Source organism: Streptomyces lienomycini, from assembly GCF_027947595.1.
GTDB classification, from domain to species: domain Bacteria; phylum Actinomycetota; class Actinomycetes; order Streptomycetales; family Streptomycetaceae; genus Streptomyces; species Streptomyces lienomycini.
Genome location: NZ_CP116257.1, coordinates 3472231 through 3527989, shown reverse-complemented (window position 1 = coordinate 3527989; position 55759 = coordinate 3472231). Strand labels below are relative to the sequence as shown.

The 55759-nt window shown below is 73.3% G+C and carries 55 protein-coding genes and 3 pseudogenes (2 of these 58 running past the window's edge); 31 read left to right on the top strand and 27 right to left on the bottom strand.

The genetic code is table 11. From position 1 onward, the window contains the following. The 3 genes in view from BJ961_RS16015 to BJ961_RS16005 are tightly spaced (at most 10 nt apart) and all read left to right on the top strand, a layout consistent with a single transcriptional unit that may run on beyond the window. Positions 1-92, top strand: the end of a protein-coding gene (locus BJ961_RS16015; RefSeq protein ID WP_271417060.1) for an urease accessory protein UreF. It extends 625 nt beyond the left edge of the window; the window shows 92 of its 717 coding nt (coding positions 626-717); its start codon lies off the left edge, out of view; its stop codon occupies positions 90-92. Beyond that, on the top strand, positions 82-777 hold the full coding sequence (gene ureG / locus BJ961_RS16010) for an urease accessory protein UreG (protein WP_271413503.1): 696 nt from the start codon (positions 82-84) through the stop codon (positions 775-777). The genes BJ961_RS16015 and ureG overlap by 11 nt, the downstream gene beginning before the upstream one ends. Before the next feature lie 10 nt (positions 778-787). Continuing rightward, a complete protein-coding gene (locus tag BJ961_RS16005) occupies positions 788-1627 on the top strand; it encodes an urease accessory protein UreD (protein ID WP_271413502.1) in 840 nt (279 codons plus the stop codon). Positions 1628-1632: 5 nt separating this feature from the next. On the opposite strand, the gene BJ961_RS16000 is transcribed toward BJ961_RS16005, so the two are convergent. Then, positions 1633-2709, bottom strand: a complete 1077-nt coding sequence (locus BJ961_RS16000) for a polyprenyl synthetase family protein (protein ID WP_271413501.1) — start codon at positions 2707-2709, stop codon at positions 1633-1635. Between the two features lie 158 nt (positions 2710-2867). Between BJ961_RS16000 and BJ961_RS15995 the strand changes: the two are divergent. Next, positions 2868-4834: pseudogene (locus BJ961_RS15995) on the top strand (DEDDh family exonuclease). 79 nt (positions 4835-4913) lie between these two features. On the opposite strand, the gene ykgO reads toward BJ961_RS15995, so the two are convergent. The 5 genes from ykgO to BJ961_RS15970 all read right to left on the bottom strand — a co-directional run bounded on the left by ykgO (position 4914) and on the right by BJ961_RS15970 (position 9040). Next, on the bottom strand, positions 4914-5036 hold the full coding sequence (gene ykgO / locus BJ961_RS15990; protein WP_003978293.1) for a type B 50S ribosomal protein L36: 123 nt from the start codon (positions 5034-5036) through the stop codon (positions 4914-4916). A 26-nt stretch (positions 5037-5062) separates the two neighbouring features. Next, positions 5063-5227: a 50S ribosomal protein L33 gene (gene rpmG / locus BJ961_RS15985; RefSeq protein WP_007389579.1), complete on the bottom strand. Its 165-nt coding sequence runs from the start codon at positions 5225-5227 to the stop codon at positions 5063-5065. A 122-nt stretch (positions 5228-5349) separates the two neighbouring features. Continuing rightward, complete coding sequence (locus tag BJ961_RS15980; protein ID WP_271413500.1) at positions 5350-6690, bottom strand: M20/M25/M40 family metallo-hydrolase; 1341 nt, start codon at positions 6688-6690, stop codon at positions 5350-5352. Continuing rightward, positions 6687-8084: a cytosine permease gene (locus tag BJ961_RS15975; protein ID WP_271413499.1), complete on the bottom strand. Its 1398-nt coding sequence runs from the start codon at positions 8082-8084 to the stop codon at positions 6687-6689. Before BJ961_RS15975 ends, BJ961_RS15980 begins: the two co-directional genes overlap by 4 nt. A 2-nt stretch (positions 8085-8086) precedes the next feature. Next, entirely contained in the window at positions 8087-9040 is a 954-nt protein-coding gene (locus BJ961_RS15970) for a DUF1177 domain-containing protein (protein ID WP_271413498.1), read from the bottom strand. A 149-nt stretch (positions 9041-9189) separates the two neighbouring features. Here BJ961_RS15970 and BJ961_RS15965 point away from each other — a divergent pair, with 149 nt between their 5' ends. Together BJ961_RS15965 and pepE are read left to right on the top strand one after the other, a co-directional pair. Next, complete coding sequence (locus BJ961_RS15965) at positions 9190-10032, top strand: IclR family transcriptional regulator (RefSeq protein WP_271413497.1); 843 nt, start codon at positions 9190-9192, stop codon at positions 10030-10032. Between the two features lie 66 nt (positions 10033-10098). Beyond that, the gene (pepE, locus tag BJ961_RS15960; protein ID WP_271413496.1) at positions 10099-10830 is read left to right on the top strand and encodes a dipeptidase PepE; all 732 of its coding nucleotides are present in this window, start codon (positions 10099-10101) and stop codon (positions 10828-10830) included. 58 nt (positions 10831-10888) lie between these two features. Here the strand turns inward: pepE and BJ961_RS15955 are convergent, their stop codons facing one another. Genes BJ961_RS15955 through BJ961_RS15930 form a run of 6 tightly spaced genes read right to left on the bottom strand, consistent with a single transcriptional unit; the run spans position 10889 to position 17006 of the window. Beyond that, positions 10889-11764 (bottom strand): phosphogluconate dehydrogenase C-terminal domain-containing protein, encoded by an 876-nt coding sequence (locus BJ961_RS15955; protein WP_271413495.1) that lies wholly within the window; start codon positions 11762-11764, stop codon positions 10889-10891. Further along, positions 11764-12573: a sugar phosphate isomerase/epimerase family protein gene (locus BJ961_RS15950; protein ID WP_271413494.1), complete on the bottom strand. Its 810-nt coding sequence runs from the start codon at positions 12571-12573 to the stop codon at positions 11764-11766. The genes BJ961_RS15955 and BJ961_RS15950 overlap by 1 nt, the downstream gene beginning before the upstream one ends. Continuing rightward, entirely contained in the window at positions 12573-13358 is a 786-nt protein-coding gene (locus BJ961_RS15945) for a triose-phosphate isomerase (protein WP_271413493.1), read from the bottom strand. The genes BJ961_RS15950 and BJ961_RS15945 overlap by 1 nt, the downstream gene beginning before the upstream one ends. After that, on the bottom strand, positions 13358-13882 hold the full coding sequence (locus BJ961_RS15940; protein WP_271413492.1) for a ribose-5-phosphate isomerase: 525 nt from the start codon (positions 13880-13882) through the stop codon (positions 13358-13360). Before BJ961_RS15940 ends, BJ961_RS15945 begins: the two co-directional genes overlap by 1 nt. Positions 13883-13893: 11 nt before the next feature. Next, complete coding sequence (locus tag BJ961_RS15935; RefSeq protein ID WP_271413491.1) at positions 13894-15645, bottom strand: dihydroxyacetone kinase family protein; 1752 nt, start codon at positions 15643-15645, stop codon at positions 13894-13896. Next, positions 15642-17006 (bottom strand): MFS transporter, encoded by a 1365-nt coding sequence (locus tag BJ961_RS15930; RefSeq protein ID WP_271413490.1) that lies wholly within the window; start codon positions 17004-17006, stop codon positions 15642-15644. The genes BJ961_RS15935 and BJ961_RS15930 overlap by 4 nt, the downstream gene beginning before the upstream one ends. A gap of 237 nt (positions 17007-17243) precedes the next feature. On the opposite strand from BJ961_RS15930, the gene BJ961_RS15925 reads away from it, so the two are divergent. After that, positions 17244-18005, top strand: a complete 762-nt coding sequence (locus BJ961_RS15925; protein WP_271413489.1) for a FadR/GntR family transcriptional regulator — start codon at positions 17244-17246, stop codon at positions 18003-18005. 89 nt (positions 18006-18094) lie between these two features. Next, positions 18095-19318 (top strand): cytochrome P450, encoded by a 1224-nt coding sequence (locus tag BJ961_RS15920; protein WP_271413488.1) that lies wholly within the window; start codon positions 18095-18097, stop codon positions 19316-19318. A 13-nt stretch (positions 19319-19331) separates the two neighbouring features. Here the strand turns inward: BJ961_RS15920 and BJ961_RS15915 are convergent, their stop codons facing one another. The 5 genes from BJ961_RS15915 to BJ961_RS15895 form a co-directional block, all read right to left on the bottom strand. Further along, entirely contained in the window at positions 19332-20594 is a 1263-nt protein-coding gene (locus BJ961_RS15915) for a cytochrome P450 (protein WP_271413487.1), read from the bottom strand. Beyond that, positions 20591-21256: a GTP-binding protein gene (locus BJ961_RS15910; RefSeq protein WP_271413486.1), complete on the bottom strand. Its 666-nt coding sequence runs from the start codon at positions 21254-21256 to the stop codon at positions 20591-20593. The genes BJ961_RS15915 and BJ961_RS15910 overlap by 4 nt, the downstream gene beginning before the upstream one ends. After that, positions 21237-21593 carry a DUF742 domain-containing protein gene (locus BJ961_RS15905; RefSeq protein ID WP_271413485.1) on the bottom strand — a complete coding sequence of 119 codons (357 nt, stop codon included), beginning with the start codon at positions 21591-21593 and terminating at the stop codon, positions 21237-21239. The genes BJ961_RS15910 and BJ961_RS15905 overlap by 20 nt, the downstream gene beginning before the upstream one ends. Further along, positions 21590-22009, bottom strand: coding sequence for a roadblock/LC7 domain-containing protein (locus BJ961_RS15900; protein ID WP_271413484.1), 420 nt, complete (start codon positions 22007-22009; stop codon positions 21590-21592). Before BJ961_RS15900 ends, BJ961_RS15905 begins: the two co-directional genes overlap by 4 nt. A 129-nt stretch (positions 22010-22138) precedes the next feature. Beyond that, the gene (locus tag BJ961_RS15895; protein ID WP_271413483.1) at positions 22139-23857 is read right to left on the bottom strand and encodes a sensor histidine kinase; all 1719 of its coding nucleotides are present in this window, start codon (positions 23855-23857) and stop codon (positions 22139-22141) included. A gap of 375 nt (positions 23858-24232) precedes the next feature. Here BJ961_RS15895 and BJ961_RS15890 point away from each other — a divergent pair, with 375 nt between their 5' ends. Then, positions 24233-25078 (top strand): lysozyme, encoded by an 846-nt coding sequence (locus BJ961_RS15890; RefSeq protein ID WP_271413482.1) that lies wholly within the window; start codon positions 24233-24235, stop codon positions 25076-25078. Between the two features lie 30 nt (positions 25079-25108). Here BJ961_RS15890 and BJ961_RS15885 read toward each other — a convergent pair whose 3' ends face one another. The 4 genes from BJ961_RS15885 to BJ961_RS15870 all read right to left on the bottom strand — a co-directional run bounded on the left by BJ961_RS15885 (position 25109) and on the right by BJ961_RS15870 (position 28486). After that, the gene (locus BJ961_RS15885) at positions 25109-25831 is read right to left on the bottom strand and encodes an FAD binding domain-containing protein (RefSeq protein WP_271413481.1); all 723 of its coding nucleotides are present in this window, start codon (positions 25829-25831) and stop codon (positions 25109-25111) included. Positions 25832-25979: 148 nt separating this feature from the next. Next, a complete protein-coding gene (locus tag BJ961_RS15880) occupies positions 25980-26783 on the bottom strand; it encodes an alpha/beta fold hydrolase (RefSeq protein WP_271413480.1) in 804 nt (267 codons plus the stop codon). Between the two features lie 54 nt (positions 26784-26837). Next, positions 26838-27638, bottom strand: a complete 801-nt coding sequence (locus BJ961_RS15875; RefSeq protein WP_271413479.1) for a hypothetical protein — start codon at positions 27636-27638, stop codon at positions 26838-26840. Positions 27639-27745: 107 nt separating this feature from the next. After that, complete coding sequence (locus BJ961_RS15870) at positions 27746-28486, bottom strand: class I SAM-dependent methyltransferase (protein WP_271413478.1); 741 nt, start codon at positions 28484-28486, stop codon at positions 27746-27748. A gap of 44 nt (positions 28487-28530) precedes the next feature. Here BJ961_RS15870 and BJ961_RS15865 point away from each other — a divergent pair, with 44 nt between their 5' ends. Next, a complete protein-coding gene (locus BJ961_RS15865; protein ID WP_271413477.1) occupies positions 28531-29136 on the top strand; it encodes a flavodoxin family protein in 606 nt (201 codons plus the stop codon). Between the two features lie 95 nt (positions 29137-29231). After that, entirely contained in the window at positions 29232-29795 is a 564-nt protein-coding gene (locus BJ961_RS15860; RefSeq protein WP_271413476.1) for a Dps family protein, read from the top strand. A 52-nt stretch (positions 29796-29847) separates the two neighbouring features. Here the strand turns inward: BJ961_RS15860 and BJ961_RS15855 are convergent, their stop codons facing one another. Beyond that, on the bottom strand, positions 29848-30204 hold the full coding sequence (locus BJ961_RS15855) for a PRC-barrel domain-containing protein (RefSeq protein WP_271413475.1): 357 nt from the start codon (positions 30202-30204) through the stop codon (positions 29848-29850). A 174-nt stretch (positions 30205-30378) separates the two neighbouring features. On the opposite strand from BJ961_RS15855, the gene BJ961_RS15850 reads away from it, so the two are divergent. The 3 genes from BJ961_RS15850 to BJ961_RS15840 all read left to right on the top strand — a co-directional run bounded on the left by BJ961_RS15850 (position 30379) and on the right by BJ961_RS15840 (position 32631). After that, positions 30379-30732 (top strand): STAS domain-containing protein, encoded by a 354-nt coding sequence (locus BJ961_RS15850; RefSeq protein WP_271413474.1) that lies wholly within the window; start codon positions 30379-30381, stop codon positions 30730-30732. Beyond that, entirely contained in the window at positions 30729-31658 is a 930-nt protein-coding gene (locus BJ961_RS15845) for an anti-sigma factor RsbA family regulatory protein (RefSeq protein ID WP_271413473.1), read from the top strand. Before BJ961_RS15850 ends, BJ961_RS15845 begins: the two co-directional genes overlap by 4 nt. Before the next feature lie 127 nt (positions 31659-31785). Continuing rightward, entirely contained in the window at positions 31786-32631 is an 846-nt protein-coding gene (locus tag BJ961_RS15840) for an RNA polymerase sigma factor SigF (protein ID WP_271413472.1), read from the top strand. A gap of 70 nt (positions 32632-32701) precedes the next feature. On the opposite strand, the gene ku is transcribed toward BJ961_RS15840, so the two are convergent. Further along, positions 32702-33736 carry a non-homologous end joining protein Ku gene (gene ku, locus BJ961_RS15835; protein ID WP_271413471.1) on the bottom strand — a complete coding sequence of 345 codons (1035 nt, stop codon included), beginning with the start codon at positions 33734-33736 and terminating at the stop codon, positions 32702-32704. A 233-nt stretch (positions 33737-33969) separates the two neighbouring features. Between ku and BJ961_RS15830 the strand changes: the two genes are divergently transcribed. Next, on the top strand, positions 33970-35091 hold the full coding sequence (locus tag BJ961_RS15830; protein WP_271413470.1) for a lipid II:glycine glycyltransferase FemX: 1122 nt from the start codon (positions 33970-33972) through the stop codon (positions 35089-35091). Between the two features lie 23 nt (positions 35092-35114). Further along, positions 35115-35858, top strand: coding sequence for a type 1 glutamine amidotransferase (locus BJ961_RS15825; RefSeq protein ID WP_271413469.1), 744 nt, complete (start codon positions 35115-35117; stop codon positions 35856-35858). On the opposite strand, the gene BJ961_RS15820 is transcribed toward BJ961_RS15825, so the two are convergent. Further along, positions 35848-37014: a GDSL-type esterase/lipase family protein gene (locus tag BJ961_RS15820; protein ID WP_271413468.1), complete on the bottom strand. Its 1167-nt coding sequence runs from the start codon at positions 37012-37014 to the stop codon at positions 35848-35850. The genes BJ961_RS15825 and BJ961_RS15820 overlap by 11 nt on opposite strands. Positions 37015-37267: 253 nt before the next feature. Here BJ961_RS15820 and BJ961_RS15815 point away from each other — a divergent pair, with 253 nt between their 5' ends. The 10 genes and pseudogenes from BJ961_RS15815 (at position 37268) to BJ961_RS15770 (ending at position 46075) form a co-directional block, all read left to right on the top strand. Beyond that, the gene (locus tag BJ961_RS15815) at positions 37268-38206 is read left to right on the top strand and encodes a GlxA family transcriptional regulator (protein ID WP_271413467.1); all 939 of its coding nucleotides are present in this window, start codon (positions 37268-37270) and stop codon (positions 38204-38206) included. Positions 38207-38305: 99 nt separating this feature from the next. Continuing rightward, positions 38306-38908: a DUF488 domain-containing protein gene (locus tag BJ961_RS15810; protein WP_271413466.1), complete on the top strand. Its 603-nt coding sequence runs from the start codon at positions 38306-38308 to the stop codon at positions 38906-38908. 30 nt (positions 38909-38938) lie between these two features. After that, positions 38939-39867 (top strand): annotated as a pseudogene (locus tag BJ961_RS15805) (hypothetical protein). 91 nt (positions 39868-39958) lie between these two features. Continuing rightward, entirely contained in the window at positions 39959-40297 is a 339-nt protein-coding gene (locus BJ961_RS15800) for an SCO0607 family lipoprotein (RefSeq protein ID WP_271413465.1), read from the top strand. 154 nt (positions 40298-40451) lie between these two features. Next, positions 40452-41327, top strand: coding sequence for a hypothetical protein (locus tag BJ961_RS15795; protein ID WP_271413464.1), 876 nt, complete (start codon positions 40452-40454; stop codon positions 41325-41327). A 62-nt stretch (positions 41328-41389) separates the two neighbouring features. Continuing rightward, entirely contained in the window at positions 41390-42253 is an 864-nt protein-coding gene (locus BJ961_RS15790; protein ID WP_271413463.1) for a DMT family transporter, read from the top strand. A 125-nt stretch (positions 42254-42378) separates the two neighbouring features. Then, positions 42379-43128, top strand: a complete 750-nt coding sequence (locus BJ961_RS15785; protein ID WP_271413462.1) for a GntR family transcriptional regulator — start codon at positions 42379-42381, stop codon at positions 43126-43128. 39 nt (positions 43129-43167) lie between these two features. Beyond that, entirely contained in the window at positions 43168-43932 is a 765-nt protein-coding gene (locus BJ961_RS15780; RefSeq protein ID WP_271413461.1) for a sulfite exporter TauE/SafE family protein, read from the top strand. Positions 43933-44132: 200 nt separating this feature from the next. After that, entirely contained in the window at positions 44133-45395 is a 1263-nt protein-coding gene (locus BJ961_RS15775) for an arginine deiminase (RefSeq protein WP_271413460.1), read from the top strand. 221 nt (positions 45396-45616) lie between these two features. Continuing rightward, positions 45617-46075 (top strand): hypothetical protein, encoded by a 459-nt coding sequence (locus tag BJ961_RS15770; RefSeq protein ID WP_271413459.1) that lies wholly within the window; start codon positions 45617-45619, stop codon positions 46073-46075. Here BJ961_RS15770 and BJ961_RS15765 read toward each other — a convergent pair. Together BJ961_RS15765 and BJ961_RS15760 are read right to left on the bottom strand one after the other, a co-directional pair. Continuing rightward, a complete protein-coding gene (locus tag BJ961_RS15765; RefSeq protein WP_271413458.1) occupies positions 46057-48474 on the bottom strand; it encodes a glycoside hydrolase family 65 protein in 2418 nt (805 codons plus the stop codon). The genes BJ961_RS15770 and BJ961_RS15765 overlap by 19 nt on opposite strands. Beyond that, positions 48471-50861, bottom strand: a complete 2391-nt coding sequence (locus tag BJ961_RS15760; RefSeq protein ID WP_271413457.1) for a phosphoketolase family protein — start codon at positions 50859-50861, stop codon at positions 48471-48473. Before BJ961_RS15760 ends, BJ961_RS15765 begins: the two co-directional genes overlap by 4 nt. Before the next feature lie 410 nt (positions 50862-51271). On the opposite strand from BJ961_RS15760, the gene BJ961_RS15755 reads away from it, so the two are divergent. Together BJ961_RS15755 and BJ961_RS15750 are read left to right on the top strand one after the other, a co-directional pair. Continuing rightward, positions 51272-52654, top strand: coding sequence for an MBL fold metallo-hydrolase (locus BJ961_RS15755; protein ID WP_271413456.1), 1383 nt, complete (start codon positions 51272-51274; stop codon positions 52652-52654). Continuing rightward, positions 52651-53393 (top strand): annotated as a pseudogene (locus tag BJ961_RS15750) (sulfite exporter TauE/SafE family protein). Before BJ961_RS15755 ends, BJ961_RS15750 begins: the two are co-directional and overlap by 4 nt. A gap of 22 nt (positions 53394-53415) precedes the next feature. Here BJ961_RS15750 and BJ961_RS15745 read toward each other — a convergent pair. Beyond that, the gene (locus tag BJ961_RS15745; protein WP_003978241.1) at positions 53416-53694 is read right to left on the bottom strand and encodes a metal-sensitive transcriptional regulator; all 279 of its coding nucleotides are present in this window, start codon (positions 53692-53694) and stop codon (positions 53416-53418) included. 120 nt (positions 53695-53814) lie between these two features. Between BJ961_RS15745 and BJ961_RS15740 the strand changes: the two genes are divergently transcribed. The 3 genes from BJ961_RS15740 to BJ961_RS15730 form a co-directional block, all read left to right on the top strand. After that, positions 53815-54405, top strand: coding sequence for a rhodanese-like domain-containing protein (locus BJ961_RS15740; protein ID WP_271417059.1), 591 nt, complete (start codon positions 53815-53817; stop codon positions 54403-54405). Between the two features lie 83 nt (positions 54406-54488). Further along, the gene (locus tag BJ961_RS15735; RefSeq protein WP_271413455.1) at positions 54489-55169 is read left to right on the top strand and encodes a TetR/AcrR family transcriptional regulator; all 681 of its coding nucleotides are present in this window, start codon (positions 54489-54491) and stop codon (positions 55167-55169) included. Between the two features lie 49 nt (positions 55170-55218). Continuing rightward, positions 55219-55759, top strand: the 5' portion of a protein-coding gene (locus tag BJ961_RS15730; RefSeq protein WP_271413454.1) for an MDR family MFS transporter. Its footprint extends 1076 nt past the window's final position; the window shows 541 of its 1617 coding nt (coding positions 1-541); the start codon lies at positions 55219-55221; the stop codon falls past the right edge of the window.

Below are 55759 nucleotides of genomic sequence, written 5' to 3'. Positions count from 1 at the left end.
CCGCCGCCGAACTGCCCGCGTACGGCGCCCCGTCGCTGGACATCTCAGCCGAACTGCACGCCACCTGGGAGGTGCGTCTCTTTGCGTCCTGACCGACACGATCCCGAGGAAGAGCACACACACGAGCACCCGCACCCGGCCCCCGCCCCGGGCCGCCTCGCCCGGACTCCGGGGCGGCCGCTGCGGATCGGCCTCGGCGGTCCGGTGGGGTCCGGCAAGACCGCGTTGGTCGCGGCGCTGTGCCGGTCGCTGGCCGACGAGCTGCAACTGGCCGTCGTCACCAACGACATCTACACCACCGAGGACGCCGACTTCCTGCTGCGCAACGGGGTGCTGCCCGCCGAGCGCGTCCGGGCGGTCGAGACCGGATGCTGCCCGCACACCGCGATCCGGGACGACATCTCCGCCAACCTCGAAGCCGTCGAGGACCTGGAGCGGAGCCTGCCGCCACTGGACCTGATCCTGATCGAGAGCGGCGGGGACAACCTCACCGCCACCTTCAGCCACGGTCTGATCCACCACCAGATCTTCGTGATCGACGTCTCCGGCGGCGACAAGGTGCCCCGCAAGGGCGGGCCCGGGGTGACCGCGTCGGACCTGCTGGTCGTCAACAAGACGGACCTCGCCGGTCAGGTGGACGCCGATCTGTCGGTGATGGCCCGTGACGCCAAGGCCAAACGCGACGACCTGCCCGTGTGCTTCCTGTCCCTCGTCGAGGACCCCTCGGCGGGCGGGGTCACCGCCTGGGTGCGCGAACGACTGGCCGACGGCGGCTGAGGAGCGTGCGATGACCGAGGCATCCGCCCGGCTGGCCACCGAACTCGCCGGAGGCGGGCCGGGACGGCCCCGCACCAGGATCTCGGTGCTGCGCTCGGGGTGGCCGCTGATGCTGCGGGCGACGGCACCGCTCGCCGACACCCCGGCCACGGCCTGGGTCGGCCGCACGACCGATCCCGCCCGCGTCCACCTCGCGGCCGGCGCGGCGGGGCCGCTCGGCGGCGACCGGCTGCGCCTGGAGGTCCGGGTGGGACCCGGCAGCGCTCTCGTACTGGGCGAGATCGCCACCACCCTCCTGCTGCCGGGAACCTACGGCGGCCGGTCGCGCCTGGACGTCCGCATCCACGTGGGTGCGGGCGCCGCCCTGGCCTGGCTCCCGGAGCTGGTGATCGCCGCCCGGGGCTGCCGGCACGTCACGGACACCCGGGTGGTGCTGGAGCCGGGTGCCCGGCTCGTCCTGCGTGAGGAAGTGCTGTTCGGCCGGCACGGCGAGCCCTGCGGCGGGTTCCGCCAGCGGGTTCGCGTCGAGACCGGGGGCGGCCCGCTCTACGACCAGGAACTCGGCGCGGGTCCGGCAGCGCCCGGATGGGACGGCCCGGCCGTCACCGCGGGACGGGCCGCGGCCGGGACTCTGCTGGTCGTGGACCCCGGCCGCCCGGTGCCCGACGAGACCGCCGCCGCCGCGTTCCCCGCAGCCGACACGGCCCTCATGGAGCTGCCCGGCGGGGGGACGCTGTTCAGTGCCCTCGCCCCCGACACGGCGGTCCTGCGGCGGCTGCTCGACGGTGCGGCGGCGCGTCTGCTGAGCCGTGCGCACGAGCCCGGGGGCCTCGTGCCGGCCGCCGTGTGACCGGATCAGCGGGACCGCTCGACGCTCCAGCGCGGCAGCAGCTCGAAGAAGGCGACGGCGTCCTCGCGCCACCGGGGCCGCCAACGGGCCGCCACCTGGCGGGCCTGCTCGGCGTACTGCCGCATCTCGGCGCGCATCCGGTCGGGGACACCGGCACGTTCACCGATCGCGCGGATCTCGGCGATGGTCTCCTGCGTGCAGGCGCGATGGCCCAGGGCCTCCTTCACGAAGGCCCGCTCGGCCCCGTTCACGGCGGACAGCAGGCGGACGACGGTGTACGTGTGCCTGCCCTCGCGGATGTCGGTGCCGGTCGGCTTCCCCATCGCCTCCGCGTCGCCGAACAGGTCCAGGTAGTCGTCGCGCATCTGTCCGCAGATGCCGATCAGGCGTGCGTAGTCGCTCAACTCGGCCTCGTGTGCTCCCGGTTGCTCACCGGCGGCCAGTAGTCCCAGGCGCATGGGCGCGAGGACGGAGTAGCGGGCGGTCTTGTGGTCGGCGACGGCGTGCAGGACGGCGTCGCCCGGCGGGGTGTCGGTGAAGTCCCGTTCCAGGTCGACGATCTGCCCCACGAAGGTGTCGGCCGCGGCCCGCGTCTGGACCTCGACCATGGCCTGCCGCACCGCGGCCGGCAGCCCGGCGTCCAGCAGCACCCGCAGGCTCAGGGCGAGCGCGAGGTCGCCCGCGAGCACGGTGAGTCCGAGTGCCGCCCGCGGATGCTCGGGGAACCGTTCCCGGTAGGCGTAGTAGGTGGTGGGGCCGCCCCGGCGGGTGGCGCTGTCGTCGATGAGGTCGTCGTGCACCAGGCCGTGGGTCTGGAGCAGTTCGACGCTCAGCGCGGCGGCGTCCAGCCCTTCGACGGGTGCCTCGGTCACCAGACGGGCGGCCTCGTACAGCAGCACCACCCGCATCCGTTTGCCGCCCCGCATCGACAACGCGCGCAGCAGTTCCAGACACTCCGGTGTGAACCTGCTGAACGCCGGCACGTCCAGCGTCGCCTCGAGCGAGTCGAAGTACTCGGCGAAGCGCTTCTCGAACCCTCGCTGATGTCCGGCCAGCCGGTCCGGCAGTCGCTCGACGCTCACGAAGTCCTCCTGGGGTGGGGCGGATGGCACGCTCGCAGTGTGCCAGGGTGTCCGGGCGCCGAGCGGCGCGGGGCGGGGTCGTCATAAACCGGGAGCAATCGCCACCGAAGTCGTCGTTCGAGTTGAAGGAGTTGTGGACATACCTCCATCCTTTCTCCATGCCTCTCGCGTCTGCCGCCTCCGATCTGTCCGACCTGCGCGACTACGCCCTCGATTGGGCGTTGGTCGACGTGGAGACCTCCGGTCTCGTACCGCGCCGTGACCGGGTGCTGTCCGTGGCCGTGGTGACCCTCGACCCGGACGGCCGGCAGACCGGGGAGTTCTCGACCCTGCTCGACCCCGGCTGCGATCCGGGGCCGGTACACGTGCACGGACTGACGGCCGAGCGGCTGCACGGGGCGCCGGTCTTCGAGCAGGTGGCGGAGCGCGTCGGCGCGCTGCTGGAGGGCCGGGTGCTGGTCGCCCACAACGCCCAGTTCGACTACGACTTCCTCGCCCACGAGTTCGCGAGGGCGGGACTGCGGCTGCCCGTGGCCAGGCGGCTGTGCACCCTGGCGCTGAACCGCCGCGTCGACCCGCCGACCGACGACCTGAGGCTCGGCACGCTCGCCGCGCACTACGGCGTACGCCAGGTCAAGGCGCACGACGCGCTGGACGACACCCGGGTGCTGGCGGGGGTGTTGCGCGCTTCGCTGCGGGAGGCGGCGCAACTCGACCTGCCGCTGCCGCTGGTGGCGTGCCCGCCGCGGCAGGACCCGCGGTTCGCGCCGCTGCCGCCGAAGACACCGTGCGCCTTCCGCAACCCGGGACGGCTCGCCCCGGGCGGGCCGCTGGTGCAGGGCATGAAGGTCGCCGTCACCGGCGAGACGCGAACCGCCCGGGCGGACCTCGTGCTGCGGGGCGTCGCGGCGGGGCTCAACATGATGACCTCGGTCAGCAGGCACACCAGCGCCCTGGTCACCAACGAGCCGGCCGCGGGCTCGGGCAAGGCACGCCGGGCGCGCGCGGAGGGCGTGCCGGTGATCGACGAGTCGGCCTTCCTGCGCCTGCTCGGCGATGTGCGTCCCGGCATCTCGCACGAGGGGGCGGCGGCCCCGGACCGCGTGCCGACGCCGCGCCCCGTGTCGGCTCCGGATCCCGTGCCGGCCGCGGAGCCGGTCACGGCCTCGGAGCCCGCGACGGCCGCGGAGGCGGTCATGGCCCCGGAGCCCGCGACGGCGCCCTCCCCGGGCTGCCGGCCGTGCCGACGCCACGCGAACCGGAGCCCGGCGAGGCCGCCGCCGGTCCGGCGTCCGGCAGGAAGCGCTCCGCGAAGCCGCGCGGGCCGCTCTCCGGGCGGCGGGTCCTCGTGCTCGGCGGCACCCACCCCGACGCGGTGGCCGCCCGCACCCGCGTCGTCGAACTCGGCGGGGCCGCGGCCGTCAACCTCTCCGCCGGCGTCACCGACGTGGTCGTCCTCGACGGCGGCCACGCGGATCGCCGACTGCCCCGGATCACCTCGCTGCTCCTGCCCACGCACGACGCCGCGTGGCTGGTCGCCCCGGTGGTCACCGAGGCGCCCGGGGCAAAGGGCAGGCGCGCGGCCGCCCATGTGCTGCCGCGCGGTGGCGTCGTCGACCTGCCCCTGCCGACGAGGCGCGAACGGGCGCACCGCTGGACGGTCACCGCGTCCTGGGCGCAGCAGACGGCGTGCGAGATCGATGTGGTGGCGTTCGTGCTGGACGAGGACGAACAGGTCTCCTTCGACGAGGACTTCGTCTTCTACGGTGCCCCGGAGAACCCGGGCGGCACCGTGCGGCTGCTGAGCGACGGCCCGACCGAGCAGACCGTCAGCGTGGACCTGGCCACGCTGCCGTCCTCGGCCCGCAAGGTCGTCGTCGCCGCCGCGATCGACGGCTCCCCGGCCTTCGGCGACGTGGGTGCCCTGCACATCGCCTCCGGCCCCGGCACCAGCGCGGCCGCCCTCGCCCAGGCCACGCTGGACGCGGCCACCACCGAGCGGACGATGCTGCTGGCGGAGATCTACCGGCGCGGGCAGAGCTGGCGGCTGCGGGCGGTCGGCCAGGGCTACGACCACGGCCTCGGCGCCCTCGCCCGGAGCTACGGCGTCGACGTGTCCGACTGATCCCGGACGTGTGCGGGCGCGTACACGCCGCGGCCCGGCCCCGCCGATCGCGGGGCCGGGCCGGGAAGCGCGCGTCCGCTCAGCCCTGGCGGGCCTTGAAGCGCGGGTCCTTCTTGTTGATGACGTAGGTCACGCCCCGGCGGCGCACCACCTGGGCGCCGGGCCTGGCCTTGAGGGCGCGCAGGGAGTTGCGGACCTTCACGGCTGCCTCCTCGCTCGTCGGATCGTTCAGCGTTCCTCGCGGAACGGCACGTGCTCCCCCGCCACCGGGTCGTACTTGCGCAGGACGAGCCGGTCGGGGTCGTTGAGGCGGTTCTTGCGGGTGACGTAGGTGACGCCGGTCCCGGCGGACGACTTCAGCCTGACGACCGGGCGTGCGGTGCTGCGTGCCATGGTGCTCCTTCCGACCGCGGCGCGGGCTGCGGTTCTGTCCCGCGCATGTCAGTCACGCGGCACAACGCCGACGGCGGCGGGGACATTCCCCGCGGCCGTGTCCGTGTCCGTGTCCGTGTCCGTCAGCACTCCTGCCACAGCCGGGTCATCACCCGTACCCCGAAGCGCAGGCCCTCCAGCGGCACGCGTTCGTCGACGCCGTGGAAGAGACGGCCGTAGTCGAGGTCGTGGGGCAGCTTGAGCCCCTTGAAGCCGAAGCAGCGGATGTCGAGCTTGGTGAAGGCCTTGGCGTCGGTGCCGCCGGGATTGCAGTACGGCACCGGGTGTCCGTCCGGGTCCTCGGCCCGCACGGCGGCGCACATGGCGTCGACGAGGGGGCCGTCGAAGGAGGTCTCCATGGCGATGTCGTGGTTGACCCACTGCCGGGAGACCGAGGGCAGGAGCAGGGCGTCGATCGTGTCGATCAGCTCCTGCTCGTGGCCCGGCAGGAAGCGGCCGTCGACGCGGGCGGTGGCCCGGCCCGGGATGACGTTGGTCTGGTAGCCGGCCGTGAACATGGTGGGGTTGGCCGAGTTGCGCAGCACGACCTGCATGAAGTCGGCCACGTGTCCGAGCTTGGCCAGTTCGGCGTCGAGGTCCTCGGCGTCGAGGTCGAGGTCGATCCCCTGGAGACGGGCCGCCTCGGCGAGCAGGGCGCGCACCGGCTCGATCAGCCGGACGGGGAAGGTGTGCCGGCCGATGCGGGTGAGGGACTCGGCGAGGTCGGTGACGGCGTTCTCGTCGTTCGGTGAGGACCCGTGCCCGGCGCGGCCCGACGCCGTCAGCTCCATCCACGCCATGCCGCGCTGGGCGTTCTCGATCGGGTAGAGGCGCCGCGTCTCGTCGAGGGCGTAGCTGAAGCCGCCGCCCTCGCCGATCGCCTCGGTGACCCCGGCGAACAGCTCCGGCCGGTGCTCGACCAGCCAGTGGGCACCGAACCTGCCACCGGCTTCCTCGTCGGCGAGGAAGGCGAGGACGATCTCGCGGGCGGGCCGGGTACCGGTGCGGGCGAAGTGGCGGGCGGTGGCCAGCATGACGGCCACCGTGTCCTTCATGTCGATCGCGCCGCGTCCCCACAGGTAGCCGTCGCGGATCTCCCCGGAGAACGGCGGCACGCGCCACTCGGCGGCGTCCGCCGGTACGACGTCCAGGTGGCCGTGGACCAGCAGCGCGCCGCGGGCCGGGTCGGTGCCGGGGATGCGGGCGACGACGTTGGCGCGGCCCGGGGCGCTCTCCACCAGCTCGGAGGCGATGCCGGCCTCGGCGAGGCGGGCCACGACCCAGTCGGCGCAGGCCCGCTCGTCGCTGGTGGGGTTGGAGGTGTCGAAGCGGATCAGCTCCGCGCACAGGTCGACGACTTCCCGCTGCGCCTCCTCGGAGGCCGGAACGGTGGGAACGGGGCCGGGTGCTGGGGTGGTGCTCACGGTGCTCCTACGGTGGCCGTGCCGGAGGCGGCCGGGGTGGGTTCGGTGGTGTCGTCCAGGGCCGTGGTGCCGTACGTCCTGATCCAGCCGGCGAGGCCGAGGACGCAGTACAGGACGAAGGCGGTCAGCAGGGAGTTCAGGGCGGGGATGCCGCCGTCGTAGAACTTGCCGACGCAGAAGGCGACGGCCCAGATGACCAGGGACATCGGCACCCAGGTCGGCGAGGTGGCGGGCAGGGTCTGCGCGTCGCGGGTGGCGTCCAGGGGTGCCCGCATGCGGCGCACCACCCAGTACTCGGCGACGATGATGCCGCCGACCGGAGGGATGGCGACGCCCAGCACGGACAGGAAGTCGGTGAAGTGGGTCATGATGCCGACGGCGGAGAGCAGGGTGCCCGCGATGCCGAGGACGATGGTGACCGCGCCGCGGTGCACGCGCTTGCCGAAGACGACCTGGAAGAAGTTGACGACGCCGAGCGAGGAGCCGTACAGGTTCCAGTCGTTGATCTTCGCGGTGGACATCAGGACGACGAGCACGCCGAAGACGCCGGAGGTGGAGAGCACGATCTGGGAGACCTGGCCGCTGCCGACCATGTGGCCGAGCAGGACGCCGGTCAGGCCGACGATGTACTCGGAGAGGATCATCGACGAGGCGCTCTGCAGGAAGACGTGGCTGCCCCTGCGGTTGTAGCGGGTCATCTCCGGGGAGACGATCGCGCCGGTCATGAAGCCGCCCGCGATGGCGGTCGCGGCGACGGCGAGCGGGATGGTCTCGCCGGGTGGCGGGGAGTGGATCAGCTCGGAGAAGGAGTGGTCGCTGAGCACGTCGGTGACCGACCAGGCGACCATGGCGAAGAACAGCGGCGTGACGATCTTCGCGAAGACGGCCATGTACTTGAAGCCGAAGATGACCAGCACGGTGATGGCGACACCGGCGGCCGTGCACCACAGCCAGGAGGGGCCGCCGACGAGCGCGGAGACGCTGTCGCCGAAGATCGTGTTCTGTACGCCGAACCAGCCGACGAGGCTGACCGAGATGACCAGGCTGACCAGGGCGGAGCCGTTGCGGCCGAAGCCCGCCCAGCGGGTGAGCAGGGGCGTCGCGAGCCCCTCGCGCATGCCGGCCAGGCCGATCGCGAAGATGACGACTTCGAGGATCACCGCGCCGAGGGTGAACGCGAGGAAGGCGTCGCCGAAGGTCATGCCGACGCCGATGGTGGCGCCGAGGGTGAACTGCGAGATGGAGCCCGACTGCGCGAGCCACTGCAGCAGCATGGTCCAGAAGCCGAGCCGCTTGTCGCGCGGGACGCGGGAGAGGGCGTAGTCGTCGCTGCCCACGGCTCCCGTGCCCGCTTCCGCGGCCGCTTCCGCGGCGGTGTTCTTGTCCATGGTCATGATCACGACCCCCCGGGTTCGCGGCCGAGGGTCTGCAGCCGGGTGAGAGAGCCGTAGCGGGACACGAGCGCGTCGAACTCCTGGTCGTCGTGGAAGTCGAGCAGTCCGCCGCCGTAGGCCTTCGCGGTCTCGACGGCGAACCGGGCGGCGGCCGCGATGTCGGTCTCGTGGCTCGCGCCCGTCTGGCAGCCGGGCACCGCGGCCGCGGAGGTGATCGCGAGGCCGACCACCGGTGCGGCCGTCGCCGTGGCGGGCTGCAGAATCGAATTGATGTGGTGTACACCGTTACCGTACGGGGTGATGTCCTGGGTGGTCACGGGGTACGTGACCAAGGGCTCACCGGTCACCACGGCCAGCAGTTCGCCGAGCCGCTCGCTGACCTTGAGCACCCAGCCCTCCTTGACGGTGGGCGACAGGGCGAGGCCCTTGTGGTTGATGATCCGGTTGCCCTTGGTGGTGTCGACGGAGAGCACGGCCTCCATCTCGCCGGTGACCTCGTGCCGGTTCATGGTCGCGATGTCGACGGGCGAGTCCATGAAGGGCACCGGGTCGTGCGGCGCGGTCGGGGCGGTCGGGCAGATGTGGGTGGCGACGATCACGTCGCCGTCGAGCACGTCGCCCCGGCGGCGCATGTCGAGCAGCTTGGCGGCGGTGGCGAGCGCCGCGACGGCGCCGTCCGCGTCGGAGACCAGGCCGACCGCCTCCGGGCGGGCCCCGACGCCGCCGAGCCGCCCCACCACACCGAGCGTCCGCGCCGAACCGCCCCGGGTACGGCCGGCCCGGCCAGGTATCCGCACGAGCACGAAGTCCGTCGAGCCGCGCTCGCCGGTGACGGTGGTGACCTCGGCGCCGGAGCCCTCCGGGCCCGCCACGGAGTCGAGGTGGGCGGCGACGCGCTTGCCGTCGACGTCGGGATCGTCGAGCAGATCCACGAGGTCCAGGACGTACTTCAACATGGGCAGTTCTCCTGATCCGCACCGGGGGCGGTGCTGACAGCAGGTTCGGGATCGACTAGCGTTGTCCGCAACTGTTTCCCGTTATCTGCAATACGGGTCTGCATGGTGAGATGCGTCTGCATGGTGAGATGTGAGGGAGAGGAGCCGCCGTGACCGGTCGCCCGGTTCAGCCCGCGGACCGCAAGACACCCGCCGGGGCGCTGCAGACCGTCGACCGCGCCCTGCTGGTGCTGCTGGCGTTCGAGCGCACCCGTCCGGACTGGGGCGTCACCGAGATCGCCGCCGAGTTCGGCTGGGACACCTCGGTCGCCCAGCGCCTGCTGTCCACGCTCGCGGGCCGCGGCTTCCTGGTCTCCGACCCCGCGACCCGCCGCTACCGGATCGGCCCGGCCGCCCTGCGCCTGGGCCGCCTCTGGGAGCGCTCGGGCTCGCTGGAACTGCTCGCGGAACCGGTCCTCCAGGAGTTGCGGGCGGCGACCGGCGACACGGTGCTCTTCTGCCTGCCCGACAGCTTCCACATGCGCTGCGTCGCGGCCGTCGAGGGCGAGGAGGGGCCGCTGCGCTACTACCCGCTGGTCGGCGAGCTGTATCCGGCGCACGCGGGCGCCACCAGCAAGTCGTTCTACGCCTTCCTGCCCGACGAGCAGCGCCACCGGCTCTTCCGGGGACGCCCGATGGCCCGCTTCACCGAGCGCACGGTCACCGACCCGGACCAGCTGGAACGCGAGTTCCGCACCGTCCGCGCGCAGGGCCACGCCTGGACGGTCGGCGAGTACGACGCCGGCATCGGCACGGTCGCCATGCCGGTCTTCCTCGGCTCGGAGCCCTACGGCAGCCTCAGCCTCGGCGCCGCCAAGGAGCGCTTCCCCGACGGCCCCGAGGACCGGCTGGAGGTGCTGCGCCGCGCCGCCCGGCTGCTGGAGCAGCGCCTGACCCACCCGCCCCAGCACCAGCGGCGCCCGCGCGCGCCCCGTACCGCCCCCTCCGCCTGACCCGCGGCTCCGCCGATGCACTGATCCACTGATCCGCCGATCCACCTGTCTGCGAGGACCGACCCCGTGAACCTCCTGCTCCTGTCCAACTCCACCCAGCACGGCCGCGGCTACCTGGAACACGCCCTCGACACCGTCACCGGCTTCCTGCCCGCCGGGGCACGGCTGGCCTTCGTCCCGTACGCGCTCGCCGACCACGACGCCTACACCGCCCGGGTGCGGGACGCGCTCGCCGGCGCCGGGATCGACGTGCGGGGCGTGCACGAGGGCGGCGACCCGCTCGCGCGGCTCGGGGAGGCGGACGCCGTGTTCGTCGGCGGCGGCAACTCCTTCCGGCTGCTCTCCGCGCTGTACCGCACGGGGCTGCGGGAAGCGCTGATCGAGGCCGTGCGCGGCGGGCTGCCTTACATGGGGGCCAGCGCCGGGACCAACATGGCGGCGCCCTCGCTGCGGACCACCAACGACATGCCGATCGTCGAGCCGCCGTCCTTCGAGGCGCTCGGCCTGGTGCCGTTCCAGATCAATCCGCACTACCTCGACCCGGACCCCGGCTCGACGCACAAGGGCGAGACCCGTGAGGAGCGGCTGAGGGAGTTCCTGGAGGAGAACGACGTGCCCGTGCTGGGCCTGCGCGAGGGTTCCTGGCTGCGGGTCGAGGGCGAGCGGGCCGTGCTCGGCGGCGAGCGCGACGCCCGGCTGTTCCGGCGGGGTACGGCCCCGCGCGAGCCGGCGGTGGGTTCGGATCTGTCCGAACTGCTCGGCGTGCGGGGCGAGTTCGACACCGGCACCCGCTCCTGAGCGCACGCGGCGACGCCGGAGGCCCTTGCGGGTCTCCGGCGTCTTCCGTACCGGTCGCTCAGCGCCTGATCTCCTTGATCTTCAGCATGCGCGTGATGACCTTGTCCAGCTCCTCGTCGTCGAAGACCTTCTTCCAGTCCTCGCGCACGATGGACTCGCGGCCGTAGTCCATGGCGATCAGGCAGGCGTCCGAGAACGGGTTGGAGCCCTTCAGCGTGTTGGCGAGGGCGACCTGGGTGTGGCCGAGCAGCATCGCGCGGGCCGCCTTCTCGGGGACGCCGACGGTGTGCACGGTCTCGTGCAGGGCCTCGGTCAGCAGGGCGCCGACCATGCAGGCGATGGTCTCGACGAGGGTCGGCTCCAGGACGGCGAGCTGCTTGACGGTGACCCAGTGGACGTCGACGACCGGGGCGTACATGACGCGGATGACGGAGTCGGCGAGTTCCTGCTTGGCGGCGTCCCCGCCCTCGTAGGCGGCGACGACCTCCTGCGGGGCGGCGATGCCGCCGAAGGTGTCCTGCCACTCCTCCTTGGTGGTGCGCTCCAGGAACACCGAGGGGTGGCAGGGGTGGGCGCAGGCGTAGTGGATGTCGTCGCGGGCGAAGAGCAGACCGGCGTAGGCGGCGGCCGGGTCGAGGGTCAGGACGACGGTGCCCGGCCTCATCAGCGGCACCAGTTCCTCGGAGACCTTGCCGAGCACCACGTCGGGCACGGCGAGGATGACGACGTCGGCCTCGGCGGCGGCGGTGGCGGACTCGGTCAGCTCGCGGCCCAGGTCGCGGATCAGCTCCTGCCCCTTGGGGGACGCCTCGCTGAAGAGCACCCGGAAGTCGCTCTCGACCAGGTTGTTGGAGACACGCTGGCCCATCTTGCCGGCGGCCCCGATGACGGCGACGGTCGTGACGTCGGCCCGGGTCTGGATCTCGGTGGCCATTACTCGCTCCTCAGGAGGGTGTTGATGCTGTGCTGCGTCCACTGGTGTTCGAGCCGGGCGGTGGCGTCGTAGCCCTCGTCCTGCCACGGGAGCCAGTGCTCCACGATCTGGTTGATGCCGCGGTCCCCCGGCCGGGCGGCGCCCACCGCGGCGATCATGGCGTCGTAGTCCAGGAGGCCCTCGCCGAGCGGGCAGCCGGCGTAGGTGAAGCCGACCCAGCCGTCGCGGCGGGTGAAGGCGAAGTCCTTGACGTGGATGTTGACCGTGTACGGCGCGGTGGCGGCCACGACGTCGGCGGGGCGTTCCAGCCGGGCGACGCTGTTGCCCGGGTCCAGGACGATGCCGAGGTGCGGGTCGTCGACGGCGCGTACGACGCTCACGAGGTCGTCGGTGGCGACCTGCTCGTAGGTCTCCAGACCGAGCGTGACGCCCGCGGCGGCGTAGCGGGGCACGGCCTCCTTCAGGAGGGTCACCGCCTCGGCGGTGCCCGGTCGATGGTCGGCCGTGTTGAGCATGGAGCGGACCAGGGTGACGCCCAGTTCGCCCGCCGTGTCGAGGTAGGTGAGCAGGTGGTCGGGGCGGATGCCGCGGGTGCCGAGTTCCAGGGTCAGGCCCAGGTCGTCGGCGGTGGCGCGGAGGTCGGCGAGGCGTGCGCGGTCGTAGGACTCGATCGGCGCGTAGTCGCAGATCTGGAAGACCTCGCCGCCCAGCTCCGCCGTGTCGCGGAGCATGTCCGGCAGGCTCATCGGCTCGGGGGCCCGGGACGAGACACGCCAGAAGTAGGCGTAGGTGCTGATGCCGTACGCCATCACGCCACCGCCGCCGGGGTCGTGGCCGGGGAGCGGATCTCGTCGAGGATCGCGCCGACGTTGGCCGGGTCGTGGGCGAAGCGCCCGAGGAAGAGGCCCTCGACGGCGCCGGCCAGGCGGGTCAGCAGACCGGGGCCCGCGCTGCCGCCGTAGATGACCGTGGAACCGGCGTGCCGGGGGCGGGAGTCGAGCCAGCCGCGCAGGGCGGTGCAGACGGTGGCGATGTGGTCGGCGGAGGCGGGCTCGGGGGCGCCGATGGCCCACTGCGGCTCGTAGGCGAGGACGACCGCGCCCTCCAGGCCGCCGAGCAGCCGTTCCGCCTCGGCGACCGTGCGGGCGGCGGCGTCGGCCGGGTCGGCCTCGTCGCGTTCGCCGACGCACAGGACGGGCGTGAGGCCGTTGCGCAGGGCGGCGGCGGTCTTGGCGGCGACGACGGTGTCGCCCTCGCCGTAGAGGCGGCGGCGCTCGGCGTGGCCGACCTCGGCGTAGCGGCAGCCGATCTCCCGGAGGAGGGGGCCGCCGACCTCGCCGGTGTAGGGGCCGCTGTCCTCGGTGGCGATGTCCTGGGCGCCGAGGGCGACGCCGTAGGGGGCGAGGATGCCGGTGGCGGGGACCAGGGCCGGGAAGGCGGGGAGGACGAAGAGGCGGGCGGCGCCGGAGGTCACGGCGGGGTGGTGTTCGGCGAGGGCCGCGATCCTGCGGGACCAGTTCAGCGTCTGGTGGTGGCCGAAGTACATCTTGAGGCTCACCCCCAGCAGCACGGGTGACGGTGCGGGGCCGGGCATCAGGCGGCCGCCCCGTCGCCGGCGGTCCGGTCGTGGCCGCCCTCGCCGTCGGCGGTCTCACCGTCGGCGGTCTCGTAGTCGCTCATCAGCTGGACCTTGGCGGCCGACGCCGAGCTCTCGTCGAAGCGGTAGGTGAGCCACTCGGCGGCCAGGCGGCGGGCGAGTTCCAGCCCGACGACGCGCTGGCCGAAGGTGAGGACCTGCGCGTTGTTGGAGAGGACCGCCCGCTCGACGGAGAAGGAGTCGTGGGCGGTGACGGCCCGGACGCCCCTGACCTTGTTGGCGGCGATGGCGACACCGAGGCCGGTGCCGCACACCAGCAGGGCGCGGTCGGCGTCGCCGCGGGCGACCATCTCGGCGGCTGCGATGGCCACCGTGGGGTAGGCGGTGTGCCCGTCGGCGTCGACACCGACGTCGGTGACCTCGGCGACCAGGGCGCTGCCGAGCAGGTCCTGCTTGAGGGCTTCCTTGTACTGGTGGCCGGCGTCGTCGGAGCCGACGACGATGCGGAGCTTGTCGGTCATGGCGGCTTTCCTCAGTGGTGTTCGAGCAGTGCGCCGTGGACGGCGCGGGTGATCAGGGCGAGGGAGTGGGCGCCCGCGTCGGGGGTGCCGAGGGACTTCTCGGCGTGCGGGCGGGCCCGGCCCCGGCGGGGCAGCAGGTCTGCGGTGGCGGCGGCGGCCGCGGTGGCGGTGGCGGCGGCGCGGTCCCAGGCCGCGGTGAGGGGCAGGCCCTCGGCGGTGGCGGCGGCCAGCGCGTCGGCGAAGGGCACCAGGACGTCGACCATGGTCTTGTCGCCGACCTCGGCCCCGCCCAGCCTGCGTACGGCGGCGGAGGCCTCCGTGACCCCGTCGGCGACCCGTCGGGCGTCGGGGGCGTCCCGGTCGCCGAGGGCCGTGCCGAGCGAGCGCAGGATCGTGCCCCACAGGGCGCCGGAGGTGCCGCCCGCCTTGTCGGCCCAGGCGTCGGCGGCCCGGGCCAGGACGGTGCCCGCGCCCGCGCCGAGCCCGTGGGCCTCGGTGGCGGCCCGCCGGGCGGCGGTGGAGCCGCGCCGCATGCCGATGCCGTGGTCGCCGTCACCGGCGACGGCATCGATGCGGCCGAGCTCGTCGGCGTGGGTGCCGACGACGCGGGCCACCGCGTCCAGTGCGGCCAGGACGGTGGCGGCGGCCTCGCGGGAGGCGTCGGAGGCGGGGGGCGGGGCGGCTTCCTGAACGTCCGCGGAGTGCGGTGCCGGTACGGTCCCGGGTGCCCGGTCGTCGGCCGGATCCGGGGCGTCGAGGGCTCCCTTGCGGTAGGCGGGCGTGTCGGCGGGGGCCTGCCACAGCTCCTCCAGCCGGTCGTCCAGCCAGGTCAGGGTCAGCGAGACACCGGCCATGTCGAAGCTGGTGACCAGTTCGCCGACCTCGGGGTCGACGATCTCCACGCCCGCTTCGCCGAGGAGCGCCGCGACCTCGCGGTAGACGACGAACAGCTCCTCGTACTTGACCGAGCCGAGGCCGTTGAGGATCGCGGCGGCACGCTGCCCGGCCGGGGCGGCGACGTCCTCGGGGAGTTCCTTGAGCAGGGTCCCGACCAGCAGCCGGGCCGCCTCGTCGGCGGTGGGCAGCGCCTCCTCGCCGATGCCGGGCTCGCCGTGGATGCCGAGGCCGACGGCCATGCGGGCCTCGGGGACGGTGAACAGGGGATGGTCGGCGCCGGGCAGGGTGCAGCCGGAGAAGGCGATGCCGAAGGAGCGGGTGCGGGCGCCGGCCCGTTCGGCGACGCGCAGCACCTCGTCCAGGGGCAGGCCCTGCTCGGCCGCGACGGCCGCCGCCTTGAAGACGGGCAGGTCACCGGCTATGCCGCGCCGCTTGGCGGACTCGTCGGCGCCCGCGCTGGAGATGTCGTCGGCGACGGCGAACGTCCGGGTGTCGATGCCGTCGGCGGCCAGTCGCTCGGCGGCCTGTCCGAAGTGCAGGACGTCACCGGCGTAGTTGCCGTACATCAGCAGGACTCCGGCGCCGCCGTGCGCGGCCCGGGCCACCGAGTGGATCTGCCGGGCGGAGGGCGAGGCGAAGACGTTGCCGACCGCCGCGCCGTGGGCGAGGCCGCGGCCGACCAGGCCGGAGAAGGCGGGGTAGTGGCCGGAGCCGCCGCCGATGACCACGGCGACCTGGCCGGCCGGGGTGGCCGCGGCCCGGACGACTCCGCCGGTGACCGGCCGCACCCAGCGCCGGTGCGCGGCGGCGAAGCCCTCCAGCGCCTCGTCGGCGAAGGCTGCGGGGTCGTTGAACAGGCGGGTCATCCTATGGCCTCCTTGGCCTGGTGCTCGGCGGCGGCCGGTTCGTCGGTGCGGTGGCGGGCGGCGAGCAGGATCATCAGTGCGGCGGAGAGCAGCATGAAGAAGCCGACGAGGTAGAGCGGTGCGTAGTAGGCGCCGGTCCAGTCCTTGAGCCAGCCGGTGATGTAGCTGGACGCGAACCCGGCGATGTTGCCCGCGGTGTTGATCAGGGCGATGCCGGCCGCGGCGGCGGCTCCGGTCAGGAAGCGGGAGGGCACCGACCAGAAGACCGGCAGGGCCGCGAAGATGGCGCAGGCGGTCACGGTGATGACGGCGACCGTGGCGGCCGGGGAGCCCATGTAGAGGGCGAGCGGGATGGACACGCCGCCGACGACGGCCGGTCCGGCCACGTGCCAGGTGCGGGTGCCGTGGCGGGTGGCGTGCCGGGTCCAGAAGAAGAGGACGACGGCGGCGGGCAGGTACGGGATGGCGGTGATCCAGGCCTTGTCCATGACGCTGAACGTGGTGTCGTACTGGTCCTGGAAGCCGTTGATGATCGTCGGCAGGAAGAAGGCGAGGGCGTACAGGCCGTACACGAAGCCGAAGTAGACGGCGGCGAGGGTCCACACGCGTCCGCTGCCGAAGGCCTTCTTGAGGTCGCCCTTGGCGTGCTTGCTCTCGTGGCCGGTCTTCTGGGCGTTCTCGGCGGCCAGTTCGGTGGTCAGCCAGTCGCGCTCGGCGGGGGTGAGCCACTTGGCGTCGGCGGGCTTGTCGATCAGGTAGAACCAGGCGACGACGCCGAGAATGATCGCGGGCACCGACACGAACAGGAACATCACGCGCCAGCCCTCGAGGCCGAACAGCCCGTGCCGGCCGATCAGCCAGCCCGCGAGCGGGGCGCCGAACACCGTGGTCAGCGGCTGGGCCAGGTAGAACAGGCCCAGGATCTTGGTGCGGTGGCGGGAGGGCACCCACTGGCTGAGGAAGAGGATGGCGCCGGGGAAGAACCCGGCCTCGGCGACGCCGAGCAGGAAGCGGAGCGTGTAGAGCTGCTCGCTGCTGCTCACCCAGGTGAACAGCAGGGAGACGATGCCCCAGGTCACCATGATCCGGGCCAGCCAGCGGCGGGCTCCGAAGCGGTGCAGGGCCATGTTGCTGGGGACCTCGAGCACGATGTAGCCGAGGAAGAAGATCCCGGACGCGAAGCCGAACTGGGCGGCGGTCAGGGCGAGGTCCTGCCCCATGCCGTTCGGTTCGGCGAACGAGACGGCCGTGCGGTCCAGGTAGTTCACGAAGAACATCAGCGCCACGAACGGCACGAGGCGGACTGAGACCTTCTTGATGGCAGTTCTCTCGACTGCCGCGGATGGCGCTTGGGCACCCATGGGCGACTCCTCGGCTCGCCCGGACAGCTCCGTCCGGGTTGGGTCACTCCGGGTGGTCCGCCACGAGGGCGGCCGACCGGTTCGGATTCACGCTAAGCCTCCGGAACCAAATTGGTCACCAATTTACCAGTGTGGCGAGGGTCATAGATCTTCCCATGACCCAACTCTTGACAAACCACACCTGAAAACACCATGAACTGCCTGGTCAGCCGCGCGTGGGCGGCATCTGGTTGACTGGTGACCGTGACCAGTCAGCCTGATCAGCACAGCTCCGCCGCCGCGCCCGACCTCGCGCAGCTGCTGCGTCCCGTGGTGCGCGAGTCGTCCGTCAGCGAGGTCGCCAAGCGGCTCCTCGACCACCTGTCGGCCGGCGACATCCGGCCCGGCACCCGGCTGCCCGCCGAGCGGCAGCTGGCCGAGGCCCTCGGCGTCGCCCGGTCCAGCGTCCGCGGCGCCCTCTCCGCCCTGGACGTCCTCGGGATCATCGAGATCCGCCCCGGCTCCGGGTCCTACGTGCGCGAGGGCACCTCGGAGTTCCTGCCCCGGGCGATCAACTGGGGCCTGATGCTGGGCCAGCGCCGCACCCAGGACCTGGTCGAGGTCCGCACCTACATGGAGGGCGTCTCGGCCCGGCTGGCGGCCGAACGCGCGAGCGACGAGGACGTGGCCCTGCTGGAGCGGCACCTCCAGCACATGCGGGACGCGGGCGGTGACGTCACGGCGTTCATCGACGCCGACATCGCCTTCCACCTGGAGACGGCCCGCATCGCCCGCAACACCGTGCTCAGCGACATCCTGCACAGCATCCGGGCGCTGCTCCAGGTCTGGATGGAGCGCGTCAGCGACATCGAGGGGACGGTCAGCGGCACGCTGTGCGAGCACGACGCGGTGCTCCAGGCCATCCGTGACCGCGACCCGGAGGCGGCGGACCGGGCGATGGCCGAGCACATGCGCATGGCCAGCGCGCGCCTGCGCGCCTCGGTGGACGGCGAGGCCTGAGCGGGCTGCCGCCCGGCCGCGGGGTCTGTCGGAGGCGTCGCGTCGTCAATAGCCTGGTGCGACAAGGCCGTTGTCGACCGAGGAGCCTCATGTCCACCGCGCAGCAGGTCCCCGACATCCTCTCCCCCGAGTTCGCGGCGAATCCGTATCCGGCCTACCGGACGATGCGCGACAGCGCCCCCCTCATCCGGCACGAGGCCACGCGAAGCTGGATCGTCTCGCGCTACGAGGACGTGGAACGCGTCTTCAAGGACCGGGGCGGGCAGTTCACGACCGAGAACTACGACTGGCAGCTCGAGCCCGTGCACGGCCGGACGATCCTCCAGCTGAGCGGCCGGGAGCACGCGGTCCGGCGGGCGCTGGTCGCCCCGGCCTTCCGCGGGGCCGATCTCCAGGAGCGGTTCCTGCCGGTGATCGAGCGCAACTCCCGGGAACTGATCGACGCGTTCCGGCACACCGGCCGCGCGGACCTGGTCGCCGACTACGCGACCCGGTTCCCCGTGAACGTCATCGCGGACATGCTGGGCCTGGACAGGGCCGACCACGCCCGGTTCCACGGCTGGTACACGTCGGTCATCGCCTTCCTGGGCAACCTCTCCGGGGACCAGCGGGTCGCCGCCGCCGGTGCGCGCACCCGGACCGAGTTCGCCGAGTACATGCTCCCGGTCATCCGGGAGCGCCGCGAGAAGCCGGGCGACGACCTGCTGTCCACCTTGTGCGCCGCCGAGGTGGACGGGGTGCGGATGAGCGACGAGGACATCAAGGCGTTCTGCAGCCTGCTGCTCGCGGCGGGCGGCGAGACCACCGACAAGGCCATCGCCGGCATCTTCGCCAACCTGCTGGCCCACCCGGAGCAGTTGGCGGCGGTGCGCGAGGACCGGAGCCTGATCCCGCGGGCCTTCGCCGAGACGCTCCGCTACACCCCGCCGGTGCACATGATCATGCGTCAGACGGCGACGGACGTCACGCTCAGCGGCGGCACCATACCCGCGGGCGCCACCGTCACCTGCCTCATCGGCGCGGCCAACCGGGACGAGAGCCGCTACCGCGATCCGGACCGCTTCGACATCATGCGCGACGACCTGACCACGACGACCGCCTTCTCGGCCGCGGCCGACCATCTCGCCTTCGCGCTCGGCCGGCACTTCTGCGTCGGGGCGCTGCTGGCGAAGGCGGAGGTCGAGACCGGGGTCGGACAGCTCCTGGACGCCCTGCCCGAGCTGCGGATCGCCGACGGGGCCGACGTGGTCGAGCGGGGCGTGTTCACCCGGGGCCCGCAGTCGCTGCCGGTGCGCTTCACTCCCGTGGCCTGATCGGCGCCGCGCGTCAGGCCACGACGGGCGTGAAGAGGGCGGGCAGGGCCGTCAGGCCGCGCATCCAGATCGACGGACGCCACGTCAACTCCCCCGGCTCGACCGCGAGGACGAGGTCGGGGAGGCGTTCGAGCAGGGTCTCGACCGCGGTGCGGGCGATGACGTCGGCGAGCAGGGGCGCCGGGTAGGGGCACCGGTGTTCGCCGTTGCTGAAGGACAGGTGCGCGGAGTTCTCGGCGCCGACGTGTGCCTCGGGCCACAGCTGCGGGTCGGTGTTGGCCGCGGCGAGGCCGAGGACGAGGCAGTCGCCGGCCCGGATCTGCCGGCCGCCCAGCTGGGTGTCGCCCACGGCCCAGCGGCCGATGAAGTTCTGCGTGGGGGTGTCCAGCCACAGCACCTCGTTGAGCGCCTCCCCCACGCTGAGGCGGCCGCCGGAGACGTTGAGGGCGAAGCGCTCGTCGGTGAGCAGCAGCCGCAGCGTGTTGCCGATCCAGTTGGCGGTGGGCTGCTGGGCCGCGGCGATGACGGAGATCAGGTCCTGGACGATCTCCTCGTCGGTCAGTCCCGCCGGATGGGTGAGCATCCGGGAGGTGACGTCGGGCCCGGGGCGTTCGCGCTTGTGACGGACCAGTCGGTGGATGCGCTCGCCCACGCGCGTGTAGGCGGCGACCGGGTCGTCCCCCTCGGCGGCGTCCAGGGAGATGCGCAGGTCCTCGACGAGTTCCCTGGTCTCCGCGCCGCTGTGCGGCATCCCGCACATGCGTACGGCGGCGATCATCGGCAAGGGGTGCGCGTAGCCGCTCATCAGTTCGGCCCGGCCGCTGCCCGCGAAGGCGGCGATGAGCCGGTCGGCGAGGTGCCGGCAGTCCCGGGCCAGTTCGAACTGGTCGATGCCGCCCAGCGCCTGGGTGATGACGCCGGCCCGCCGCCGGTGCTCCTCGCCCTCGGTGAACAGGACCGACGGCTGGTGTCCGACGTACGGCAGGAGGGGCCAGTCCGCCGGGATGGCGCCCCACTGGTTCCAGCGGCGGGAGTCGCGGGCGAACAGCTCGTCGTGGCTGGTCACATAGCTGACCTCGGGGTAGCCGAGGACCAGCCAGGCGGGGATGCCGCCGTCGAGGAGCACGGGCGCGACGGCGCCGTGTTCCGCGCGCAGACCCCGGTACAGCTCCGACGGTGTCTGCTGGTACTCCAGTCCGGCCAGCCGTACGGCGTCCGGGTGCGCGGGGCAGCCGGGCGCGGCGGCGGGGCGGGGCGAGGGGTCGAGGTCGGTCACGAGGGGCTCTCCTGGGCCAGGGCCAGTTGGTAGAGGTGGTCCACGAGGGTGACCAGCACGTGCTTGCCCGACGTCCGCACCCGCGCGTCGCAGTCGATCAGCGGCACGTGGTCGGGCAGGGCGAGGGCCAGTCGGATCTCGTCCAGGGAGTGCCGGGCGGTGTCGTCGTCGAAGCGGTTCACGGCCACCACGAACGGGGTCCGGTGGTGTTCCAGCCGGTCTATCGCGTACCAGGAGTCGTCCATCCGGCGGGTGTCGACGAGGACGACCGCGCCGAGGGTGCCGGAGAACAGCCGGTCCCACAGGAACCAGAAGCGCTCCTGACCCGGTGCGCCGAACAGGTACAGGACCATGCGGTCGTTGAGGCTGATCCGGCCGAAGTCGAAGGCCACGGTCGTGGTGGTCTTCGTGGTGACCGAGCCGGTGTCGTCGACGCCGACCCCCGCCTGGGTCATGACCTCCTCGGTGTTGAGCGGCCGGATCTCGCTGACGGAGCGGACCAGGGTGGTCTTGCCGACGCCGAAGCCGCCCACGACGACGATCTTCAGCCCGGTCTCCGCGGCGTGGGTGAGGGGTGTGCGACCGGAGGCCTCGGTGGTGGCGCGGGCCTCGGTGGTCGCGGGGGTCGGGGAGGTCGTCGGGTCAGAGGTTGCGGAGCCCATGGAGCACCTCCTGGAGTAGGGCGGTATCGGGGTGCGACGCGGCGGTCCGGCCCAGGCGCGGGTGGCGGGCGGTGATGGTTCCGGTGGCGAGCAGGTCGCCGAGCAGGATGCGGACCACCGTGATCGGCAGCGCCAGTTCGGCGGCGAGTTCCACCACGGCCGTGGGGTGCCGGCACAGGTCGAGGATGCGGACGTGTTCCGACTGCATGCCGGCCGACGGCGCGCACTCGGCGACCACCAGGGTGACGAGGTCGAACGAGTCGTCGGCGCGGCTGCGTCCGCCCGTGACCGTGTAGAGCCGGTCGGGTGCGCCGGTGTCCACGGGCCTGCGTGTCACGACGGACCGCTCCCGGGGACGGCGTGGCGCGGTTCGGCCCGCAGGTGCTCACCGATCTGCTCGACCATCTCGGTCATCTGGTGGCCGACCACGCCGGGATCGGCGTCCTCCACGGCCACGACGGCCAGGTGCGCTCCCTCACCCGCCTCCACGATGAACAGCAGCCCGCCGTGGAACTCGGTCATGGAGTGCCTGACGCCGCCGGTCCCGTTGCCGAACTCGACGGAGGCGCCCTGGGCGAGGGCCTGGATGCCCGAGCAGATCGCGGCGAGCTGGTCGGCCCGGTCCAGGGTGAGGTGTTCGGTCCAGCAGAGCTTGAGGCCGTCGCGGGACAGCACGAGGGCGTGGCGGGTGCCGGGGGTGCGGTCCAGGAGGTTCTGCAGGAGCCAGGTGAGGCTGTTGTCGGTGGTCTGCATGATGGGTGCGGGGACGGTGTTTCCGCTTCCGCGGTCACCGGCCCGTTCCTCCAATCTCACGAGCGACACGAGCAGTGGGGGACGCCGACACCCGCCGTGTGCTGGGGCGCGGCAGGGCGCGGGCGCGGTCTAGCCGGGGGCGGGCGGTCCGGGCTCCGGCCGGCCGGCCGACCCGGTCCGGCGCCCGCGGTGGAAGGCGCCGAAGCTGGCGCCGGCATCGCGGGAGGCCGTCGCCGTCCGGTCGGCGGGCTGCCCACGGTGGCCGCGTCGTTCCCGCTCGGCCTCGGCCATCGTGCGGCCCGGGGAGCGCACGGGCAGCCCTCCGGGGGTGGCGGACGCAGGGCCGGGTGGTGGGGCCTGCCCGGTGAGGCCGGTGTGCTCCACCGGCCGGACGTCGGGTACGCGCGGTGCGCCCGCAGGGGCTTCCGCGGCGGGGGCGGGGCCGGGGACGGTGGGGGTGCCGCCGCCGAAGGTGCGGCCGGTCGGGGCGGGTCCCGGGTCCCGCTGCTGGGCGAGGAGCTGCGGGGGCACCAGGACGACGACGCCCGTGCCGCCGCGGGACGAGGGCCGGTAGCTGACTCCTACGCCGTACTTGGCGGCCAGCCGGCCGACCACGGCGAGGCCGAGGCGCGTGCCCTGCAGCGAGGCCAGGTCCGTCGTCCGCCCCGACACCGCCTGTTCGGCGTGGCGCATGGCGGCATCGGCCATCTTCAGTCCGCTGTCCTCGATGGTGATGACGATTCCGGCGGTACGTTCCTCCACGTAGACGTGGACCTCGTCGATGGGGGGCGAGAAGTTGGCGGCGTTGTCCATGAGTTCGGCGAGCAGGTGCATGACGCCCTCGGCCGCGTAGCCGGAGATCGCGGCGCCGGTGGAGCAGTGCATCCTGACCCGCTGGTAGGCGGCGATCCGGCCGACGGCACCGCGCAGGATGCTCTCCATCACGATGGGCCTGTTCCAGGCGCGGCTGGAGCGTCCGCCCATCAGCAGGGCCAGGCGGTCGGTGATGAGGCCGAGCTGCGAGGTGCTGTGGTCCAGGCGCAGCAGATCGCCGAGTACCTCCTCGCCGTGACGGTCCTGCATGTCCCTGAGGTCGGCGAGCATGCTGACGGCCTTGGCCTGGACGCGGCTGAGGGACTTGGCCGAGGCGGCCTGGGCCGCGGCGGTGCGCCGTTCGCTGCGGGCCAGCTCCCTGACGAACAGCTCGGCGCAGGCGCGCTGTCCAGCTCCCTGCGGCCATTCCAACTCGGCGAGGACGATCTCCGCCGAGGTGCCGTCCCGCAGTTTCTCCACGGCGGCGGGCAGGGTGCTGCTCGTCAGGTGTTCCAGCTCGGCCGTGCCCCGGCGGGCTTCCCGCAGGGCGTGCCTGCGTCGGGACTCGGCGTCGGTGGCGTGCCGGGCGGCGTCCTCCACCAGGACGGCGAAGCTCTGGGCGACCTGACGCAGGTGCGGTCCGGACGCGGGGGCGGTGTTGGCGACGGCCTCGTCCGCGCCGGTGCCGTCGCGGACCTGCTGCGCGATGCCCGGCAGGGCGACGTTGACCAGGTGCGCGAGGGCGGCGTTGTCCTGCGCGAGCCGGGCCTTGAGGGTGCTGATCTCCGTCCGTCGGTCGGCCGCGGTCCGGCGTGCCCGTCCGATCAGGTGGGAGCCGAGGACGACGGACACGGCGACGCACAGCCAGGAGGTGACGGCGAGGGTCGCGGTCCAGCTCCGGGCGGTCTCCGGAGCCGCCGCCCAGGCGGCGCCCGCGGCCGCGGCGGCCGCCGGCAGCACGAGCAGGGGGACGGCCGGGGCGGAGCGGCGTGGCTTCTGCGTCCGGGTCGGGGTGGGGGGTGCAGACACTGACATTCCGCGGTCCCTCGGGTCCTTGAGAGCGGGGAAAGGGCCGGTCGACATGGGTCGGCCGCGGGCCGGAGCCGTCCCCACGGCTGAGTGGTGATCGCTCCGGCGGGCTTGCGACTGATGCTAGTCATCGTGTTCGGCGCACGGGCCGGACCGACCACAGACCCCACCGAGGAGGGAACTTTCCCGACATCTCACCCATCGAACTGACCCATGTGGTACAGGCGTTCCACATGAGCCGGGTGTTCCTGAGCGAGCGCCCGGGGCACGCGTCCTAGCCGGTCTGCTGTCCGGCGCCGGTCCGCCCGGTCGGGTGCCCGGCGACACCGTCTGGGCGACTGTGGGATGCGGTGGGGCGTGACACCGGATCGGATGGGTGCCATGCGCAGACCCATAGCCGTGGCATCACGCCACTCACGCCTGCTCACCTCAGGCGTCATCCTCGCCGCCCAGTCACTCCTGCTGACCCTGTCCGCGGTCCCGGCCTCGGCCTCCGCCCCGGCCGACGACACCCGGACGCCCGCCCGCGGCTCGGCCCACATGGGCACGGGCGTACTCGCCCACGAGGGGGTCCAGGGCCGGCCCGTCGGCACCCGGGCCGCCCAGACCGAGGGCGTGGACGTCTCCAGCCACCAGGGCAACGTCGCCTGGTCCACCCTCTGGAAGAGCGGGGTGAAGTGGGCCTATGTGAAGGCCACCGAGGGGACCTCCTACCGGAACCCGTACTTCGCCCAGCAGTACGGCGGCTCGTACGACGCGGGCATGATCCGCGGCGCGTACCACTTCGCGACCCCGGACACCGCCGGCGGAGCCGCCCAGGCCGACTACTTCGTCGACCACGGCGGTGCCTGGTCCAAGGACGGACGGACGCTGCCGGGCGTCCTCGACATCGAGTACAACCCGTACGGCGCGACCTGTTACGGGCGGACGCACAGTCAGATGGTGAGCTGGATCCGGGCCTTCCTGGACCGGTACAAGCAGCGCACCGGCCGTCACGCCGCCGTCTACACCTCCACCAACTGGTGGACGCAGTGCACCGGGAACTACAGCGGGTTCGGCGCGAACAACCCGCTGTGGATCGCCCGGTACGCGTCGACCCCGGGGGCTCTCCCGGCGGGCTGGGACTTCCACACGATGTGGCAGTACACCTCGTCCGGGCCGACCGTCGGGGACCACGACAAGTTCAACGGGGCGCTGGACCGCGTCAAGGCCCTGGCCAACGGCTGACGCGCACCGGGTGGGGCGCCGGCCGCGGAGTCAGCGGCCGGCGAGGGGCCCCAGCAGGTCCGCGACCTGATCGCGCACCACCCCCCGGGCTCCGGGCGGCAGCGCGGCGAGGTCCGTCCGTTCCAGGGCGGCGAGGGCCTCCTCGGTACCCGCGTCGCACCCGGTGGTCTCGCTGAGCACCTCGTAGCCGTCGCGGACGGCGATCCGCAGCCTGCGACCGCCTTCCCCGTCGGCGTGCACGGCGGTGGCGACGACCAGGGGCGGGGGTCCGCCGGCCTCGGCGGGCTGCTTGCGGTAACCGCTGGCCAGGGGGGTGCGCCAGCGCAGACCGAGCAGCAGGTGACGCTTCGCCACCACCTCCGCGAGATCGGTCTCGTAGGTCCGGTCCTGGGCCAGCACGGTGGCGCGGGCGTCCAGTACGAGGGCCGCGGGCAGCAGGCAGCGCAGGCTGCTGCCGACGAGGTTGCCGCCGACCGTGGCCGTCCGGCGTACGGCTCCGGTGCCCACCGAGCCGGCCGCCCGGCGCAGCACCCGCGGTACCCGGTCGTCTATCGCGTGCAGCACCACGGCCGCGCCCAGCGCCTCGGGTTCGACGGCGGTGGCCTCCGGCAGGTCGCGCAGCGACATGGCCAGTTCGGGGAAGCCGTCGCGTTGCCAGGTGGCCCACACCAGGGTGGCCCCGCCGATGGGCACCGCCCCCTCCGCCACGCACGCCTGTGCTTCGGACACGGAGGTGGGCAGACGCAGCAGCATGACGATCGACCTGCTTCCCGGAAGGCGGCGGTCGGACGGCGCCGCGCCTCCCGCCGCGTGATCACGGCCACTGGGATTGTCCGTACCGCGCAGGGGGCGCGTACAGGGCTCACTCGTTTCCCATGTGCGCCCTGTACGCGCCGCCGCGTCACACCAGTGGGGCGAGGAACTCCAGCAGAGCGGCGTTGAACCGGTCGGGCCGCTCGGCGCCGGGGAGGTGGCCGGCCCCCTCGACGACGGTCAGGGTGGCGTGCGGGACCATGCGGTGGAGGGACTCCGCCTCCGCGACGGGGGTGTAGACGTCGTCCGCTCCGACGACGATCAGGACGGGTGCCGTCACGGAGGCCAGGACCTCCCGGTAGTCGGGGCGTTCGGCCCGTCCGCGCAGCGCCGCCGCGGCGCCGCGGGGGTCGGTGGCGCACATCATCTCCAGGACGCGGTTGGCCACGTCCGGCATTCCGGTGACGTTGTAGGCGGCCAGCATCTTGTCGATGACCTCGTGCGCGTAGCCGTCCATGCCCTCGGCCAGGAGCCTGTCGGCGAGCCGGTTGCGGAACTCCTTGCCCTCGGGGGTCTCGGCGGGCGCGGAGGTGTCGGACAGGACGAGTGCCCGTACCCGGTCCGGGTGGCGGAGCTGGAGCTCCATGGCGATCTGCCCGCCCATGGAGACGCCGCCGACCACCGCGTCCTCGATCCCGAGGTGGTCGAGGAGCCCGGCGAGGTCGTCGGCGAAGTCGGCGAGCAGCACCTTGCCCGTGGTGACGCTGCTGCGGCCGTAACCGCGCAGGTCGGGGGCGACGACCCGGTGGCCGGCCGCCGTCAGTGCCGCGGTCTGGGGTGCCCACAGGGTGCGGTTGAAGGGGTGACCGTGGATCAGGAGGACCGGTAGCCCGGTGTCGGGGCCGACGTCGTCGTAGTCGAGCGTGGCGCCGCGCACGGTGGTGGGGTTCATCCACGGAACCCTAGCCGGGAGGGGCGCCCGCCCAGGGGGTGGCGGACGCCCGTCTCACTGGCTGAGCAGCGCGTCGGTCAGTTCGGCGCACCAGCGTTCCGCGTCTGTGCCGGCCAGTGCGGGGACCTGGGCGTTCCAGGACGCCGCGGCGCGGTCCAGGGCCTCGGCGAAGGCCCGCCGGGCGCGGCGCCCCAGGACGGCCGTCGCGACGGGCACGAGGGGGCGGGCGAAGGAGCGGCCGCTGACCCGGGCCCGCACCGTCACCCGCCAGCCTCCGTCCGGGGCGGGGTGCGGTACGACGGTCACGGTGACGCGGGCGAGGGCGTGGGTCAGGGTTCCGTTCAGCGGTGCGCGGGAGGGGCGGCGTGCGTGGCCCGCCGCCTGCGGCCACCACCGGCCGAGGTCGAGGCGCAGGCGTCCAAAGCCTTCGAGGTACTTCGCCCGCTTGCCGCCGCCGGACCGCAGCGTCGCCCTCAGCCATGCCTCGCGCGGACGTGCGGCGCTCGTGAGCCCGAGGGCGCAGACCAGCCGGAGGGGGCGGTCCGGTGCGTCGTCGAGGGTCGCGACCTCCAGTGCCGTCTCCCCGCGGCGGTCCCAGGTGAGCACGGTGAGGCACTGGTCGGGGTCCGGTTCCTCGTGCCCCCTCCTTCCGTTCACGGGCCGGTACCGCGCGCCCGGCCGCAGGTGCCGCCCCTCGGCCAGCACCAGGCCGGGCAGCGGACGTCCGTCGGGCAGCCGCAGCCGCGCCTCCTCGACGTCGGTGCCGTCCGCCAGGTCGTACAGCGCGGCGACGCACGACTCGAACCAGCGGCGGGGGACGGGGGCGAGGGTCACGGTGTGCCGGAAACGGGCCATACGGCGAGGATGGCCGCTCGCGGGGCGTCGCGTCCCGGGGGCGTCCGGGCAGTGTGGGGGCGGTGTTGGTTGCCGGTTTCCGCGGTTCTCCTCCGGTGCGGGGGCCGTCAGGGTCCGTCGGTCTCCGGGCGCCGCGCCACGAAGACGAACTCGCGGCCCTCGCGGTCCGGGGCCCCGCGCACCTCCCGTACCGCGTAGCCCTGCTCGACCAGGTCCGCCGCCACCTCCTCCCGCTCGCGAAAGCGCAGCGTCGAGTCGGAGGTCAGGGTCTCGCCGTCCGCGCCGAAGACGTAGGTCCACCGGAAGGTGACCAGCGGACCGCTCACGTCGAGCAGCCGGCACCAGCTCTCGACGGTGCCCGTGCCGGGGACCTCCGTCACCCGGTAGGTGTGCTCGCGGGTCCACTCCTCCCACGCCCGGCGGGCCGGGTCCCGTGTCTCGAACACCAGGTGTCCGCCGGGCCGCAGGGCCTGGTGGGCGCCGCGCAGTGTCCCCTGCCACGCGGCCCGGTCGGTGACGGCCTGGGCGACGTTCGCCGTCATGGTCGCCAGGTCGACCCGCAGCGGGGGCAGCGAGGTGGCGTCGCCCTCGATCCAGCGCACCCGGTCGGCGCCCGTCCTGCCCCGGGCCACGTCGAGACTGGCCCCGGCCGGGTCGACGCCGACGACCTCCACCCCGCGGCCGGCCAGCAGCAGGGCGAACACCCCGGTTCCGCAGCCGATGTCCAGCACGCTGCGGGCGCCGAACCCGTCGGCCATGCGCAGATACGGGCCGAGGTCGCCGCGGTCGCTGTCGAGCACGTCGTGGAGCGCGGCGAGCCGCGGATGCCGGAAGCACTCGTCAGCCATACGGCCGACGATAGCGCCGGGCCGGCCGGGGAACAGGGGTAGGCATGCGCGCACTCGTGATCAACTGCACCCTCAAGCCCTCCCCCCAGCCGTCGAACACCGAGGCGCTGGCCGCCACGGTCATCGCCGCGCTCAAGGGTCACGGGGCGGAGGTGGACGTCGTACGGGCCGTCGACCTGAACCTGAAACCGGGGGTCGAGACCGACATGGGCGACGGGGACGACTGGCCGGACGTGCACGAGAAGCTGCTGGCCTCGCAGATCCTGGTCGTCGCGTCGCCGACGTGGCTCGGCCGCCCCTCCTCCGTCGCCCAGCGGGTCCTCGAACGCATGGACGCCATGCTCGGCGAGACCGACGACGAGAACCGCCCGATCGCCTACAACCGCGTCGCCGGTGTCCTGGTCACCGGCAACGAGGACGGCGCCCACCACGTCATCAGCGAGATCAGCGGCGGCCTCGCGGACATCGGCTACACCATTCCCGGCCAGGCATGGACGTACTGGCACCTCGGCCCGGGTCCCGGTCCCGACTTCCTCGACGACGAGCGGGGCCACGACTGGTCGGTCTCCACCGGCCGGGCCATGGCCTCCAACCTCGTGCACGCGGCGCGCGCGCTCGACGCGATGCCGCTGCCCGCCCCGCCGTCCTGATCCCGGCGCCGCCCGGGCATGTCTGCCACGGCCGATACGGGGCATTCGTGCACGAGCAACGACGTACGAAACGCATTGAGGAGCTGAGGTCCGCCATGACGCACGACCTGACCCCGAAGTACACGGTCCCCGGCATCGAGCGCGAGGCCGCCGGACGGCTGATCGGTGTGCTGCGGCTGCGCCTGCACGCCCTCAACGACCTTCACCTGACCCTCAAGCACGTGCACTGGAACGTCGTCGGCCCGCACTTCATCGCGGTCCACGAGATGATCGACCCCCAGGTCGACCAGGTGCGTGACATGGCCGACGACGTCGCGGAGCGCATCGCCGCGCTCGGCGGGGTGGCCCAGGGAACGCCGGGCGCGCTGGTGTCCGAGCGGAAGTGGGACGACTACTCCATCGGCCGGGCCGACGCCATCGCGCACCTCGGTGCGCTCGACGTGGTGTACACCGGCGTGGTCGAGGGCATGCGCGCGGCGGTCGAGGAGGCCGGCAAGATCGACACGGCGACGGAGGACCTGCTGATCGGCCAGCTCAGGGACCTGGAGCAGTTCCAGTGGTTCGTGCGGGCCCATCTGGAGAGCGCCGGAGGCACCCTGGCGACGGGCAGCGCGACGTCCGAGTCGGAGGCGGCGGCACGCGGCGCCGAACTCGCGTAGCGGGCCGCCCCGGGGGCGCCGCGGCCGTGGGGCCGGGGCGCCCCCGGACGTGTCAGCGCCGGCCGAGTCGGCGTTCGCCGCGGCTGCCCGGCTGGTAGGGCAGGTGGTAGTGGGCGAAGACCGCGCCCTCGTCCTCGGCGGCCAGCTCGCCGTCCGGGTCGATCCCGGGGGCGTCCTTGACCAGGGACTTGTCGTAGGTCACCTTCAGGTACGACGGCCCCACGGTGGCCTTGTCCACCGGGACGAAGACGAGCCGCCGGCGGGTCGGCAGACCGATCGTGACCGTGGCGAACGCGGGCCGGTCGGTGGCGGTGTCGAAGTAGAGGGACTCCAGGGTCCCGATCTTGCGGCCGTCGTAGTCCACGACGTCGAGGCCGCGCCAGTCACGAATGTTTTCGGCTTCAAACATGGCCAGTCTTCCCTTCCGAGGACGCGCTCCCTGTCTAGTTCCCCACTTCGTCCGGCTGTCGCCTGTTTGTCCCCTCGGCGGCCTCCCGCGTGCCCGTCGGGATAGGCTGCCTGGCCGGAAGAGGCGCCCGGACGGTGGTCGGGTGCCCGGTGGGAGTTCCGAAGGGGATCGAGTGTGGATCACGCAGGAGCCGCGGGGGGCCCGGCCCGTACGGGGAGCGGTGGTGTGCTGGACGTGGTCCCGTTGTCCGGCCGCCCCGGCATCCGCGCCAGCGGGGAGATCGGCGTGAGCACCCGGCTGTCGTGGGAGAACGCGCTGACCGAACTGTCCAGGCGGCACACGGACGTGTCGTACGTAGAGCTGTCCGGCGTGCGGTTCGTCGACGTGGCCGGGGTGGCGGCGCTGGCCGTCACCGCCATGAACCTGCCCGGCGGCCGGGTCGTCGTGGAGCGGCCGCCGCCGCAACTGCCGCGGGTGCTGGACCTGTTCTGGCCGTCCCTGCGGCGGATCGAGGTGGCGCCACGATGAGCACGGCGACCACCGAAGGGACCTTCGCCCACCCCGCGCTGTTCTACCGCTCGCGACGCGAGTACACCGACCGGACGACCGCCTTCGTACGGGAGGGGCTTGCCGCTGGCGAGCCGGTGGCGGTGGCGGTGCCCGGCCCCAACCTGGAGCTGGTCAGGGCGGGGCTCGGCACGGACGGACGGGACGTGACCTTCCTCGACATGACCGAGGCCGGGCGCAATCCGGGGCGGATCATCCCGGGCGTGCTGCGGGCCTTCGCGGACGCGCACGCGCACGTACGGGTGCGGATCGTCGGCGAACCGGTCTGGGCCGGGCGCAGCGCCACGGAGTATCCGGCGTGCGCGCAGCACGAGGCGTTGATCAACGCGGCGTTCGCGGGGCGTTCCGCGACGATCCTGTGCCCGTACGACGAGTCCCGGCTGGCCGCGGACGTCCTGGCCGACGCCCTGGTCACCCATCCGACGGTCGTCGCCGACGGGCGGGAGCGGGCCAGCGAGGCGTACGACTGGCGTGCGGTCGTCGACCGCTACAACGAGCCGCTCGGGCCCGTCAGCGACGCCGGGGTCCTCGCCTTCGGGGCCGCCGAGCTGCCCGCGGCACGCCGCTTCGCGGTCGACCGGGCGGCCTCGCTCGGGCTGGCCGGGCGGCGCCTGCAGGACGCGGAGCTGGCGGTGGCCGAGCTGACCACCAACAGCGTGGTCCACGGCGGCGGCCACGGAACGCTGGCGCTGTGGGCGGAGGCGGGACAACTGGTGTGCGAGGTACGCGACGGGGGGCGGCTGGCCGATCCGCTCGCCGGCCGGCGGCCCCCGGAGCGCGGGCAGATCGGCGGCCGCGGACTCCTTCTCGTCCACTACGTCGCCGATCTGGTGCGGATTCACACGGCGATCGACGGCACCACTGTCCGCTTTTATCTGGACATGTGAGGCGGCGTCGGAGGCATGCGTCGAACCCGTCACGCTCCGGTAGGTGTGCGGGGACTGACCCCGGGTAGGCGACCGGTCGTCGGCCGACAAGGTGACAACGACGACCGATTTACTGGAGGGGCACATCATGACGACGACGACCGCACGGACCACTGAGCACACCACCACGGACATGCCGGAGATCGCGGACCCGTCCAAGGTTGCGCCCAAGGACGCGCGGGAGTTGTCGAAGCTGTTCTTCGAGCAGCTGACGGTGCTGGAGGAGGGCACGCCCGAGCACCAGTACGCGCGCAACACGCTGATCGAGATGAACATGTCCCTGGTGCGCTTCGCGGCCGGCCGGTTCCGCAGCCGCGGGCCGGAGGAGATGGAGGACATCGTCCAGGTCGGTATGATCGGCCTGATCAAGGCCATCGACCGGTTCGAGCTGACCCGCGAGGTCGAGTTCACCTCCTTCGCGGTGCCGTACATCGTCGGTGAGATCAAGCGGTTCTTCCGCGACACCTCGTGGGCCGTGCACGTGCCCCGGCGTCTCCAGGAGGCCCGCGTGCAGCTGGCCCGCGCCACCGAGGAGCTGCGCAGCCGGCTGGGCCGCAACCCCACCACCCAGGAGCTGTCGGAGCTGATGAGCCTCCCGGAGGACGAGGTGGTCGAGGCGCGTCTGGCGGCCAACGGCTACAACTCCGCCTCCCTGGACGCGGCCATCAACGGCAGCGAGGACGGCGAGTCGGCCCTCGCGGACTTCATCGGCGCCGACGACGCCGCCCTGGCACTGGTGGACGACTTCCACGCCCTGGCCCCGATGATCGCCGAGCTGGACGAACGCGACCGGCAGATCATCCACTGGCGGTTCGTCGAGGAACTCACCCAGAAGGACATCGGTGAGCGTCTCGGTGTCTCCCAGATGCACGTGTCCCGGCTGATCTCGCGGCTGCTCGCCCGCCTGCGTCAGGGCATGCTCAGCACCGCCTGAGCCGCGGTCCCGGCCCTCAGGACCTGAGCCGCGGTCCCGGCCCTCAGGACCTGAGCCGCGGTCCCGGCCCTCAGGCCGCGGTCGTCCGCTTCTTGCGGCGGCCCGGGGAAGCGCTGAGGGCGTCGACGAGCTGTTCGCGGCTCATCCTCGACCGGCCGGCGACGTCCTGTTCGGTGGCCCGCTGGTAGAGCTCGGCCTTGCTCAGCTCCCGCAGCTCGCCCCGTCCCGGCGGTTTCCGCCGGGACGGGGCGGTGGCCTTCTTCCGCTGCCCGTCCTTCTTCCCCGGCGCGTCCCTCTTCCGGGACGCGTCCTGCATGCCGCCGGTGCCCTTCGCCTGGTCCAGGCTGCCGCGCAGGACCTCCATCAGGTCGACGACGTCGGTGGCGCGGGGCGCCTCCTCGGCGACGGCGACCTCCTCGCCCTCGGCCTTGGCCCGGACCAGCTCACGGACCTTCTCCTGGTAGGTGTCGTGGTAGCGGTCGGGCTCCCATGCGCCGCTGAGGGCGTCGACGAGACGCAGCGCCATGTCCAGCTCCTTGCCCCGCCCCACCCGCTCCGAGGGCAGCTCCGGAAGCTCCTCGACCGGGTCGCGGACCTCGTCGGCCCAGTGCAGCGTCTGGAGCAGCAGGACCCTGTCCTCGGCGCGCAGGGCGGTCAGGTACTGCCGGTTGCGCATCACGAAGGTGGCGACCCCGGCCTTGCCGCTCTCGGCGAGGGCGGTGCGCAGCAGTTCGTAGACCTTGAGGTACTCCTCGCCGCGCGGGGCGACGTAGTAGGTGCGGCCGAAGTAGACCGGCTCGATCCGGTCCAGGTCCACGAAGTCGGTGATGTCGAGGGTGCGGGAGCGTCCGGGCGCGATCTCGTCGAGTTCCTCGGGTTCCACCACGACGTACTCGCCGTCGCCCACCTCGTAGCCCTTGACGATGTCGCCGGCGTCGACCTCCTCGCCGGTGCGCTGGTTGACCCTGCGGTTGCGGATCCGGTCCGAGGTGCCGCGCTGCAACTGGTGGAAGTGGACCGTGTGGTCCTCGGTGGCCGTGAACAGACCGACGGGCACCGAGACCAGCCCGAAGGTGATCACACCCGTCCAGATCGCCCGTGCCATGGCCCTCCGCTCCCTCCGTGCCGCCCGCACCGCCCCATCCCGCCACGCTGCCACCCGGCCCGGGGTCGCGCGCGCCGGGCGGAGCACACGGGTGGGCGACGGGGCGACAGCGCGCGGATCGGGCGCCGCCGTTGTTCTCTGAGGTGCGGGAGACCGCTCGGGCCGACCGCGTCCCGGTCGTCTCCCCCACCGAACCGTCGATCTTCGAACGAAGCCGAACAGAGGGACGCCCCATGAGCTGTCGCCTGAAGCCGATCACCCGCGAGGAACATCTGCGCTTCGTCACGGCCCGGCCTTCCGTGAGCCATCTGCAGGTCCCCTCGTGGGGCGACGTGAAGCCGGACTGGCGGGCGGAGAGCCTGGGCTGGTTCGACGAGGGCGGGGAACTGGTCGGCGCCGGGCTGGTGCTGCTGCGGCCGATTCCGAGACTGCGGCGGTATCTGGCCTACCTGCCCGAGGGCCCGGTCGTCGACTGGACGGCGGCCGGTCTGGAGGGGTGGCTGGAGCCGATGCTGGCCCACCTGAAGGGGCGCGGCGCGTTCACCGCGAGGATGGGGCCGCCGGTGGTGGCACGGCGCTGGAGCGCCGACGCGGTCAAGGCGGCCATCGCCGATCCGGGGGCCCGGCGGCTGGGGGACGTGGAGGCCACGGTGTGCGAGCCCGGGGCGGACGACGTCGTCGAGCGGCTGCGCCGGATGGGCTGGCGGCGCACCGAGCCGGGCGGCGAGGACGGCTTCGCCGCGGGCCAGCCGCGCCACGTGTGCCAGGTCCCGCTCGCGGGGCGGTCGCCGGAGGATCTCCAGCGGGGCTTCAACCAGCAGTGGCGGCGGAACATCAAGAAGGCCGAGAAGGCCGGCGTCAAGGTCGTCCGCGGCGATCTGGCGGACCTGCCGGTCTTCTACGACCTGTACGTCGAGACCGCGGAACGGGACCGGTTCGTGCCGCGCCCCCTCGCCTACTTCCGGCGCATGTGGCAGGCGCTGACGGCCGAGGACCCGGACCGCATGCGCCTCTACCTCGCCCATCACGACGGGGAGGTGCTCGCCGCGGCCACGATGCTGACGGTCGGCGAGCACGTCTGGTACTCCTACGGCGCGTCCACCAGCCGTCGGCGCGAGGTGCAGCCCAACAACGCCCTGCAGTGGCGGATGATGTGCGACGCCCGTGAACTGGGCGCGTCCGTCTACGACTTCCGCGGCATCACCGACACCCTGGACGAGGACAACCACCTGCTGGGCCTGCTCCGGTTCAAGGTCGGCGCGGGGGGCGAGGCCGTCGAGTACCTCGGCGAGTGGGACTATCCACTGAACAAGGTGCTGCACAGGGCTCTGTCCCTGTACATGTCGCGCCGCTGAGAGGCGCGGGCGAGGAGTGCGAAGTGTCGCGGCTGTTGGTCGTGCAGAACCACCGGGGCGGTGGGCCGGGCCGCTTCGGTGACTGGCTGGTCGCGGACGGGGTGTCGCTCGACGTGGTGCGCGCGTACGCCGGTGAGCCGCTGCCCCGGCGTACGGAGCACGACGGCGTCCTGGTGCTCGGCGGCGGCTACCTGCCCGACGACGACGCGCGCGTTCCCTGGCTGGCGCCCACCCGGGCGCTGGTCGCCGGGGCGGTGGAGCGGGGCGACCCGGTCTTCGGGATCTGTCTGGGCGGGCAGCTCCTGGCCCGGGTCGCGGGCGGCACGGTGCGCGGTGAACACGGCGAACCGGAGTTCGGCAGCACCCCGTTGACCCTGAGGGGCGAGGCGGGGGCCGATCCGCTCTTCGCGGGGCTGCCGGAGCGGGTGACGGCGGTCGAGCACCACGTGGACGCCGTCACCGCGCTGCCGCCCGGCGCCACCTGGCTGGCGTCGAGCGAGCGGTGCCCCTACCAGGCGTTCCGGGTCGGCGAGCGGGCGTGGGGCGTGCAGTTCCACCCCGAGGCGGGGGCGGACCGGGTCAGGGGCTGGGACGCCGACCGGTTGCGCGCCCGAGGATTCGATCCGGCGGAACTCCTGCGCCGTGCGGAACTCGACGAGCCCGCGGCCGAGGCGGTCTGGCGCAAGGTGGCCCGGCGTTTCGCCGCGGTCGTGAGGGCGGGAGCCGCCGGACACGAGAGCCGGGGGGCGAGGGCGGTCAGCCCCTGAAGGCGCCGCGGTCGGTGAAGACCGCCCCGGCGAAGCGTTCGCCGATGAGGCGGTGGGTGGCGGCGTCCGGGTGGACGCCGTCGGGCAGGGGCAGATCGGCGGCGTCGGCCTCGCCGTACAGCTCGCGGCCGTCGAGGTAGTACAGGTTCTCGTCGTCGGCGGCCCGTCGGGTCACGATCCGGGACAGCTCGTCCCGGATGACGTTCAGGGTCAGTTTCCCGCTCGCGCGTTCCGCCGGGTCGCCCGTGGCGACGAACCGCACGCGTCCGCCGGTGAAGTCGGGGGCGAGAGGGCCGGGGGTGTCCTCGTGGACGGGGCACAGGAGCGGCGAGACGACCAGCAGCGGGGCGGTGGGGTGGCCCTCGCGGACGGTGTCCAGGAAGCCGTGCACGGCGGGGCCGAAGGCACGCAGGCGCATGAGGTCGGCGTTGACCACGTTGATGCCGATCTTGACGCTGATCAGGTCGGCGGGGGTGTCGCGCATGGCCCGGGCGGTGAACGGGTCGAGCAGGGCGCCGCCGCCCAGGCCCAGGTTGACCAGTTCCGCACCGCCGAGGGAGGCGGCGAGCGCGGGCCAGGTGGTGGTGGGGCTCGCGGCGTCGGAGCCGTGGCTGATCGAGCTGCCGTGGTGCAGCCAGACCCTCCGGCCCGGGTCGGGGGCGGGCTCGACGGGGGCGTTGGCGCGCAGGGCGACGAGTTCCGTGGTCTCGTTGTGCGGCAGCCAGATCTCGATGTCCTTGCCGCCCTCGGGCAGGCCGTCGAAGCGGAGGGTGCCGACCGGACCGGGCTCGACGCCCGTCGCGCCGGTGGTCATGTCGATGGTCAGGGTGTTGCCGCCCGCGACGCTTCCCCGGCCTGCCGGGCGGCCGTCGACGAGCAGGTCGTACACGCCGTCCGGGCGCGGCGGGGCGCCGACGTAGAACCGCTTGGTGGGCAGGGTGTCCAGTTCGAGGGCGGTGGCACGGGTGCGCAGGGCCAGGCGTACGCCGGAGGGCTGGGACTCGGCCATGGCCAGCTGTCCGTCGGTGTTCTGCGCGCGGGCCCGGGCCGGCAGCCGGTGGGGCAGCAGGCCGTGCTCGGTGCGTTCCACGTCCAGGGCGCCCCGCAGGAGGTCCGGGGTGAGGGGCGTGGTGATCCAGTCGTCCGAGGTGTGCATGTCGTCTCCGGGGGGTGGTGCGTCCGACCGCGTCGCGTTGCTTCGTCGATTATGCATTTCCCTAATTCGATTAGGCAAACGTCCGGCGCGGTATGCGGTGCGGGCACGCGACCGGTCCGGCGCACCGTGGCGGTAGTGACAGCTTCCGCCGGAAAAACGCCACCCGGTCGAACCTCGTCCGACCTGCGGTTGAATGGGGGCGGCGGTGGTCCGGACCGGAGCCGCCGGTCTCGCGAGGAGGTTCCTTCCGGCCATGCACACCGTCGCCGTACTCGCGCTGGATCGGGTCGTACCGTTCGACCTGTCCACCCCGATCGAGGTCTTCACCCGCACCCGGCTCCCGGACGGCCGCCCCGGCTACCGGATCCGCGTGTGCGCCGAACACCCCGAGATCGACGCGGGCGCGTTCACGCTGCGCGCACCCTGGGGGCTGGACGGACTGCGCGACGCGGACACGATCATCGTGCCCGGTACGGCCACCCCCGCCGACCCGCTCTCCCCGGCCGTCCACGACGCGCTGCGCACGGCCGCGGGGCGGGGCACACGGATCGCGTCCATCTGCTCGGGCACCTTCCCGCTGGCCGCCACCGGACTGCTCGACGGTCTGCGGGTCACCACTCACTGGATCGCCGCGGACGCCCTGGCCCGCGCCCATCCGGACGTCGAGGTCGACCCGGACGTGCTGTACGTCGACAACGGACAGTTCCTCACCTCGGCCGGCGCCGCCGCGGGCCTCGACCTGTGCCTGCACATGATCCGGTGCGACTACGGCTCGGCGGTCGCCGCACACGCCGCGCGGCTGTCGGTCATGCCGCTCGAACGCGAGGGCGGCCAGGCCCAGTTCATCGTCCACGACCACACCCCCGTGCCCCGCGGCTCCGCCCTGGAGCCCCTGCTCACCTGGCTGCGCGAGAACCTGGCCCGCGACCTCGCCCTCGCCGACATCGCCGCCCACGCGGGGATGAGCACGCGGACACTCATCCGCCGCTTCCGGGAGCAGACCGGCAGCACCCCGCTGCAGTGGCTCCACCGGGCCCGGGTCCGGCAGGCGCAGCACCTGCTGGAGACCACGCAGCACTCCGTGGAACGCATCGCCGCCCAGGTCGGCTTCGGCTCGCCGACGGCCTTCCGCGACCGCTTCAAGCGCACCACCGGTGTCAGCCCGCACGCCTACCGGCGCACCTTCGGCTGACCGCACGGGTACGGGTACGGGTACGGGCGTGGCACCGTGCCCTGCGCCGCGCGGCCCGTTCGGGTCGCGGGGCGACCGGCGCGACCGTAGACAGGAGGCATGAGCCCAGGCAGCGAGGGGGACTCGGATCGCATGTCCCCACCTCATCTGGTCACGTTCGGGCACGGCACCGCGGGCCGCGCCGAGCTGGCCGGACTGCTGCGCGACGCCGGTGTCACCTCCGTGGTCGACGTCAGGACCGCCCCCGGCAGCCGGCGCGACCCCGACCTGCTGCGCGACCGGTTGGCCCGGTGGATGCCCGAGGAGGGCCTCGCCTACCGGTGGGAGCGACGCCTGGGCGGGTTCCGCAAGCCCTCGCCGGACTCGCCGGACGTCGTCTGGCGCAACGCCTCCTTCCGGGCGTACGCCGGCCACACGCGCTCACCGGAGTTCGTCGCCGCCATGGACGAGTTGCTGGAACAGACGGGACGCGAGCGCACCGCGGTCATGTGCGGCGAGGCGGTGTGGTGGCGGTGCCACCGGCGCCTCATCGCGGACTTCGCCGTGCTGGCCCGCGACACCCCCGCGGACCACCTCATGCACGACGGCCGGCTGACGCCCCACTCCCCCACCCCGGGCGCACGGCTGCGGCCCGACGGCCTGCTCGTCTACGACGACGAGGAGGCGGCGGGGGCGGCCGCACCGGCGTCGGGGCGGACCTGAGCGGTCGCGGTCGAGAGGGAGGCAAGGACCATGCGGCGCAAGGGCGGACGTCGCCGGGAGGCGGACGGCCAGGACGGTGGTGCGGTCGAGGAGGTCCTGGACGAGCTCTACGCCATGCCTCCGTCCGGCTTCGTCTCCCACCGCGAGGAACGGGCCGCGGCCGCGAGAACGGCCGGGCGCAAGGAGGACGCCCGCCGGATCCACGCCGCCCGCAGGCCCACACTCGCGGCCTGGGCGGCGAACCTGCTGGCACGCTCCCGGCCGGAGGAGACCCGGCGGTTCCTGGAGTTGGGGCAGGCGCTGCGCGAGGCGCACCGCACCCTGGACGCCGCCGGGCTCAGGGAACTGTCGGCGCAGCGCAGGCACATCGTCTCCGTCCTGTCCGGGCAGGCCGCGCGACTCGCCGGCGAGGCCGGGCAGCGGCTGTCCCAGGCGGCGCGGCGGGAGGTCGAGTCGACGCTGCGCGCGGTCCTCGCCGACCCGGACGCGGCCGACCGGTGGGCCGGGGCGCGGCTGGTGGTGTCCCTCACCCCGCCGTCGGACTTCACGGCGGACGTCGCCCCGGCCGAAGCCGCCCCGAGGGCACCTTCCCGGGCCACGCCCGACACCCCGGGAAGGACGAACTCGCCGAGCGGCGCCGCGGGCGGCGCGACGAACTCGCGCGGGCCGAGCGGGAGGCCGGGCGTGCCGAGGAGCGGCTGCGGGACGCGCGGGCGGAACGGACGGACGCGCAGGAGGCACTCCGGCGCACCGACGACGCACTCGACCGGGCCCGCCGGACGGTGACCGCCGCCGAGGAGCGGCTGCGGGAGGCACGCGAGGAACTCGACCGGGCCGAAGGGGAGCGGCGGGGGGCCGGGGAGCGGGACCGTGAGACGGCGGCCGCGGTGACCGGGGCCGAGCGGGAGGCGCGGGCGAGTGCGCGCAGGGCGGAGCGTTTGGCCACCCGTGCCAGGTAGTACGACTCCTCCGATTGAGTACTCGTACTCATGAGGTGCTTCCCCCCGCCGGGGGACGCTTGCCGTACCAGCCAGCCACAGGGAGCCAATCATGTCCGGCATCAACCGAGTTCACCGCGTGCCGTCCGGGCGCACCGGCGGCGTCGCACGATCCGTCCGCGGTGCCGTCCTGGCCTGTGTCGCCACCGCCGCCGTCCTGACCGGTTGTTCCATGGAGGAGGCCAGTTGCGGCGGCGGAGAGTACCCGGTGATGACGATTGGTGGGACCGGCAGCGCGTGTGTGCCCAACGGCGAGGAACCGCCGAAGGGTTACACCCGGTATCCCGAGGGCAAGGTCCCGGAACACGTCGGCGACGAGTGGGACACCTACTGGCAGACACACACCGTCGACGAGAACGGGAAGGTCGTCGAGGTGCCCGAGGGCGGGTGAGGACCGGTCGTCCGTGTTCCGAACACACGCACTGGGTTGCGGCGGCACATACCATGACGGTGGCCATACGTGGTATACCGACTCGGCAGCGAGCAGGGTGTCAACCGCTGCTGCCAGTCAGCCTTCACGGCCGCGAATCGAGGAGAGTCAACCCATGTCCGAGAGCACGATGCAGTCCGCCACCGAACTGGCGTCGCAGTACAGCGTCCAGGTGACCGACGACCTGGAGCGCAACGTCAAGGAGCAGGAACGTGTCAGCGCGGAGATCACGGCACTCCAGCAGCAACTGGCCGCGCTGCAGCACGACCACGCCCTGCTGGTGAACATGCAGCAGGCGCTCGGCATCACCGCGCCGCCGCCCGGGTCCGCCACCGCGCCGGAGTCCGCGACCGGGACGGCCACCGTGCCCGCGCCCCGCGACGGCGCTCCCGCGGAGTCGGCCACGGGCGGGCGGACGCGGAACAGGAAGGCCGCCGCACCCAAGCGCGCCGCGGCCACCGGGTCGGCTGCCGCCAAGAAGGCGTCGAAGCCGGCGGCCGGGAAGGCCGCCGGGCCGGCGCGCAAGGCCGCGCCCAGGACCTCCGCCAAGACCGCCACCGGGACCGCCACCAAGACGTCCACCGGGACCACCGCCGAGGCCGCCGTCGCGACGCCCGCCGCGACCGCCGCCGGCAAGGACGCGAAGACGGCCGGCAAGTCGCCCGCCAAGGCCGCCGGCAAGACGGTGGCGAAGAAGGCACCGGCGTCGACCGCCGCCCGGCCCACCCTGGTCGAGCTGGTGCGCGGCCACCTCGCCGGGCAGAGCGAGCCGCGCTCCGCCGCCGAGGTCACCACGGCGCTGGGCGAGGCCCACTCCGGACGCACCGTCAAGACCACGGTCGTGCGCACCACCCTCGAAGGGCTCGTCGCCAAGAACCAGGCCCAGCGCACCAAGCAGGGCACCTCGGTCTACTACACCGCCACCGACGCCCCCGCGTCCCGGCAGGAGCAGGACACCGCGGCCGGGGCTCCGGCCGCGAACGGCAGCTGAGCACACCGGCACCCGGCCCGGCGCGGCGAGCGGCCGCCGGGAATCCGGGTGAGTATCGGTGGATGGCTTTCGTACTGCCGGTGCTCTTCGCACTCCTCGCCGCGTTCAGCAACGCGCTGGCCACCGTGCTCCAACGGCGCGCGGCGCTGAGTGTGCCCCAGACCCAGGGGTTCCGTCCGGGGCTGATCCTCGACCTGTTGCGGCGGCCCGTGTGGCTGGGCGGCATGCTGGCGGTCGTGGTGGCCGGCGTGGGGCAGGCGGTGGCCCTGGCGACGGGGCCGCTGTCACTCGTCCAGCCCCTGTTCGTGCTGGAGCTTCCGCTGGCGCTGCTGCTCGCCTCGCTGCTGACCGGCAACCGGCTGCCGGAGGTGGTGTGGCTCGCCGTGGGCGGCGTGGTCGTGGGGCTCGGTGTCGCGCTGGCCTCGGCGGCCCCGCAGGGCGGCAGGACCGAGGTGCCCCTGGACCGCTGGGTGCCGGCCCTGGCGGCCTGCGCCGGTCTGGTCGTCCTGCTGGCCGCGGCGGGCTTCAAGCGCCCGGTCGGCAAGGCACGCGCCGGTTGCCTCGGCGCCGCCACGGCCGTGTGCTACGCGCTGACGGCGGGCCTGATGAAGGACTCCATGCGTGTCCTGGACACCGACGGTCTGGTCGGCTTCCTGACCGCCTGGCAGACCTACGGGTTCGCCCTGGCCGGTGTGTGCGCCGTGCTCCTGCTGGAGCACGCCATGCAGGGCGGTCCGCTCGTCGCCTCGCAGCCCGCCCTCACCCTGGGCGACGCGACGGTGAGCCTCCTGCTGGGCGTGGTCCTGTACCGCGAGGACGTACGCGGCGACTGGTGGCTGCTGCCGCAGCTGGTCGGGGTGGCGCTGATCGTCGTGGGGGTGTTCAACCTGGCCCGGCGCGGCGCGGATCTGCGCACCGCCCAGTGAGCGTTCCCGCGGACCGGGTGGCGAAGTGCCCCGCACTCGCCACGAACCCGCAGGTCAGTCGTTTTCGCAGGTCAATATGGGTGGCGTAACGTCGGCGAAACAAGGTGCGGGTTACCGTGAGCGGCATGGACCAGCACGTGGGACGACCGCGCGCCGAGCGGGCCAGGCAGCTGGCCGACGTGCTCCGGCAGCAGATCACCGACGGCACCCCCGCCGACGGCGTACTGCCGGACGAGCGGATTCTGGGCCGCCGCTTCGGTGCCTCGCGCAACGCCGTGCGGGACGCCCTGGCACTGCTGCGGCAGGAGGGGCTGATCACGCGGCGGCGCGGGGTCGGGACGACGGTGGTGCTGTCGAAGTACGGTCACGGTCTTGAGCGGCTGACCGGTCTGGCCGAGGAGCTGACCGGGCGCGGCACGGTGACCAACGAGGTGCGGGCCGCCGCGGAGGTGCCCGTCCTGCCCGCCGCCATCGCCGCCCGGCTGGAGGTGCCGCCGGGAGCGGGCGGCGTGTACGTGGAGCGGCTGCGGTGGCTGGACGGGCTGCCGCTGTCGCTGGACAGCAGTCATCTGACCGCGGAGACCGGCCGTGCGGTGCTCGCCGGCGACCTGGTGGAGCGGGATGTGTTCTCCCTGATCGAGGAGGCGGCGGGCGCCCCGCTCGGGCGGGCCGAGGTGGCCGTCCACGCGGTCAACGCGGACGCGGACACGGCGCGGCTGCTGGGGATCGAGGCCGGGGCCGCGGTGTTCGCCCTGGAGCGGTTGACCCGGCTCGCGGACGGCCGGCCGGTGGACGTGGAGTCGATCCGGATCCGCGCGGACCGGATGACCCTGCGCTCCACCCTCCACCGCGGCGGGCCGCGGACCACCGTCTGACCGGGGCCGGACACCCGTGTGTGGGGAAGGAGGCCGGCGATGGCCGGTGTGAGTGTGCCCGTACTGATCGCGTTGGGGCTGCTGGGGCTGGTCGGCGGGATCGGGATCACGGCCGTCGGTCCGGGAGGTGTCCTGCCCACGATCGGCCTGTTCGCCCTCACCTCGCTGACGCCCGCGGAGGTGGCCGGTACGGCCATCGTCACCCATGTCGCCACGGGGGCCCTCGCCACCGCCGCCTACACCCGCTCCGGGCAACTGCGCGACCCGCGGACCCGGCGCACGGCGCTGGTCCTGGCGGTGAGCGCGCTGGCCGGTACCCCGCTCGGAGTCATGGTCAACTCCTACGTGTCGAAGCGGATGTTCGGGCTGGTGCTCGGCGTGTTCGTGGCGGGTGTGGCGGGCCTGGTGTGGTTCCGCGAGCGCCGCCGCCCGGCCGCGGCGCGGACACATCCCCGTACGGCGGTGGTGGCCGGGCTGGGTTTCGCGGTGGCCGTCGCGGCCGGTGTCGTGGGCATCGGCGGGCCGATGCTGACCGTGCCGCTGCTGGTGGCGCTGGGCGTGCCGGTGCTGGAGTCGCTGGCTTCGGCCCAGGCGCAGTCCGTCGTCATCGCCGGTGTGGGGACGCTGGGTTATGTGGCCCACGGTGCCGTCGACTGGCCACTGGCCGTGCTGGTCGGCGTCCCCGAGCTGGCCGGGGTGCTGCTGGGCTGGCGGATCGCGCACGCGCTGCCCACGCGCCATCTGAAGTACGCCCTGATCACGACCCTGTTCGCGCTGGCCCCGTACCTGGCCCTGCACGGCTGACCGGCGCGCGCCTCGCATCCCGCGTGCCCGGCGTCGACAAGATGCCCCGGGCCACCGCCTGAGGCACAGTGGTCACACTCGACGCCGGTGTGCTCGCGTACGCCAAGGCCGGGCGCCCACGGCGGGGGTACCCCTCGTCCCGGCCGGCTCCGTGGCCGGCGCGGTGCCCGGCCTCGTCCCGCATCCTTCAAGGAGGCCGTGTGACCAGCAACGAGAGCAGTGCGAGACCCGCGCTCGGCGTCCATTCCGAGGTCGGCAGGCTGCGCAAGGTGCTGGTGTGCTCCCCCGGACTGGCACACCGGCGGCTGACCCCCGCCAACTCCGACGACCTGCTCTTCGACGACGTCATGTGGGTGGAGAACGCCCAGCGCGACCACGCCGCGTTCGTCGGCGAACTGCGCCGGCGCGGCGTGGAGGTGGTGGAGCTGCACGACCTGCTGGCGCGGATCATGGCGATCCCGGAGGCGAAGGCGTGGCTCCTGGACCGGAAGATCACCGCCGACCGGGTCGGCATCGGCCTCGTCGACGCGACCCGCGCCTACCTGGAGACCCTGTCGCCCAGGGAACTGGCCGAGTACCTGGTCGGCGGGCTCGCCACCGGTGACCTGCCCGAGGACTTCCGCTCCCCGCACCTCGCACTGGCCCGCGAGGCCGCCGGCGCGCGCGAGTACCTGATGCCGCCGCTGCCGAACACCCTGTACACCCGTGACACCACCTGCTGGCTGTACGGCGGGCTCACCCTCAACCCGCTGCACTGGTCCGCGCGGCACGACGAGACGTTGCTGATGAAGGCGATCTACACCTTCCACCCCGACTTCAGGGGCTCGACGGTGTGGTGGGGCGACCCCGAACTCGACGGGAGCCAGGCGACGTTCGAGGGCGGCGACATCATGCCGGTGGGCAACGGTGTCGTCCTCATGGGCATGAGCGAGCACACCTCGCGGCAGGCCATCACCCAGGTCGCCGCCGCGCTGTTCCGCAGGGGGGCCGCCGAGCACGTCGTCGTCGCCGGGATGCCGAAGCTGCGGTCCGCCATGCACCTGGACGCGGTCTTCACCTTCGCCGACCGGGACGTGGTCACCCTGTGCCCTCCGATCATGGACGCGGTCCGCACCTTCTCGCTGCGCCCCGGTGACCGGGCCCCCGGCTTCGACGTCGTCGACGAGGGCACGACGCCCTTCGTCGACGTCGTGGCCAAGGCGCTGGGGCTGCCGAAGCTGCGGGTGGTGGAGACGGGCGGCGACGCCCACGCCGGTGAACGCCGGCCGTGGGACAGCGGCAACAACGCCCTCGCGGTGGAGCCCGGTGTGGTGTTCACCTACGACCGCGACACCCTGACCAACGCGCTGCTGCGCGAGGCCCGGGTCGAGGTCGTCACCATCGTGGGCGCGGAACTGGGCCGGGGGCGCGGCGGAGGGCACCGCATGACGTGTCCGCTGGTCCGTGACCCCGTCGGCCTCTGAGGTGCGGCGGCAGCACCCGGACGCCCGCTCCGGCCGCCGGCGGCACGGGACGCGCCGGGCGGGGTCGGACGGGCCCGTCGCCCGGTGGCGGGGCTGCTCGACCCGGCCGGGCAGCGTCCGCGCTGCTCCGTACGAGTGGTGCGTTCCGGAGCACGGCCGTACGGTCGGTACCGGAGGACGGGAAGCGGAGACAAGCGACCCCGAGACGGCCGGGAGCAGACATGGGCAGGAACCCGATGAGGGCAGCGGTCACACTCTGTGCCGCCGCCGCGCTCGCAGTACCGTTCGGCACGGCCTTCGCCGCACCGTCGGCGCAGCCGACAACTCGCACCCAGCAGACGCAGGACCCCGTACTGGTCGACTGCTCCGGGCAGCCGCAGATCGGGCCCGCGTCGTACGTACTGGCCTGCGGTGACGGCAACAGCCGCCTGGTCTCGATCACCTGGTACCGCTGGGACACGCACGCCGCGGTGGGCCGGGGCACCAACGCCGTGAACGACTGCGACCCCTACTGCGCCGCCGGCGCCTTCCACTCGTATCCGGTGACCGTGCGGCTCGACCAGCCCACGGCCGCGGGACAGGGCACGGGCGAGCCGCACTTCACCCGGATCACCCTCACCTACACCGACGGCAGGCCGGACGGGTCGCCCCGCACGGTCTCCTACCCCCTGCCCGGCTGACGGGCCGACGGGCCCGCCGGTCCGTCCGGCAGCACCAGCCGGCACGTGTCGCCCGGCTGGAGGCGCACCTCGCGGTCCGGCAGGCACACGTCGATCGGCAGCGGTCCGGCCGCGGGCACGGCGATCTCCAGTCGGCCGTGCTCCAGCCGGAACCGCACCCCCCAGTGGCCCTGGTAGCGGACGGAGAACCCGTACGACGACAGCTCCGGCAGCGGCACCGGGTCCAGCCACAGGGCGCCCGCGCGGGTCTCCAGGCCGGTCAGACCGCGCTGGACCAGGTCGAGGGTGCCCGCCATGGCGCCGAGGTGGATGCCCTCCCCGGTGGTGCCGCCCTGGAGGTCGGCGACGTCGCCCTTGAGCGCCTCCTGGAAGTACGCCCAGGCCTCGGCGCGGCGGGCACGGGCCAGGATCCAGCCGTGGACGAGTCCGCTGAGGGTGGACCCGTGGCTGGTGCGGGCCAGGTAGTGGTCGACGGTGCGCTGCCAGGTCCGCTCGTCGAGGCCGTAGCCCAACCGGCGGAACAGCGAGCGGAGTTCCGCCGGGGAGAACAGGTAGCCCAGCATCAGGACGTCGGCCTGCTTCGACGCCTGGTAGTTGTTGACGCTGTCGTTCTCGGCCTCCAGGACCCGGTCGAGGCGCCGGATGTCGCCGTACCGCTCGCGGTAGCCCTCCCAGTCGAGTTCGGCGAGTTCGCCGTACCCCTCGAACTGGCTGACGACGCCCTCGTGGAAGGGGACGTGCAGGGTGCGGGAGACGCTGTCCCACTGCTCCAGTTCCCCCTCGCCCAGGGAGGTGCGCTCGACGAGTTCGCGGCGGCGGGGTTCGGGCAGGTCGGCGAGGACGTCGAGGGTGCGGGACAGGACCCAGGCGGCGGTGACGTTGGTGTAGGCGTTGTCGTCGAGGCCCGGCCGGTCGGCGCCCGGGTAGGCCTCGTGGTACTCGTCGGGGCCGACCACGCCCCGGATGCGGTGCCGCCCGAGCCGTTCGTCCCAGGTGGCGGAGTCGGCCCAGAAGCGCGCGATCTGCAGCAGCATCTCGGCGCCCTTGGTGTGCAGGAACTCGGCGTCCCCGCTGGCCTCGCAGTACTGCCACACGTTGTACGCGATGGCGGAGCCCACGTGGTGCTGGAGGTGCGAGTGGTCCGGGAGCCAGCGCCCCGAGCGCGGGTTGAGGTGCAGCTGCTGGGTCTCCTCGCGGCCGTCGCTGCCGCTCTGCCAGGGGTACAGCGCGCCCCGGCGCCCGATCGCGCGGGCGGAGTGGACGGCCCGCTCCAGGCGGCGGTGCCGGTAGTGGAGCAGGGCGCGGGACACCTCGGGGAAGTGCAGGTTCAGGTACGGCAGGACGAACAGCTCGTCCCAGAAGACGTGGCCGCGGTAGGCCTCCCCGTGCAGTCCGCGCGCGGGGACGCCCACGTCGAGGTCGGCGGTGTGCGGGGAGAGCGTCTGGAGCACGTGGAAGAGGTGCAGGCGCAGGATGCTGCCGGCCTCCCCGGGTACGTCGAGGTCGGCCCTGCGCCACAGCTGGGCCCAGGCGGTGCGGTGCGTCACCAGCAGGTCGTTGAAGCCGGGGGCGTCGGCCACCCGGTCCACCGCGGCCTGGAGCGGGTCGCTGATGGCCGGGTCGCGTGAGGTGTGCAGGGCGACGACCTTGTCGACGGTGGCGGTGCGGCCCGCCTCGGCGCGCAGGGTCGTGCGCTGGGTGACGCTCAGGTGCCCGCGTGCCGCGGTGACGGGCGCGGCGGCGGTGGTGGTGCGGGCGGCCATGCCGACCCGGATGTCGGAGGTGCGGGTGCGGCAGCGCAGCCACACCGTGCCGTCGTCGGCGCTGCCGGTGTGCACGTGGACGAGGTGGCGGCCCTCCAGCTCCCGGTAGCGCGGCACCCCGGAGTTGGTGACGCCGCCGTCGAGGGCCGCCTCCACCTCCAGGTCGACCGGTCCGGCGTCGACCGTGAACTCCGTGCGCAGGGCGGCGAGATGGGGGTCGGCCATGTGCACCAGGCGCAGTTGGCGCACGGACAGCACGCCTGCGGCGCCGAGCCCGAAGCAGGTGCGGCGCTCCAGGACGCCCGAGTCCAGGTGCACGGTCTGCCGGTGGTCGAGCACCTCGGCGGTGTCCGGCGTGAGCCAGTCGCCTCCGGCGGCCCTGAAGCGCAGGGGCAGCCAGTTCGGGAGGTTGACCATGTCCTCGTTCTCCACCTGTCGTCCGGCGACGGTGGAGGTGAGGCGGTTGTAGCAGCCGGCGACGTAGGTGCCCGGGTAGTGGGTGTCGTCCGCGTCGCACTCGGGCAGGGCGCCGCGGGTGGCGAAGTAGCCGTTGCCGAGGGCGCACAGGGACTCGCGCAGCCGCTCCTCCGCGGGGTCGTAGTGGTCGTAGTCCCAGGTCGACGGGGTCGCGGTCACCGCGAGCCCTCCCAGGTCCAGTCGGCGACCTCGGGCAGGTCCACGCCGTGTTCGCGGATCCAGTCGTGGTGCCGCAGCCGGGTGTCCTCCATCCGCTGCCGTACGGCCGCCGCGCGCACGGCGAGGCCGGGGACGCGGTCGATGACGTCCATGACGAGGCGGTAGCGGTCCAGGTCGTTGCCGACCACCATGTCGAACGGGGTGGTGGTGGTGCCGATCTCCTTGTAGCCGCGCACGTGCAGGTGCGTGTGGCCGGTGCGCCGGTAGGCGAGCCGGTGGATCAGCCAGGGGTACCCGTGGTAGGCGAAGATCACCGGCTTGTCGGCGGTGAACAGGCCGTCGTACTCGAAGTCGCTCATACCGTGCGGGTGTTCACCGCTGGGCAGCAGGCGGGCGATGTCCACCACGTTCACCACGCGTACGGCGAGTCCGGGCAGGTGCTGGCGGACCAGTTGGGCGGCGGCCAGTACCTCCTGGGTCGGGACGTCGCCCGCGCAGGCGAGCACGACGTCGGGTTCGCGGGTGCCGTCCTCGGTGCCGGCCCAGTCCCAGATGCCGGCGCCGCGCGCGCAGTGCGTCCGGGCCTGCTCCATGGTCAGCCAGTCGAAGCAGGGCTGCTTGCCGGCGACGATCACGTTGACGTAGTCGCGGCTGCGCAGGGCGTGGTCGGCCACCGAGAGCAGGGTGTTGGCGTCCGGCGGCAGGTAGACCCGGACGGCCTCGGGACTCTTGTTGAGGATGTGGTCGACGAAGCCGGGGTCCTGGTGGGAGAAGCCGTTGTGGTCCTGGCGCCACACGTGGGAGGTGAGGAGGTAGTTGAGGGAGGCGATGGGTGCGCGCCAGGGCAGGCGGCGGGTGACGCGCAGCCATTTGACGTGCTGGTTGACCATCGAGTCGACGATGTGGACGAACGCCTCGTAACAGGAGAACAGTCCGTGCCGGCCGGTGAGGAGGTAGCCCTCCAGCCAGCCCTGGCAGGTGTGTTCGGACAGGATCTCCATCACGCGGCCGTGCCGGTCCAGGTCCTCGTCGACGGGCAGCGTCCGCTCCTGCCAGGCCTTGCCGCTGGCGGCGTAGACGGCCTGGAGGCGGTTGGAGGCGGTCTCGTCGGGGCCGACGAGCCGGAAGTCGCGCCGGTCGGTGGTGGCGTCCATGACGTCCCGGAGCAGGTCGCCGAGGACCCGGGTGGGTTCGTGCATGCTCGCGCCGGGTGCGTCGACGGGGACGGCGTACGTGTCGAGCGGGGGCAGGGGCAGTTCCCGCAGCAGCAGTCCGCCGTTGGCGAAGGGGGTGGCGCCCAGGCGGCGCGGCCCCTCGGGGACGGCGGCGAGGACCGCGGGTCGCGGGGCCCCGTCGTCGTCGAAGAGTTCTTCGGGCCGGTAGGAGCGCAGCCACCGCTCCAGCTGCGCGAGGTGGTCCGGGTTGGTGCGCACGGCGGGCAGGGGGACCTGGTGGGCACGCCAGGTGCCCTCCACGGGGACTCCGTCGACCTCGGCGGGGCCGGTCCAGCCCTTGGGGGTGCGCAGGACGATCACGGGCCAGCGGGGGCGGCCGGTGGCGCCCTCCTCACGGGCGGCCCGTTGGATCGCGGCGATCCGGTCCAGGGCGGTGTCCATGGCGTGGGCCATGGCGCGGTGGACGGCGGCCGGTTCGTCGCCGGTGACGTGGACCGGGTCGTGGCCGTAGCCGCGCAGGAGTTCGTCGAGTTCGGCCTCGGGGAGGCGGGCGAGCACCGTCGGGTTGGCGATCTTGTAGCCGTTGAGGTGCAGGATCGGCAGGACGGCGCCGTCGTGCACCGGGTCGAGGAACTTGTTGGAGTGCCAGGACGTCGCCAGCGGGCCGGTCTCCGCCTCGCCGTCGCCGATCACGCAGGCGACCGTCAGGCCCGGGTGGTCGAAGGCTGCGCCGTAGGCGTGCGAGAGCGCGTAGCCCAGCTCGCCGCCCTCGTGGATCGAGCCCGGCGTCTCGGGTGCCACGTGGCTCGGCACGCCGCCGGGGAACGAGAACTGCTTGAACAGCCGGGCCATGCCGGTCGCGTCCCGGGTGATGTCCGGGTAGGTCTCGGTGTACGAGCCCTCCAGCCAGGCGTTGGCCAGTACGGCGGGGCCGCCGTGGCCGGGGCCCCAGACGCAGAGGGCGTCGAGGTCACGTGCCTTGATCACCCGGTTGAGGTGGGTGTGGACCAGGTTGAGTCCGGGTGAGGTGCCCCAGTGGCCGAGCAGGCGCGGTTTGACGTGTTCCGGGCGCAGGGGTTCGGCCAGCAGGGGGTTGGCCATCAGGTAGATCTGGCCGACGGCGAGGTAGTTCGCGGCACGCCAGTGGACGTCCAGGCCCGCGAGCTCTTCGTCGGTGGGCCCGGGCGGCGCCTGCTGCGGGTCGACGGACATCGGGGGTCCTTCCGTGTCGGGACAGCCGGTCGGGGCGCACGGGCACGGGGTGCCCGTGCACATCCCAACCCTGCGCCGACCGGGCGGGTACCCGAGAGGGCCGTTCGGGTCACCCCGCGTACCGAACGGACCACGCGGCGCCGATACCGCGGGGCAGGGGGCGACGGTGCGTGACGAGAGCGGCACGGCCGTCACCGGCGCCGACCCCGGTGTCGACCGTGCCGGGCCCCTTGTACCCCGACTTCGCCGTTCCACACAGGAGTTGTCGAAGGCGGGCGGCGGGAATCCGCGGCGGCGGCCCGGCGAGGCCGTGAGCATGTGAGGAGGCTCTCCATAATACCCCCCTGGGTATGTCTGTTACGGTGGCTGGGAGAGATACCCCCGGGGGTACACAGGAAGGAGAGCCTGCCGTGTTCTTTGTCGAGGTCCTCGAGACCGAGGGACTGGGAAACCGCAGCTACCTGGCGGGCGGTCCCCGCTCGGCCGTGGTCGTGGACCCGCCGCGGGACATCGACCGCGTCATCGCCGCGGCCGCCCGGCGCGGGGTGCGGATCACCGCCGTCGCCGAGACCCACGTCCACAACGACTACGTCACCGGCGGCCTGGAGCTGGCCCGCCTCACCGGCGCACGCTACCTGGTGCCGGCCGGTGCCGAGGTGGCGTACGCGCGCGAGGCGGTGGCCGACGGCGACGTGGAGCCGGTGGACGAGGGCCTGGAGCTGCGCGCGGTGGCCACGCCGGGCCACACCCCGCACCACACCTCGTACGTCCTGCGGGAGGCGGGGCGGGCCGTGGCCGCCTTCACCGGCGGTTCGCTGCTGATCGGCACCGTGGGCCGGCCCGACCTCGTGGAGCCCCGGCTGACCGAGGAGCTGGCCCGCGCGCAGCACGCCTCCGCGCACCGTCTCGCGGATCAGTTGGAGGACGGGGTGAGCGTGCTGCCCACACACGGTTTCGGCAGTTTCTGCTCGTCCTCGGCCTCCGGCGGCGAGCACAGCACGATCGGCGCCGAGAAGGCCGCCAACCCGGCGCTCGTCCAGGACGTGGAGACCTTCGTCCGGGAGCTGCTGGCGGGTCTGGACGACGTGCCCGCCTACTACGCGCACATGGCTCCGGTGAACATCGACGGCCCCGCTCCCCTGGACCTGACCGAGCCCCGGCGGGCCGACGCGGACGAGATCGCGCGCCGTCTCGCCGCCGGGGAGTGGGTCGTGGACCTGCGCTCCCGGATGGCCTTCGCCGCCGGTCACGTCGCCGGGTCGGTCAACTTCGAGGTCGACGGACAGCTCGCCACCTATCTGGCCTGGATGATTCCGTGGGGCAGGCCGGTGACGCTGCTCGCGCACAGCGCGGACGACCTGGCCCGCGCCCAGCGCGAGCTGGCCCGGGTCGGCGTCGACCGGCCGGCCGCGGCGGCGGTGGGGTCCCCGGCCGAGTGGGTCGTGGCCGGGGACCGTCCGGCCTCGTTCCGGCGTGCCACCTTCGCCGAGCTGGCCGCGGCCCGGCGCGGCGGCGAGGAGGCGGTGGTCCTCGACGTGCGCCGGGACGCCGAACGCGCCCGCGGATGGGTCCGGGACAGCGTGCACCTGCCCGTGCACGAGGTGCACCGGCGCCTGGGCGAGGTGCCGCCGGGCACGGTGTGGGTGCACTGTGCGGGCGGGATGCGGGCGGCGATCGCCGCGTCCGTGCTGGACGCCGCCGGCCGCGAGGTGGTCGCGGTCGACGACGGTTTCGCCGCGGCGGCCGAGGCCGGTCTCCCCCTCGTGACGCCCTCGGACGACAGCGCCGCATGACGCCGCTGATCCTCGCCCTGTTCGCCGGCGCCGTGGCCGGCGTCTCCCTGGGCGCGCTGGGCGCGGGCGGCAGCATCCTCACCGTGCCCGCGCTGATCTACCTGCTCGGCTTCACCCCGGCGGCGGCGACGACCGCGAGCCTGGTCGTCGTGATCGTCACCTCGGCCACCGCGCTGGTGTCCCACGCCCGGACGGGGGCGGTGCGCTGGCGGGCCGGGCTGCTGTTCGCGGCGGCGGGTCTGCTGCCCGCCGCCGCGGCGGGGCGCTGTCGGCACGGGTTCCCGAGGCGGTGCTGACGACGCTGTTCGCGGCCCTGGCGGCCGTGGCCGGCCTGCACATGCTGCGCCGGCGCGCACCGCGCCGGGACGGCACCGTGTCGGGGGCCCGGGCGGCCGGGGCCGGGGCCGGTCTCGGCGCGGTGACCGGGTTCCTCGGCGTCGGTGGCGGCTTCCTGGCGGTGCCCGCGCTGGTGGCGGTGCTCGCGGTGCCGATGGGCGCGGCGGTGGGCACGAGCCTGCTGGTGGTCATGGCCAACGCGCTGGTGGCCCTCGCGGCCCGGGCGCACACCGCCGTGCACCTGGACCTGGCGCTGCTCCTGCCGTTCCTGGCCACCGCCGCCCTCGGCGCGTGGGACGGCAGGCGGCTGGCGGCGAAGGTGTCCGCCGTGACCCTGCGGCGCGTCTTCGGCGGCGTGCTGCTCGCGGTCGCCGTGGCGATGGGCGCCACGGCGGTCCTGTGAGCGGCGCGACGGGCCCGGCGGGTCAGGCCAGGGAGAGGAAGAGCTTCTCCAGCCGGGCCCGCATCTGCGCGGAGTCGCGCACCTCGGGGTCGTCACTGGTCATGCACTGCTGCAGCCCCGTCGCGATGATCGAGAAGCCGGCCCGGTCCAGGGCCCGCGAGACGGCGGCGAGCTGGGTGACCACGTCCTCGCAGTCGCGGCCCTCCTCGATCATCCGGATGACCCCGGCGAGCTGCCCCTGGGCACGCCGCAGCCGGTTGAGCGCCGACTTCAGTTCGTCGGCCGACATGTCGAGCTCCACGTTCCCTCTCCTCCTCCACCCGATCCTCTACATACCCCCGCGGGTATCCTACCGCGCGGGGGGCCGAACGACGAGAAAGGTTCTCCCCTCGTGAGTACTCCCATCGAACCGGTCACCGCACTGACCACCGCACTGACCGCCGCCCCGACCACCAACCTGACCACCGCCCAGGCGGCGAGCCGCCTCGGCGAGTTCACCGTGGTCGACGTCCGCACCCCCGGCGAGTACGCCGGCGGCCACCTGCCCGGGGCGCACAACGTTCCGCTGGACCGGCTCGACGAGGCGTCCGACGCCCTCGCGGCGGCCGCCGCGCGTGGACCGCTGCTGCTCGTGTGCGCCTCCGGCAACCGGTCCGCCAAGGGCTGCGCGCGGCTGGCGGCGCGGAACGTCGAGGCATCCACCCTCGACGGCGGAACCGGCGCCTGGGCGGCGGCCGGTCACCCCGTGGAGCGTCCGGCCGGGGCGCGTACGCCGTGGCCGATGGACCGGCAGGTGCGCCTCGCCGCCGGGTCGCTCGTCGCGGCCGGTTTCGTGGCGGGCCGCTTCTGGCGCCCCGCACACTGGCTGTCCGGCGCGATAGGCGCCGGGCTGGTCTTCTCCGGGGTGACCAACACCTGCGGGATGGCCGCGGCACTGGCCCGGCTGCCCCACAACCGGCCCGCCGGGGACGCGGTCCCCTTCGAGGAGACGCTGGCCCGACTGGCGGCCTGATCCGGGCGCACCGTGACGGCGGGCGCCGGTCCCTTCCGGGATCGGCGCCCGCCAATTTTGCATGTCGTGCATCTTTGCATACCATGCAACTTATGTCGGAGAAGGGTACCGCGGGGGGCGGTCTGCGGGAGCGGAAGAAGCGGGCCACGCGTGCCGCTCTCGCCGAGGCCGCGGTACGTCTCGCCGCCGAACACGGGGCGGAGAAGGTCACCGTCGAGGCGATCAGCGCCGCGGCCGGGGTGTCGGTGCGTACCTTCTTCAACTACTTCGACAGCCGCGACGACGCCTTCGTGGTCATCGACGCGGACGCGGGCGCACGCATGCGGCGTGCGGTCCTGGACGCACCGGCCGAACTCTCCCCGCTGGCAGCCCTGCGCGAGGCCATGGCGGCGGAGCTGGCCGAGGCGGAACAGCAGCACGAACTGTGGCGGCTGCACGCCGAAGTACTGCACGCCGCACCGCACCTCCTGGCACGCGGCGTCGGAGCGCACATGGAGGCCGAGGCCGGTCTGGCCGACGCCATCGCCGAACGCCTGCGCGGGCCCGACCGTACGAGCGGCCCGAACGGCACAGGCGGTGCGGGCGGCCCCGGGCCGGGGCCCGGCTCCGGGCTCTACCCGCGGCTGCTGGCCGCGGTCGCGGGCGCCGCCGTGCGCACCAGCATGGACCACTGGTCCGCCCACCAGGACGAAGCCGCCTTCCTGGACGTCTTCCGCGAGGTCTTCACCCTCCTCGCCGCCGGCCTTCCGGCACCCTCCGCGTAGTCTCCGCGCCGGGCTCGCGAACCACCAGACCACCACCGAAAGAGATGTCGTGACCGCATCCCAGGCGCCCGCCGACGCGCCTCCCACCTCCATGACCCACCGGCAGATACTCCAGGCCATGTCCGGCCTGATGGCCGGCATGTTCGTCGCGATCCTGGCCGGCACCGTCGTGGCCAACGCGCTGCCCACGATCATCGCCGACCTGGGCGCCAGCCAGTCGTCCTACACCTGGGTCGTCACCTCCGAACTGCTGGCGATGACCGCCACGGTGCCCCTGTGGGGCAAGCTGTCCGACCTCTTCAACAAGAAGCTGCTGCTCCAGCTGTCGCTGAGCATGTTCGTGGTCGGCTCGCTGCTGGCCGGGTTCTCGCACGGCGTCGGGCTGCTGATCTTCAGCCGGGTCGTGCAGGGCATCGGCGCGGGTGGTCTGACCGCCCTCGCGCAGGTCGTGATGGCGTCCGTGATCCCGCCCCGCCAGCTGGGCAAGTACGCGGGCATCTTCGGTGCCGTCTTCGCCGTGGGCACCGTGGCCGGACCGCTGGTCGGCGGCGTCCTGGTGGACACCTCGTGGCTGGGCTGGCGCTGGTGCT

Coding starts and splice junctions, on each gene's coding strand:
- BJ961_RS16005 (WP_271413502.1), top strand. CDS start 788: ATGACCGAGGCATCCGCCCGGCTGGCCACCGAACTCGCCGGAGGCGGG.
- rpmG (WP_007389579.1), bottom strand. CDS start 5,227: ATGGCACGCAGCACCGCACGCCCGGTCGTCAGGCTGAAGTCGTCCGCC.
- BJ961_RS15975 (WP_271413499.1), bottom strand. CDS start 8,084: ATGACCATGGACAAGAACACCGCCGCGGAAGCGGCCGCGGAAGCGGGC.
- BJ961_RS15970 (WP_271413498.1), bottom strand. CDS start 9,040: ATGTTGAAGTACGTCCTGGACCTCGTGGATCTGCTCGACGATCCCGAC.
- BJ961_RS15955 (WP_271413495.1), bottom strand. CDS start 11,764: ATGGCCACCGAGATCCAGACCCGGGCCGACGTCACGACCGTCGCCGTC.
- BJ961_RS15950 (WP_271413494.1), bottom strand. CDS start 12,573: ATGGCGTACGGCATCAGCACCTACGCCTACTTCTGGCGTGTCTCGTCC.
- BJ961_RS15945 (WP_271413493.1), bottom strand. CDS start 13,358: ATGCCCGGCCCCGCACCGTCACCCGTGCTGCTGGGGGTGAGCCTCAAG.
- BJ961_RS15940 (WP_271413492.1), bottom strand. CDS start 13,882: ATGACCGACAAGCTCCGCATCGTCGTCGGCTCCGACGACGCCGGCCAC.
- BJ961_RS15935 (WP_271413491.1), bottom strand. CDS start 15,645: ATGACCCGCCTGTTCAACGACCCCGCAGCCTTCGCCGACGAGGCGCTG.
- BJ961_RS15930 (WP_271413490.1), bottom strand. CDS start 17,006: ATGGGTGCCCAAGCGCCATCCGCGGCAGTCGAGAGAACTGCCATCAAG.
- BJ961_RS15920 (WP_271413488.1), top strand. CDS start 18,095: ATGTCCACCGCGCAGCAGGTCCCCGACATCCTCTCCCCCGAGTTCGCG.
- BJ961_RS15910 (WP_271413486.1), bottom strand. CDS start 21,256: ATGGGCTCCGCAACCTCTGACCCGACGACCTCCCCGACCCCCGCGACC.
- BJ961_RS15900 (WP_271413484.1), bottom strand. CDS start 22,009: ATGCAGACCACCGACAACAGCCTCACCTGGCTCCTGCAGAACCTCCTG.
- BJ961_RS15895 (WP_271413483.1), bottom strand. CDS start 23,857: ATGTCAGTGTCTGCACCCCCCACCCCGACCCGGACGCAGAAGCCACGC.
- BJ961_RS15890 (WP_271413482.1), top strand. CDS start 24,233: ATGCGCAGACCCATAGCCGTGGCATCACGCCACTCACGCCTGCTCACC.
- BJ961_RS15885 (WP_271413481.1), bottom strand. CDS start 25,831: ATGCTGCTGCGTCTGCCCACCTCCGTGTCCGAAGCACAGGCGTGCGTG.
- BJ961_RS15880 (WP_271413480.1), bottom strand. CDS start 26,783: ATGAACCCCACCACCGTGCGCGGCGCCACGCTCGACTACGACGACGTC.
- BJ961_RS15875 (WP_271413479.1), bottom strand. CDS start 27,638: ATGGCCCGTTTCCGGCACACCGTGACCCTCGCCCCCGTCCCCCGCCGC.
- BJ961_RS15870 (WP_271413478.1), bottom strand. CDS start 28,486: ATGGCTGACGAGTGCTTCCGGCATCCGCGGCTCGCCGCGCTCCACGAC.
- BJ961_RS15865 (WP_271413477.1), top strand. CDS start 28,531: ATGCGCGCACTCGTGATCAACTGCACCCTCAAGCCCTCCCCCCAGCCG.
- BJ961_RS15860 (WP_271413476.1), top strand. CDS start 29,232: ATGACGCACGACCTGACCCCGAAGTACACGGTCCCCGGCATCGAGCGC.
- BJ961_RS15855 (WP_271413475.1), bottom strand. CDS start 30,204: ATGTTTGAAGCCGAAAACATTCGTGACTGGCGCGGCCTCGACGTCGTG.
- BJ961_RS15845 (WP_271413473.1), top strand. CDS start 30,729: ATGAGCACGGCGACCACCGAAGGGACCTTCGCCCACCCCGCGCTGTTC.
- BJ961_RS15840 (WP_271413472.1), top strand. CDS start 31,786: ATGACGACGACGACCGCACGGACCACTGAGCACACCACCACGGACATG.
- ku (WP_271413471.1), bottom strand. CDS start 33,736: ATGGCACGGGCGATCTGGACGGGTGTGATCACCTTCGGGCTGGTCTCG.
- BJ961_RS15830 (WP_271413470.1), top strand. CDS start 33,970: ATGAGCTGTCGCCTGAAGCCGATCACCCGCGAGGAACATCTGCGCTTC.
- BJ961_RS15820 (WP_271413468.1), bottom strand. CDS start 37,014: ATGCACACCTCGGACGACTGGATCACCACGCCCCTCACCCCGGACCTC.
- BJ961_RS15815 (WP_271413467.1), top strand. CDS start 37,268: ATGCACACCGTCGCCGTACTCGCGCTGGATCGGGTCGTACCGTTCGAC.
- BJ961_RS15810 (WP_271413466.1), top strand. CDS start 38,306: ATGAGCCCAGGCAGCGAGGGGGACTCGGATCGCATGTCCCCACCTCAT.
- BJ961_RS15800 (WP_271413465.1), top strand. CDS start 39,959: ATGTCCGGCATCAACCGAGTTCACCGCGTGCCGTCCGGGCGCACCGGC.
- BJ961_RS15795 (WP_271413464.1), top strand. CDS start 40,452: ATGTCCGAGAGCACGATGCAGTCCGCCACCGAACTGGCGTCGCAGTAC.
- BJ961_RS15790 (WP_271413463.1), top strand. CDS start 41,390: ATGGCTTTCGTACTGCCGGTGCTCTTCGCACTCCTCGCCGCGTTCAGC.
- BJ961_RS15785 (WP_271413462.1), top strand. CDS start 42,379: ATGGACCAGCACGTGGGACGACCGCGCGCCGAGCGGGCCAGGCAGCTG.
- BJ961_RS15780 (WP_271413461.1), top strand. CDS start 43,168: ATGGCCGGTGTGAGTGTGCCCGTACTGATCGCGTTGGGGCTGCTGGGG.
- BJ961_RS15770 (WP_271413459.1), top strand. CDS start 45,617: ATGGGCAGGAACCCGATGAGGGCAGCGGTCACACTCTGTGCCGCCGCC.
- BJ961_RS15760 (WP_271413457.1), bottom strand. CDS start 50,861: ATGTCCGTCGACCCGCAGCAGGCGCCGCCCGGGCCCACCGACGAAGAG.
- BJ961_RS15735 (WP_271413455.1), top strand. CDS start 54,489: ATGCAACTTATGTCGGAGAAGGGTACCGCGGGGGGCGGTCTGCGGGAG.